This window comes from Xanthobacter autotrophicus (genome assembly GCF_030015065.1).
Taxonomy (GTDB): domain Bacteria; phylum Pseudomonadota; class Alphaproteobacteria; order Rhizobiales; family Xanthobacteraceae; genus Xanthobacter; species Xanthobacter autotrophicus_D.
In genome coordinates this window covers 56,243-108,209 of the sequence record NZ_JAIVFN010000004.1, presented here as the reverse complement: position 1 = coordinate 108,209, position 51,967 = coordinate 56,243, and the positions used below count along the sequence as shown (strand labels likewise).

The 51,967-nt window shown below is 63.0% G+C and carries 36 protein-coding genes and 1 tRNA gene (1 of these 37 only partly in view); 17 read left to right on the top strand and 20 right to left on the bottom strand.

Annotation, left to right across the window (positions count from 1 at the left end; genetic code table 11):
• Nucleotides 1-14 precede the first annotated feature (14 nt).
• The 4 genes from K9U40_RS02340 to K9U40_RS02325 all read left to right on the top strand — a co-directional run bounded on the left by K9U40_RS02340 (nucleotide 15) and on the right by K9U40_RS02325 (nucleotide 4,009).
• Nucleotides 15-2,423 carry a transketolase gene (locus tag K9U40_RS02340; RefSeq protein WP_282888636.1) on the top strand — a complete coding sequence of 803 codons (2,409 nt, stop codon included), beginning with the start codon at nucleotides 15-17 and terminating at the stop codon, nucleotides 2,421-2,423.
• A gap of 233 nt (nucleotides 2,424-2,656) precedes the next feature.
• Nucleotides 2,657-2,746: transfer RNA gene (locus K9U40_RS02335), tRNA-Ser, on the top strand.
• Nucleotides 2,747-2,995: 249 nt separating this feature from the next.
• Nucleotides 2,996-3,472, top strand: coding sequence for a hypothetical protein (locus K9U40_RS02330; protein WP_282888631.1), 477 nt, complete (start codon nucleotides 2,996-2,998; stop codon nucleotides 3,470-3,472).
• Nucleotides 3,473-3,703: 231 nt separating this feature from the next.
• Entirely contained in the window at nucleotides 3,704-4,009 is a 306-nt protein-coding gene (locus K9U40_RS02325) for a hypothetical protein (RefSeq protein ID WP_282888630.1), read from the top strand.
• A gap of 245 nt (nucleotides 4,010-4,254) precedes the next feature.
• Here the strand turns inward: K9U40_RS02325 and K9U40_RS02320 are convergent, their stop codons facing one another.
• Nucleotides 4,255-5,010 (bottom strand): MBL fold metallo-hydrolase, encoded by a 756-nt coding sequence (locus K9U40_RS02320; RefSeq protein WP_282888629.1) that lies wholly within the window; start codon nucleotides 5,008-5,010, stop codon nucleotides 4,255-4,257.
• Nucleotides 5,011-5,108: 98 nt separating this feature from the next.
• Between K9U40_RS02320 and K9U40_RS02315 the strand changes: the two genes are divergently transcribed.
• From K9U40_RS02315 to K9U40_RS02295, 5 genes are all read left to right on the top strand, one after another.
• Entirely contained in the window at nucleotides 5,109-5,525 is a 417-nt protein-coding gene (locus tag K9U40_RS02315) for an ester cyclase (protein ID WP_282888628.1), read from the top strand.
• An 8-nt stretch (nucleotides 5,526-5,533) separates the two neighbouring features.
• The gene (locus K9U40_RS02310) at nucleotides 5,534-6,223 is read left to right on the top strand and encodes a TetR/AcrR family transcriptional regulator (protein WP_282888627.1); all 690 of its coding nucleotides are present in this window, start codon (nucleotides 5,534-5,536) and stop codon (nucleotides 6,221-6,223) included.
• 36 nt (nucleotides 6,224-6,259) lie between these two features.
• Nucleotides 6,260-6,739, top strand: coding sequence for a c-type cytochrome (locus K9U40_RS02305; protein WP_282888626.1), 480 nt, complete (start codon nucleotides 6,260-6,262; stop codon nucleotides 6,737-6,739).
• 872 nt (nucleotides 6,740-7,611) lie between these two features.
• Nucleotides 7,612-9,444 carry a DEAD/DEAH box helicase gene (locus K9U40_RS02300; RefSeq protein WP_282888635.1) on the top strand — a complete coding sequence of 611 codons (1,833 nt, stop codon included), beginning with the start codon at nucleotides 7,612-7,614 and terminating at the stop codon, nucleotides 9,442-9,444.
• 112 nt (nucleotides 9,445-9,556) lie between these two features.
• Complete coding sequence (locus K9U40_RS02295; protein ID WP_282888625.1) at nucleotides 9,557-9,859, top strand: hypothetical protein; 303 nt, start codon at nucleotides 9,557-9,559, stop codon at nucleotides 9,857-9,859.
• Nucleotides 9,860-10,097: 238 nt separating this feature from the next.
• Here K9U40_RS02295 and K9U40_RS02290 read toward each other — a convergent pair whose 3' ends face one another.
• The 9 genes from K9U40_RS02290 to K9U40_RS02250 all read right to left on the bottom strand — a co-directional run bounded on the left by K9U40_RS02290 (nucleotide 10,098) and on the right by K9U40_RS02250 (nucleotide 20,772).
• Complete coding sequence (locus K9U40_RS02290) at nucleotides 10,098-10,598, bottom strand: TIR domain-containing protein (protein WP_133863612.1); 501 nt, start codon at nucleotides 10,596-10,598, stop codon at nucleotides 10,098-10,100.
• Between the two features lies 1 nt (nucleotide 10,599).
• Entirely contained in the window at nucleotides 10,600-11,193 is a 594-nt protein-coding gene (locus K9U40_RS02285; RefSeq protein ID WP_133863613.1) for a 7-cyano-7-deazaguanine synthase, read from the bottom strand.
• The gene (locus K9U40_RS02280; protein WP_133863614.1) at nucleotides 11,190-11,906 is read right to left on the bottom strand and encodes a hypothetical protein; all 717 of its coding nucleotides are present in this window, start codon (nucleotides 11,904-11,906) and stop codon (nucleotides 11,190-11,192) included. The genes K9U40_RS02285 and K9U40_RS02280 overlap by 4 nt, the downstream gene beginning before the upstream one ends.
• Complete coding sequence (locus tag K9U40_RS02275; protein WP_133863615.1) at nucleotides 11,903-12,886, bottom strand: hypothetical protein; 984 nt, start codon at nucleotides 12,884-12,886, stop codon at nucleotides 11,903-11,905. The genes K9U40_RS02280 and K9U40_RS02275 overlap by 4 nt, the downstream gene beginning before the upstream one ends.
• Nucleotides 12,886-13,380 carry a DUF4231 domain-containing protein gene (locus tag K9U40_RS02270; RefSeq protein WP_133863616.1) on the bottom strand — a complete coding sequence of 165 codons (495 nt, stop codon included), beginning with the start codon at nucleotides 13,378-13,380 and terminating at the stop codon, nucleotides 12,886-12,888. Before K9U40_RS02270 ends, K9U40_RS02275 begins: the two co-directional genes overlap by 1 nt.
• 70 nt (nucleotides 13,381-13,450) lie before the next feature.
• Entirely contained in the window at nucleotides 13,451-16,069 is a 2,619-nt protein-coding gene (locus K9U40_RS02265; protein ID WP_282888624.1) for an AAA family ATPase, read from the bottom strand.
• Nucleotides 16,066-18,219 carry an N-6 DNA methylase gene (locus K9U40_RS02260; protein WP_282888623.1) on the bottom strand — a complete coding sequence of 718 codons (2,154 nt, stop codon included), beginning with the start codon at nucleotides 18,217-18,219 and terminating at the stop codon, nucleotides 16,066-16,068. Before K9U40_RS02260 ends, K9U40_RS02265 begins: the two co-directional genes overlap by 4 nt.
• Nucleotides 18,206-20,578 carry an EcoAI/FtnUII family type I restriction enzme subunit R gene (hsdR, locus tag K9U40_RS02255; protein WP_133863619.1) on the bottom strand — a complete coding sequence of 791 codons (2,373 nt, stop codon included), beginning with the start codon at nucleotides 20,576-20,578 and terminating at the stop codon, nucleotides 18,206-18,208. The genes K9U40_RS02260 and hsdR overlap by 14 nt, the downstream gene beginning before the upstream one ends.
• Nucleotides 20,575-20,772, bottom strand: a complete 198-nt coding sequence (locus K9U40_RS02250; protein WP_282888622.1) for a helix-turn-helix domain-containing protein — start codon at nucleotides 20,770-20,772, stop codon at nucleotides 20,575-20,577. Before K9U40_RS02250 ends, hsdR begins: the two co-directional genes overlap by 4 nt.
• Nucleotides 20,773-21,065: 293 nt before the next feature.
• Here K9U40_RS02250 and K9U40_RS02245 point away from each other — a divergent pair, with 293 nt between their 5' ends.
• From K9U40_RS02245 to K9U40_RS02235, 3 genes are read left to right on the top strand one after another with little or no spacing between them, the layout of a single operon-like run.
• A complete protein-coding gene (locus K9U40_RS02245) occupies nucleotides 21,066-21,854 on the top strand; it encodes a type IV toxin-antitoxin system AbiEi family antitoxin (protein WP_282888621.1) in 789 nt (262 codons plus the stop codon).
• A 5-nt stretch (nucleotides 21,855-21,859) separates the two neighbouring features.
• A complete protein-coding gene (locus K9U40_RS02240; protein WP_282888634.1) occupies nucleotides 21,860-22,777 on the top strand; it encodes a nucleotidyl transferase AbiEii/AbiGii toxin family protein in 918 nt (305 codons plus the stop codon).
• Nucleotides 22,774-23,514: a hypothetical protein gene (locus K9U40_RS02235; protein WP_282888620.1), complete on the top strand. Its 741-nt coding sequence runs from the start codon at nucleotides 22,774-22,776 to the stop codon at nucleotides 23,512-23,514. The genes K9U40_RS02240 and K9U40_RS02235 overlap by 4 nt, the downstream gene beginning before the upstream one ends.
• Nucleotides 23,515-23,530: 16 nt before the next feature.
• Here K9U40_RS02235 and K9U40_RS02230 read toward each other — a convergent pair whose 3' ends face one another.
• On the bottom strand, nucleotides 23,531-23,749 hold the full coding sequence (locus tag K9U40_RS02230; RefSeq protein ID WP_282888619.1) for a conjugal transfer protein TraD: 219 nt from the start codon (nucleotides 23,747-23,749) through the stop codon (nucleotides 23,531-23,533).
• A 1-nt stretch (nucleotide 23,750) separates the two neighbouring features.
• Nucleotides 23,751-24,077: a conjugal transfer protein TraD gene (locus K9U40_RS02225; protein ID WP_282888633.1), complete on the bottom strand. Its 327-nt coding sequence runs from the start codon at nucleotides 24,075-24,077 to the stop codon at nucleotides 23,751-23,753.
• 171 nt (nucleotides 24,078-24,248) lie between these two features.
• Between K9U40_RS02225 and traA the strand changes: the two genes are divergently transcribed.
• Together traA and K9U40_RS02215 are read left to right on the top strand one after the other, a co-directional pair.
• Nucleotides 24,249-27,206 carry a Ti-type conjugative transfer relaxase TraA gene (gene traA / locus K9U40_RS02220; protein ID WP_282888618.1) on the top strand — a complete coding sequence of 986 codons (2,958 nt, stop codon included), beginning with the start codon at nucleotides 24,249-24,251 and terminating at the stop codon, nucleotides 27,204-27,206.
• 129 nt (nucleotides 27,207-27,335) lie between these two features.
• Entirely contained in the window at nucleotides 27,336-27,536 is a 201-nt protein-coding gene (locus K9U40_RS02215) for a helix-turn-helix transcriptional regulator (RefSeq protein ID WP_133863626.1), read from the top strand.
• Between the two features lie 23 nt (nucleotides 27,537-27,559).
• Here K9U40_RS02215 and K9U40_RS02210 read toward each other — a convergent pair whose 3' ends face one another.
• The 8 genes from K9U40_RS02210 to K9U40_RS02175 form a co-directional block, all read right to left on the bottom strand.
• Nucleotides 27,560-28,909, bottom strand: coding sequence for a tyrosine-type recombinase/integrase (locus tag K9U40_RS02210; protein WP_208299731.1), 1,350 nt, complete (start codon nucleotides 28,907-28,909; stop codon nucleotides 27,560-27,562).
• A gap of 536 nt (nucleotides 28,910-29,445) precedes the next feature.
• The gene (locus tag K9U40_RS02205) at nucleotides 29,446-31,002 is read right to left on the bottom strand and encodes an argonaute/piwi family protein (protein ID WP_282888617.1); all 1,557 of its coding nucleotides are present in this window, start codon (nucleotides 31,000-31,002) and stop codon (nucleotides 29,446-29,448) included.
• Nucleotides 30,999-32,378, bottom strand: a complete 1,380-nt coding sequence (locus K9U40_RS02200; protein ID WP_282888616.1) for a toll/interleukin-1 receptor domain-containing protein — start codon at nucleotides 32,376-32,378, stop codon at nucleotides 30,999-31,001. The genes K9U40_RS02205 and K9U40_RS02200 overlap by 4 nt, the downstream gene beginning before the upstream one ends.
• Complete coding sequence (locus tag K9U40_RS02195) at nucleotides 32,379-35,675, bottom strand: DUF499 domain-containing protein (RefSeq protein WP_282888615.1); 3,297 nt, start codon at nucleotides 35,673-35,675, stop codon at nucleotides 32,379-32,381.
• A gap of 14 nt (nucleotides 35,676-35,689) precedes the next feature.
• A complete protein-coding gene (locus K9U40_RS02190; protein ID WP_282888614.1) occupies nucleotides 35,690-38,617 on the bottom strand; it encodes a DUF1156 domain-containing protein in 2,928 nt (975 codons plus the stop codon).
• A complete protein-coding gene (locus K9U40_RS02185) occupies nucleotides 38,601-42,842 on the bottom strand; it encodes a sacsin N-terminal ATP-binding-like domain-containing protein (RefSeq protein WP_282888613.1) in 4,242 nt (1,413 codons plus the stop codon). Before K9U40_RS02185 ends, K9U40_RS02190 begins: the two co-directional genes overlap by 17 nt.
• Nucleotides 42,839-46,342: a helicase-related protein gene (locus K9U40_RS02180; RefSeq protein ID WP_282888612.1), complete on the bottom strand. Its 3,504-nt coding sequence runs from the start codon at nucleotides 46,340-46,342 to the stop codon at nucleotides 42,839-42,841. Before K9U40_RS02180 ends, K9U40_RS02185 begins: the two co-directional genes overlap by 4 nt.
• A 25-nt stretch (nucleotides 46,343-46,367) precedes the next feature.
• Nucleotides 46,368-47,252: a WYL domain-containing protein gene (locus K9U40_RS02175; protein ID WP_282888611.1), complete on the bottom strand. Its 885-nt coding sequence runs from the start codon at nucleotides 47,250-47,252 to the stop codon at nucleotides 46,368-46,370.
• Nucleotides 47,253-47,380: 128 nt separating this feature from the next.
• On the opposite strand from K9U40_RS02175, the gene K9U40_RS02170 reads away from it, so the two are divergent.
• The 3 genes in view from K9U40_RS02170 to K9U40_RS02160 are tightly spaced (at most 20 nt apart) and all read left to right on the top strand, a layout consistent with a single transcriptional unit that may run on beyond the window.
• The gene (locus tag K9U40_RS02170) at nucleotides 47,381-47,524 is read left to right on the top strand and encodes a hypothetical protein (RefSeq protein ID WP_282888610.1); all 144 of its coding nucleotides are present in this window, start codon (nucleotides 47,381-47,383) and stop codon (nucleotides 47,522-47,524) included.
• Nucleotides 47,525-47,544: 20 nt separating this feature from the next.
• A complete protein-coding gene (locus K9U40_RS02165) occupies nucleotides 47,545-50,199 on the top strand; it encodes a PD-(D/E)XK nuclease family protein (protein WP_282888609.1) in 2,655 nt (884 codons plus the stop codon).
• On the top strand, nucleotides 50,199-51,967 hold the 5' portion of the coding sequence (locus K9U40_RS02160; RefSeq protein ID WP_282888608.1) for a UvrD-helicase domain-containing protein. Its footprint extends 1,630 nt past the window's final position; the window shows 1,769 of its 3,399 coding nt (coding positions 1-1,769); its start codon is at nucleotides 50,199-50,201; its stop codon lies beyond the right edge, outside the window. Before K9U40_RS02165 ends, K9U40_RS02160 begins: the two co-directional genes overlap by 1 nt.

The window sequence follows — 51,967 nt, the reverse complement described above, 5'->3', positions numbered from 1 at the left end:
CCCTCGCCGCCCCCCTGCGCCCGCGCCCCGCGCCGCCGAGCGCGGCGGACCTCGCCCTCCTCGCCGAGCTGGAGCGCAAGGTGCTGTGGCTGGCGAGCTGGATGATCCACAACGCCAACCACCTGCGCCCGGGCACGGACGGGCTGAAGGTGGGCGGTCATCAGGCCTCCTCGGCTTCGCTGGCCGCCATCATGAGCGCGCTCTATTTCCACGTGCTGCGCCCGGAGGACCGGGTGGCGGTGAAGCCTCATGCCAGCCCCGTTTTCCATGCCATCCAATATCTGCTTGGCCGCCAGACCCGCGAGCGGCTGGAGCATTTCCGCGGCTTCAAAGGCGCCCAGTCCTACCCCTCCCGCACCAAGGACGCGGACGACGTGGATTTCTCCACCGGCTCTGTGGGCCTCGGCGTGGCGCAGACCCTGTTTGCCAGCCTCGCGCAGGATTATGTGCACGCCCACGGCCTCGCCGGCGGCCGGCCGAAGGGACGCATGATCGCCCTGGTGGGCGATGCGGAGCTGGACGAAGGCAACGTCTTCGAGTCCCTGCTGGAGGGCTGGAAGCACGAGGTGCGCAACACCTGGTGGATCATCGACTACAACCGCCAGAGCCTCGACGGCGTGGTGCGAGAGGGCCTCTACGAGCGCTTCACCGGCATCTTCGAGGCCATGGGCTGGCAGGTGGTCGTGCTCAAATACGGCACCCTGCAGCAGGCCGCCTTCGCCGAGCCGGGCGGCGCGGCGCTGAAAAGCTGGATCGACACCTGCCCCAATGCCGACTATGCCGCGCTCACCTTCCAGGGCGGTTCTGCCTGGCGCAAGCGGCTGATGGACGACCTTGGCGACCAGGGCGCGGTTTCCGCTCTCATCGCCCGGCGCTCGGATGCCGAGCTGTCCGCCCTCATGACCAATCTGGGCGGTCATGACATCGCCGCGCTCATCGCCGCCTTCGATGCCATCGACCATGACCGGCCGGTGGCCTTCCTGTGCTACACGGTGAAGGGCTTCGGCCTGCCGCTCGCCGGCCACAAGGACAACCATGCCGGCCTCATGACCCCCGCCCAGATGGAGGCCCTGCGCGCCGCCATGGGGGTGGGCGCCGGCCGCGAGTGGGAGCCGTTCGAGGGGCTGAGGCGTCCGGCGGCGGAGCTTGCCGCCTTCCTCGGCCGCGTGCCGTTCGCGCAGGGCGGCCCGCGCCGCTTCACAGCGCCGGCCCTGGCCGTGCCGGCGCTGGCGCCGCCGCCCAATCCGGTGATCTCCAACCAGGCGGGTTTCGGCCTCATCCTGCAGGACCTGGCCAAGGGCGAGAGCGCCTTGTCCGACCGGGTGGTGACCACCTCGCCGGATGTGACCGTCTCCACCAATCTGGGGCCGTGGGTGAACCGGCGCGGCCTGTTCGCCCACGCGGCGCTGGCGGACGTGTTCAAGCGCGAGCGCATCCCCTCCACCTTCGCCTGGGAGTTCTCGCCCAAGGGGCAGCATGTGGAGCTGGGCATCGCCGAGATGAACCTGTTCCTCACCCTCTCGGCCTTCGGCCTCGCCCATTCCCTGTTCGGGGCGCGCCTCGTGCCGGTGGGCACGCTCTATGATCCCTTCATCTGCCGCGGCCTCGATGCGCTGAACTATGCCTGCTACCAGGACGCCCGCTTCATCCTGGTGGCGACGCCCTCCGGCATCACGCTGGCGCCTGAGGGCGGGGCGCACCAGTCCATCTCCACCCCGCTCATCGGCATGGCACAGGACGGCCTCGCCGCCTTCGAGCCGGCCTTCGTGGATGAGCTGGCGGTACTGATGGAGTTTGCCTTCGACTATGTGCAGCGCGATGGCGAGGGGGCCGGCGACGAGCGCAACTGGCTGCGTGACGAGACCGGCGGCTCGGTCTATTTCCGCCTTTCCACCCGTCCGCTGGAGCAGCCCAAGCGGGTGTTGAGCGAGGCCCAGAAGCGCGGCATCGTCGACGGCGCCTACTGGCTGCGCGCGCCCGGCCCCAATTGCGAGGTGGTGGTGGCGGTGCAGGGCGCGGTGATGCCGGAGGCCGTCGCCGCGGTGGCTCTCATCGCCGAGGACCGGCGCGACGTGGGCCTTCTCGCCGTCACCTCGGCCGACCGGCTGAACGCCGGTTGGACCGCCGCCGCCCGCGCCCGCGAGCGCGGCTTTGCCGGGGCCACCAGCCATGTGGAGCGGCTGCTTGAGCCCTTGCCCCGCCATTGCGGCATCGTGAGCGTCATTGACGGCCATCCGGCAACGCTGGGCTGGCTGGGCGCGGTGGCGGGGCATCGGGTCCGGGCGCTGGGCGTGGAGCATTTCGGCCAGACCGGGACGCTTGCCGACCTCTATGCCCATTACGGCCTCGACACCGCCGCCATCGTCGCGGCCGCGCAGGCCATCTCGCCCGGCCGTCCGCTGCGCCACCTCAAGGCGGTGTGACGCCACGGCCGAGGAGCCCTGCTCACCGGCCGTGGCATGACCCGCACCGCGCCCGGGCGACCCCGGTCGCTGCCGGTCGAGGAGCGGGCGCCGCCTCACAAGGCGGAGCGTGGAGTGGGAGGACCGAGCGGGAGAAAAACGGAGCGGATGGTTTAGACGGCTTGTCGGCGGCTTTGTCGTCCGCTAGAAGCGCGGAACCACACTCACCAGCGCCTGCTGGTGCCGGGCCTCGCGGAGAGGTGGCAGAGTGGTCGAATGCACCGCACTCGAAATGCGGCATACGGGCAACCGTATCGGGGGTTCAAATCCCTCCCTCTCCGCCAGTTTTCAATGACGTGGTGCCGATGGTGCGGGCAAGTGCGAGAGCGCGCCTCCCCAGCAGTGCGCACCGTGGTCTCAGCTCTCACAAGCCCGGCGCGGCACAACGCCCTCCCCTCGATACCCCTTGCCGGGAGCGTCCGGCCCGCCATGCCGATTTGGCGCGCAATATGCCTGCGGCGGCTCAGACCCGGCGTCTTGGTCGGGTTTCCGACGTCGAACCATACAATGTCGAACCGTACAAGGAGCTCGTCTTGACCTCATTGCAGGAAACCCGCACCGTCGTGGCATTGGCGCCCGCGAAGGCTGGCGGACTGGCCGATCTGGGTGTGCCGGCGGTCGACGCCGCCGTGGTCAAGAAGGGGCGCGTGCACGAGTTCCTGCAACTTCTTGCGGACGGCACGATCGGTCGCCGCTTCCAGGATCTGCGCGTCATCGGGATCAAGACGGTCGAGGCCGGGGTGCCTTCCGCCAAGTTGTTCGTCCAGTTCGAGGTGTTCGGCGACAACACGGCGGCGCCGACAGGCGGGGTCGGCTTCGACGCGACCCTCCTTGCAGGCTCGCAGCAGCTGGTCAGCCTGTCCTCGAGCAGCCTGTTCCTGCCCTATGCCAACTTCTGGTACCCGAACCGTTTCGCGTTCGAGGTGCCCATGGCGGACTTCGATCAGGCCGACCGCCTGGAATTCGTCGCGAAGCCGGAGGAGGTTCGCGCTGTTGCATCGGGAGCGTGATCGAGGGAGGACCAGGGTCGCGCGCTGGCGGCATGACCGTTGACGCGAAGGGCGCGGACGACGCCGGACCCCGGTTGCCGCTCTCACCCCGGATGCACGGACGATACCGGCAATGCGCTTCCGCGCTTCCCTGAATTCCTCGCGGTGGTGGCTATCGCACCCACCATGGTCCCGGAGAGGTGGCGCTTGCAGGCTGGCAGGGTGTCCACGGTCGATATTGAGCGAAGGCATATGAGCTATCCCCTCGTCAAACGCGTGCCGCATCGGATGCTCGGCGACATGCTGCGGATGATGTTGAGCGACCTGTTGTATTTTGACCTGACCCTGGAAGAGGGCCGGACATTGTCGCGCGCCTTCACCGCAGTCGCCTATGACTGGCGGCGGACCGATTCCATCTATCTGAGCCCGGTCGGAAGCGATGCGGAATTCTCGGCCGCGGTCACGCAGGACGGCCTTCGTGTGGAAACGGCCGATGGAGGCCACCATTTGAATTGGGACGATGTGACGGAATTGGCCGAGCGGCTGGCCGTGGAGTGAGGCGGTGGCCTGACAGGTCTGCGGCCACACGAAAACCGAAGGGGTGGGGCAAGGGGGTGCTTGGGGATCAAGCCGGACCCCTGCGCAGGCATCCGCACGCGCGGCCCGCATCGCGGCGAGGGGGAAGCGCGCGGTCAGGCGCGCGCCGATCAGCCTGCATCGCAAGCTGATCGGATAACGCGCTCTCTGGCATCAAGCTGGAGGGCGAGGACGCCCGGGGGCGGGTCCGCCCACGACGGATCTGCTCAGCGTGACATGGAAGCCGGGCGTGACGACACGGTCGCCGCAGCCTTGCGGTCGTATTCGTCGGCCAGGGCGCGCAGGGCGGCCGGGCCGTCGCCCGAGAATGAGGGGCCGTGCATCAGGGCGAGGGTGCGCGGCGCGTGGCCTGCGAGACCGCGGATCGTCAGGCCCATGTCCGGGTTCAGGCTCGAATACCTGAAGATGTCCTCGGCGAGGATGGCGGGCCCCACGATGTCGCCGTCGGTCAAAGCGGGCCCGTCGCCGAGCTGGGTGAAGAGGTCGCCGCACAGCAGCGTCCCGGTCGACTCCTCGATCATCAGGCCGGCATCCCAGCCGTGGGGCGTATGGGGGGTGTCGATGTAGCGGACGCGCTTGCCGCGCCCGAGATCGACGACCTCGCCGTCCCCCAGGATGCGCGGCGGGCGATCCGCCATATCGGTCACCGACACGAGGCACCCGGTCTGGCCGTGGGCGAGCTCGGCGTTCGGTGCCGCCGCGAGCCACTCGTTCATGGCGCCGCATTCGTCGGCCTCGAAGTGCCCGAAGGAGATCCAGCGCAGGCGATCGAGGGGCACCAGACGACGCACGGCCTCGCAATAGAGCGGGAACATCTTCCTCAGGCCGGTGTGGAACAGCAGGGGGTCGTCGCCGAGAATGAGGAATTGGTTGAAGGTGAAGCCTGCGGGCGGGGCGATGTCCGGCACGAATACGCTGATGCGAAAGATGCCGTCGGCGATCTCGTCGGTGCGCGTTTCCATCATGGTCTCCTCGGTTGGGCGGCAACGCTTGACACGCCTGTTTCCTAGTGAGACAAATATCTCATAAAGAGCAAGTCGTATCAAGAGTGAGGATCGCCATGGCCCTGACCCCCGAAGTCATGGATCGCAAGATCGAGGAGCATTTCGGCTTCGAGGCGCGCGACGATATTGATGGTGTCCTGTCCACCCTCGCGCCCGATTGCGAGCATGATGTGGTGGGGTGGCCCGATGGCCCCTCCGTCGGCCACGCGCAGGCGCGCAAGTTCTATGAGGCGCTGTTCGCGGATCTGGCGGACAGCCGGACCGAATGCGTGCGCCGCCTCTACGGCGAGCATTTCCTGATCGACGAGACCCGCTGGAGCGGGCGGGCCGTGGGCAAGCCGTTCGGTCTTGAGGGCGGCGGGCGCGCGCTCTCGTTCCGGATGCTCCATGTGCTCGAGTTCACCGAAGCCGGCGACATCCGCCGCGAGCAGGTCTGGCTCGATTTCGGCGCCATCCTCAAGCAGCTCGGCTGAGGGGCGGCATGTCGACAGGCAAGTCCCCGGTCCGCAAGTCTCCCGCCAGGAAGTCTCCGGCCAGCAAGTCCCCGGCCCGGGCGAACCAGCACTACAGGACCCGCAAGGACCTGCTGGCGGCGGCGGCGGGCCTGATGAAGGACGGGCACAAGCCGTCTCTGGAGGAGGTGGCCGAGGCCGCGCGCGTGTCGCGTGCCACGGCCTACCGCTATTTCCCGAACCTGGAGGTTCTATTGGCGGAGGCCTCCGTCCACATCGCCGCCCCGGATGGGCCCGCTTTGTTCTCGGGCGATGCGTCACGCGACGTGGAAGCCCGGCTCCGCAAGGCCGAGGCAGCCCTCCACCGCGTGACCTACGACAACGAGCCGGCCATCCGGGTCATGCTTGCGTCCTTGCTCCTGGTGGAAACGCAGGGGGTGCCCATCCGCCAGAACCGCCGCCAGCAGCTGATCGAAGCGGCGCTCGCCCCGGCGCGTGGCCAGCTCGACACCCAGGCCTACGGGCGGCTGTGCGGGGCGCTTAGCCTGATCTTCGGGCCCGAGGCCATGATCGTCTTCGAGGACGTGCTGCGCGTCGACGAGGCGGTGGCGCAGGACGTGAAGGCCTGGGCCATCCATGCGCTGGTCCAGGCTGCGTTCGGCGCGCCTCCCGGGCCGAAGATGGCCGCGCGGAAGCCGGCGAGCCCATCAGCGCGATGAGAACCAAAGCAAGCCTACGGTAACGGAGGATACACCATGCGCACAAGCGTCATTGCCCTTGCCCTCATGCTGGTGGGGGTCCCCACCAGCAGCCATGCGGACGTGAAGCGGGGAGGATACCTGGCGACCATCATGGATTGCGGCGGCTGCCACACGCCGGGCTCCATGCTGGGCAAGCCCGACATGTCCCGGGTCGTGGCCGGTGGTGACGTGGGCTTCCAGATCCCCGATGCCGGCATCTTCTTCCCGCCCAACCTCACGCCCGATGACGAGACCGGCCTCGGGCGATGGTCCACGGCCGAGATCGTCCGGGCCATCACGAAGGGGGTGCGGCCGGACGGCCGGATGCTGGCGCCCATCATGCCGTGGCATTCCTACAGCAGGCTCACGCCCCAGGATGCCATGTCGCTCGCGCTCTACCTGAAGTCGCTGAAACCGATCTCGAACAAGGTGCCAGCCATAACCGGCCCGGGCGAAAAGCCTGCGGGGCTCTACATGACGGTCATCAGCCCCTGAAGCCTTTCCCGTTTCATGGCGTCGGGGAAGCGCTCTTCGGTATTGTGGTGACGCGTTTTCCTCACGCGGGCCGGGCCCACCACCTCGAACCACAACTCATTGATGTGGCGGATCCCGGCGCGCGAGATGGGTCGCCTTGTGCGGTCCATCAAAATTCCGCCCGAGCGCCCATGCTGATGTTCTCCTCAGTCCCGCCGGAAGCCGGTGGAGGTCAAGGTGAGGAGATCGCCATGTCCAAGAGCCTTCCGTCCCGTCGCGGTATCGTCACTGCTGCGGCGCTGGCAGTCGGCGCGCTGGTCCTGAACGCTCATCCACGCCGGGCCGAGTTTCCGGCTGTTCCAGGGTCTTTCCCAGACCCAGGGCGTGGATGCCCGGGACAAGCCCGGGCATGACGACGGCTCTTTTCCAGCGACATGCATAAGCCCGCCGGATTTTCCATACAGTCTCTCTAGAGCACGCGCCGATCTGCTTGCATCGCAAGCTGATCGGAGAACGCGTTCTCTTTCTTGCATTTAGAGGGCGATTCACCGAGCAAATTGATCCAATTTGCTCGGATCGCGCTCTAAGGAGCACGGGCCGATCAGCTTGCATCGTAGCTGATCGGGCAACGGCAGAACGGCCGCCGGGGCACCTCTCGCCGGCGTCCGTCATTCAGAACGCCGATGCTCGGGGCGCCCCGCGAGACCATGGAGCGCCCGCCCTCCGCGACGGCCGGTTGATCGGGATCCCGACAGTCGCCGTTGGATCAGGTCACGGCAGTCGTGCTATCAGGCCGGTCTGCTCGATTTGAGACGACGCCCCCAACCCCTTCCGATGGCTCCCGTTCGACGCCTGACGACACCACGAGATAGGCGGAACCAGCCGTGCCCTTCATGACGACGAACCCGGCGCTTGCCCGCGCCCTCGCCGAGCGGGACTACAACGACCCGACACCGGTGCAGATCGCCGTGCTGGCGCCCGAGGCTTCGGGACGCGACCTCCTCGTCTCGGCACAGACCGGCTCGGGCAAGACCGTGGCCTATGGCCTTGCGATGGCCGACACGCTGCTGGGCACGGATGAGCGCTTCGGGCCGGCGACCGCGCCGCAGGCGCTGGTGGTGGCGCCCACCCGGGAGCTTGCCCTCCAGGTCCAGCGCGAGTTCGAGTGGCTTTATGCGGCGACCGGCGCGCGCATCGTCTCCTGCGTCGGCGGCATGGACCCGCGCCAGGAGCAGCGCGCGCTCGGCCGGGGCGCCCACATGGTCGTCGGCACCCCCGGACGTCTGCGCGACCATCTGGAGCGGGGCCGGCTCGACATCTCCGGGCTGCGGGTGGTCGTGCTCGATGAAGCCGATGAGATGCTCGATCTCGGCTTTCGCGAGGACCTCCAGTTCATTCTCGACGCGACGCCGCCGGATCGGCGCAGCCTGCTGTTCTCCGCGACCCTGCCGCGGGGCATCACGGCCTTGGCCAAGCGCTACCAGCACGAGGCGCTGCGCATCGAGGTCGCGAGCGCCGAAGGCGGCCATGCCGACATCGAGTACCGGGCCATCCGCGTGGTGCCGAAGGAAATCGAGCACGCCGTCGTCAACCTGCTGCGCTTCTATGATGCGCCCTGCGCCATCGTGTTCTGCAACACGCGCGAAACCGTGCGGCACCTGCACGCGACGCTTCAGGAACGTCAGTTCTCCACGGTGGCGCTGTCCGGCGAGCTGAGCCAGAACGAGCGGAACGCCGCGCTCCAGGCGCTGCGGGACGGGCGGGCGCGGGTGTGCGTCGCCACCGACGTGGCGGCCCGCGGCATCGACCTGCCGAGCCTCGGCCTCGTGATCCATGCCGACCTGCCCAACGACGCCGAGAGCCTCCAGCACCGCAGCGGCCGCACCGGAAGGGCCGGCCGCAAGGGCGTCAGCGTGCTGCTGGTGCCGCCGTTCCGCCGCCGGCGAACCGAGGATCTGCTGCGCGGGCTGGGTGTCACCCCCGCCTGGTCGGGGCCGCCGACAGCTGACGAGATCCGCAGACTCGATCACGAGCGGATGCTGCGTGATCCTCTCCTGACCGACGAGCCGAGCGAGGAGGATGCCGCTGTCGCCCGCGCGCTGCTGGCGGAACAGTCGGCCGAGCATCTGGTCGCCGCGCTGGTGCGGCTCTATCGCGCCGGCCTGCCGGCTCCTGAGGAGGTCGCCGATCCCGGCGAGCCCCGCGGTGCCCGCGACCGCGCCGCGCAGCGCGGGCTCGACGGGCCGCCTGGCGCTGCCGGCGGGGCCTGGTTCAGCCTCAATATCGGTCGTCGCAACAAGGCGGACCCGCGCTGGCTGCTGCCGCTGATCTGCCGTCGCGGGAACGTGACGCGCGAGGATATCGGTGCCATCCGCATCTTCGACAATGAGACCGCATTCGAGGTCGCCACCGCCGCGCTCGACCGTTTCAGCACGGCCGCGCTGAAGCCGGACGGCTCCGAGGTGGTCATAGAGCGGCTTCCCGGCGGCCCCCCGGCGAGCCGTCCCGAGCGCTCCGGCCGGACCAAGGCGCCGCGCTGGACGCCGCAGCAGGACAAGCCGGCAAGGGGCAAGTCGTTCCGCGACAAACCTGCGCAGGACAAGTCGGCGCAGGACAGGTCGGGGTCCGAGACCCGGCGCGAGCCGAAGCCTCCCGGCCGTGGCGCCGGACCGCGCCCGCATCCGTCCGAGGGCCGGCCGGCCGGCAGGAAGCCCAGACGCCCCTGAGCGCTCCGCCCTTAAATCCGGGACCGGATGTGCTCCGGCCGAACGCAAGATGCGCGCGCCGGCGAGCCTTTCCGGGCCTCAGGAGTACCGGAGCGATCTGGAGGGGCCGCATGTGGCCGTGGTCGCCACATATGTCAACGGTTTCCACCACATTCGTATGTGGCATCAGAATGATAAGTTCTACGGAAAAGCGTGGATGGCCCAGTCGGCCGTCACCCCGGGCGACGCAACCGCGTTGCCTTCAGGCAACGCCCTCCCCGATCTTCTCGCTCGCTCGCTCCCTCCCGCATGCCGGGGCGGGAAGAGAAGGATCGTCGCGATCTTCCGCGTCACGCTCTGGCGTAAAATCGGCTGCGTTCGGATGGGGCTGAATCATTCCCACTCGATGGTCAATGGGTTTGAGTTGGTGTTGTAGTTATTGAGCTTTCCGCCCATGACCAATGTCGATACCAACTGCGATACCACCAGGGTAAGGCCGCTGGATTCGCGGATTCTCTACAGCAGTCATCCCGCCATAAGCGCATTCTACATCATAAACGAGCGTCGCGAGAATGCAGACTAAAAGAGCTTGAGCTTCGGAGGATGGCGGAGGCGCTCACCCAGCCCGCTGCGGCAGCGCCACCGGATACCACTCCAGAAAGAACGCCCACCGGCTATCGCTTCGTGCTCGCATCCTCGATGGCCTTCATCAGCGCAGCGTGCTCCCACTTCACAGACTTGCAGCCGTTCTGCTGGAACGCTGGCGGGACATTGGTCGGGGACTTGTCTCCCTTGTAGACGCCAATGACGCCCTTGCCGCGCTTGATGCTCTCCTCGATTTCCCAGTTCACCCATTTGCTGGAGGCCGCTTTATCGGAGAGATACACCACCGTTACCGAGCAGCGGTCGATCTTGTCGCGGATTTGGCGCTTGATGTAGTCGGCGTTGGCGCTATCGAACGGCTCCTTGACGGAATGGTCGTCGAACTGCAAATCGACCTTGTCATTCTTCGCCTGACCACGAAGCAGGTTCACTTCGTCTAAATCTTCATGGTTGAAGCTAATGAAAACGTGCCTGCTGGCGTCACCTTTCGCCTCAGATAGCTTCCGCTTTGCCTGTTCTTCAAGGCGCTTGATGTCATAGCTAGAAAGACCGCCGCCCGAGCCTCCACCCATGTCATTTCCCCTTGTCGAATTGAAACTCCAAGCAGGCGATGCACCGCCCGCAAGGTTCTGAATTGCCGGTATGGCACGAGTAGGTGCCCGTGATGCCCTTGGCCTGCGCCAGCCTGACCACATCAGCTTTGCTGAACTCGATCAATGGCGTGAGCACCTTGATCTGCTGCCCCATTGCTGCGGAGATGGTGGCTTCGGCCTGAGCCACAAATTGCCGTTTCTGGTCGGGGAACAGACTGAATTCCTCCGCCAGCAGGCCAATCGTCACCGATGATGCGCCTTGCTGATAGGCATACGCGCTGCCCATCAGCAAGAACATCAGGTTGCGGCCGGGCGTGAACGCATCGGCTTTAACATCGAGGTCTTGACGGGTCAGGCCAGATGCGATGACGCGCCCGAAACCCGATAAATCCATCCTCGTCGGCGCCGGAAGGCCCAAGGCATCGTGGACAAGCTTACAAGTTTCCCATTCCCTGCTGGCTGCCCGTTGACCGTAGTCAACGAACAGCGGGAATTGCTCTATACCTTCTTCCTTCGCCATCACGCTGACCAGCGTCGAATCAAGGCCACCGGAAACCAGGTTCACGAAGCTCATAGGAAAGCTTCCTTCTTGGCTACGCGCATCGTGAGCCAGGTTGCCAAATCGACGCAACCCATCGAATGGCCGAATTCAGCAGAAATCTCCCGAAATGTGTCCTCGATTTCCTCATAGAGCGAGAGGCGCCCCAACTTGCTGGGCGAGAGCGACAGGCCGCGCGCCAGTTCCAGATAGTCCAACACATGGACATCCAGAACGGCTAGGTCGGCGCAGTAGCCAACACGGCGTAGAAAGAGGCTGGCCTGTTTAGGGCCAAAGCCCCAAACGTGGTGCATCAGGGTCTCGCGGGCCTCCCTCGCATTCCGCGCATCGAATAAAAATCCACGGATCGTTTGGGATTGCCCATAAATTTCAACGATGGTCTTGGCCAGCAAGGACGCAAGTCGGTTCTTGAAGCGTGGCCGAACCCATCGTTGCGTCCCGTTGCGCGCAGGAACAGGCAGTGGATCGGATAGAGCCGCAACAACCTTTCGTTCAATAACCTGGACGCTTCGTCCGCGCGGTGCAGGCTGGAGCAACTTCTTTTCACGTAGCCGATCCGCCGTTGCTACCGCCATCTCGAAAACCATCTGGCTGCCGAAAATGCAGATCGCCGCTTCGTACAGAAATTCTTCTTCCGCCATCTGCTGCCAGTTCTGCGCCGCAGATGCATGTGTCTCGACCTCAAGACACATCGCGCGTATGGTCTGGTTGATGATGTCCACGGTCATGGCTGACTCCAGCCGGCAACATCGGCAACGTGGCGATGGGCGCGAGAAGGCAGATTGGATCGGCAGAATTCCGGCAAGCGATCCTGGCTCACCGCGTCGCGCAGTCTTCTCATCCAATCGGAGAAGAATTCCAGATTATGGGCCAACGCGCGCGCTTGAAACGACAGCTTGTCGTCATCACCCCACGCGGTCTGTCCGGCAAAGAAATCGGCCTGCGAAAGATGATAAAGCAGGCCAGATTCATGATCGACTACCGTCTGGCACCACTCCAACCCGTCGAAACTGTCGGCACCCATCGCCGAGTAAAGGGCGATGGAAATGGGGTTGCCAGTGCCCAGCAGGTGCAAAATGACGTAGCGCCCGAGTTCATTCAAGGCCGTCCGAATGGACTTTACGACACGGGCACGCTCCAGAACGCCGTCGCCCAACCTGCGTTCTGGAATCGCCAGCATCGTGACGCCAGTCTTGGCGGCGACAGCCGCGCACAGCGCCGGCAATTCACCGGCCGGGGCGTGGACGATGGGAATGATTTGGCAGCAACCCGCAGCGGCTTGATCCGCTTGCCAGCGTTCGGCGACCAAGGCAACGTGATCGTCCGCGTTGGCTGGTGGCTGTTGCTCATCGAAGCCGAAGGCCAGATCGCAAGGGAAATCGGCCAGAACCTTGTGAAAGTCTGCTTGCTTCCAATCTGCCTGCGCGTCCTTCCAGAAACTTTCATAGTTGCCGGAATCCATCAACGTGATGATGCCCGCCTGACGAGCAGCACTTAGTGCCTGTTGGGCCGACTGCGGCTGATCGACGCCTGCGAGATCGAAGGCCGATACCAGAAACTGGCCGTTCAGCCCGCCCAGAGACGATAGCAACTGTAAATAATCCAGCGGGCGTAGCGCCGTCTTCACCGAAGAAATGGATGGGAAGTACACGGGCAACGGCAACGACCGTGCTCCGATGGCCAGCTCAGTGGGGCGCGCGACAGGCATCACGCGCCCTCCGACTTCTGCACCGTGGCGGCGCGGCGGGTTTCATTGAACCAGTTGGCGTGTTCGGTCGAGACGTGCTCTTCGACCCTTTCAGCCAACGCAACTAGCCGCTCGGGTTCGGCTAAGCCCTTGTAGGGGCCTGCGGCAGAAAGGAAGAGGTATTTTTCGTGCTTGAGACGCTCTGCCGTTGCCCTGTAGCTGAACCAAAGAGTCGAATACTGATTCATCTGCTGAACAGCTTCCAGAACGGCAATCAAGACGCCGAAAGCTGATGCGGCCCATTTGGCGTACTCCGCAGGCAACAGACTCGTTGCTGGAATCAGTGCCGCAGACGCGAACTGTGCGATTTTCAAGCGTTTATACCACCCTTGGGCGTGCTGGCTCTTGCGATCATACCAGTTTAACTGATCGACGAGCCGGAACCATGCCGGGTGCGCCGCAACTGACTCAGGCGCCGGCGGCTCGGGATTAGCATTCTTCTTGTCGTCTGCCATGTCGTCACAAATCTCCTTTGAACGCCTTGCCAAGAATGCTCGAAAGCACGGCATCTAATTAGGCGGCGTCCTAGCTCAGCACAGGCTTCACCGCATTCTTTTGGCGGTCACGTATGGACTGAATCCAGTCTTCTAGCGCCTTGACCTCATTAAGCAGTTCATCAAGCGAAACGGCTTCGGGATTCAACGCCTGTGCTGACGAATGAAGGTCTTCGGACAGCCTCGATTGGGCCGCCATCACGTGCTTCACATCGTCCTCTGTGAGAATGCCGAGCTTGAACATCGAGGTCGGCTTGACCTTGTTGTCGAACCGTTCAAGGACGGGCCGGATATAGTCGGAGATTGCCTGTTCCCAGGCATCGCGCAACTGACCAATAGTGCCTTTGCGGAAGATGGTGCGTTGCGTATCCGTCAGCTTGTCAAAGCCGGGTTTTGCTGCTTTGAGAGATGACCGCAGGGCGTTGCACATCTCAAGTCCGGATTTCGCCTTGTCCGGCAACTCGTTTTCAATGTAGCCGGGCTTGTCCTGCTGCCGACGGACATTGCGAAACGCTATTGGCCGGTTTGCCTTTTCCGCTTCGCGGCGAAGTTCGTACAGGAACACGAGGTCATGCGTGAATACGACGACCTGGCGGTGTTCCGCTTCCTCCACCAGCCGCGACGCAACCGCGCCCCTGTGGATGTGGTCGAGCGATGACATTGGATCGTCGAAAACGATGCCGGAATAACGCTGTGCCGTGACCAGCTCGGCGAGGAACGCGGCGAGCGCGACGCAGCGGTGCTCGCCTTCGCTGAAGATCTCGCCGACCTTGGCGCTAGGATTCTCCACCAACGCAACACGAAAATACGACACCGCCTGCCGGTCTTTCTCCTTGCGAAGCTCGACCGGCATTCTGGCCAGTTTCAGTTTTCCGATCTCGCGCGCAAACCGACCGCGTAGCGCGTCCGTCACCATGCGATCCGAGAGTTCTTTGTTCTTATCGGTGATCGGCTTTTTGGCGGTGGCCTTGAGCGCGGTGTTGATTGACTCGATGTCCTTGAGGCGCGCGATATGTGCCTTGATGTCCGGGAGCAGCGGCGCAAGGGCGGCACGGTCCTTGAGTTCAAGGTATTCGGATTTCAGTTTCTTGTAGTCGTCGCTCTGCGTATCGGCGGAAAGCTGCGCGGCACGGGTTTTGAGATCGGCTGCGAGCGCCGTAAGTGCCTGGAGCGGATCAGCGCCAAGCGGCCTGGGCTCGCCGTATGCCCTGACCATTGCCCGAAGCCGCCAAAGCACCACGACAAAGGCCCGGCGGACTTGCTGGGCAAGCGCCGCATCGCCGATCTCGGTGGCGAGGAATTTGCCGGATTTCAGCACATCGCCATGGCGCAGCATCTGCCCTTTCAACTGCGTGAGCGCAGCATCCAGCTTCGCGCGCGCCGTCGCTTCATCAGCCTTCGTCGAGCTTTTTACAAACGACTCGAATGTCTGCTGGCGCACCATTGCGTCAGCTCCGAGGGGCTGCTGACAAAGCACGCAAAGCGTATCCGGTTCGCGCGAAGGGAATGTCTTGCCGGGATAGGCCACGGTGTCCGCATAGGTGCGGGCGGCCTCCCACAGTTTTTGCCAGGCGGCTTGGCCTACCTCGGGCAACGGCGATGCGCTGAATAGCTGTTGCGATGCTAACGACGCGGCTTCCACGGCATCGCCGTGGGTCTTTCGTAGTGTATTGATTTCCACGAACGCCGCCGCGCTCGTCGCGCCAATTAGGGTTTGAAGGGTCGTCCGGATGCGCTCCACTTCGCCGCGCTGGTTATCAAGCCGCGCCACAGCGCGCTTGGGGTCTTGAGTGAAGTCGGTTTCCAGCGTGGAGAGGCGGCCGGTTTCCTGATTGCTGAAGGCGGCGAGTTTATCAAGCTGCGGGATGTTGGATTTCGCGCTCAACCCGAAGACGTAGCTGCCGGCAGCCGTTTCCCTGCTCAGCGAGGGGTTTGAAATCGCAAGCGGAACCTGGCTCTTGAGCGTTGCGATCTTGCCGTCGAGCGCCGTTTTAATGCGGTCGGAAGCATCCGCCAGCGCCTCCAGCAACCGCATTGGCCGGGGGATATAGGCTACCTCGTTGGTGCTTTCGACATGGATGCTTGCGCTTCGGGAGTCGAAGATGCTGACCGATGGCAGGTCGCCGTGCGGCTCGCCGTCGGGCGTCCAATTGAATTGGTCGGTGTTCGCACCCCGCGTGAAACATATCTCTGCAGATTGCGGCGTGTCGGTCTTGTCTTCCAAATCCCTGTGGATCGCGAACTTCTCGTCCCGCGACCGACATGCGTGCTTCAGGACGCGGACATAGCCGGACTTTCCCGAACCGTTGTCGCCGTAAATCACCGTCAGCCCGGCAGGCTCAAAGGACAGCTCCTGCTGGCTGGCAAGCGCGTTGATGGCGGTTGGATTTTTGATCGAAACGAGGGAAATCGGCTCTGCGGCGCTGGTTTCAGCCACAATATGCGATTGTGCAATCGGCGTATGGGTGCGCGCCGGATCAAGGCAAAGCTCCGTAAGTTCCACAATCACCTGATCGTCGAGCGTTTCACCTGTGACCAAGCGCCGAAGGGCGTCTCTCTGCCACGCGGGGCGCTTCTCTGCCCACGTCACGAGGTCCGCGAGGGCGGCCTTTTCGGTCAGGGGCGCGGATGGCGTGGTCGCGACGCTCATGCCGCCCTGCTCCCCGTTGAGGTGTTTGAAGGCTTGCCGCCTTCAAGGAGAAAGCTGGAGCGTGTGGCCGCGTTAAGACAATCTGTCGCCGACGAAGCGGCGGCATTAAGCATCTTCTTCAGGTCTTCAAGCCTGTTACAGGCATTTACAAACCGCTGCTGAGTCTCAATGTTTTTTGGCACGGGTATTTTAATCTTGGATAGCTGTTCAAAATACAATCTGAACCGCACTGATCCCTTTGTTTTCAGATTTATTTCGTGACGACCCGCCTCACTTCTCAAATAGTGATATACATATTCAGGCAATAGGTCTGGCCCACAGTAAAAGACGACGTAATCAGGGCTTGTGATGCCTTGCTGCGTATCGTCTCGGACAACGCCGATAGACCCAATATTGATACGCATGGGGTTGTAGGCAAGGTAATGCGTCCGCAGCACCTTGTATCGTTCAGGCGACTTGCCGATAGCAGTCTTCGGATTGGTAATCCCTTCCTCGGCAGAGACGCCCAAGAGCGGCATTTCGGGTGAATAGTCCTCACCGATCCGCTCGTCCGATTCATAAGTGTGGCTGTCGAGCAATTCCCACGGCGATTGTCCTATCAATTCCGTGACCTGCGCCAGTTCGGCTTTGATGGCATCGGCCTCGTCGGCATACGAGCGCATTTGCGCAGCGAGGGTTTCAAGGTTTCCCCGGTCCGCCAAAGAATTGAGTTTTCGGCGGGGGTTTTTGATGTCGAGATTGAGATTTTCGTCGAGGTCGTCCCGCCGAACAAGCCAAGATGTATCTGTTTCCTGCCTCGACGCTATGAGCGTCTTGAGCGGCTCTATCCATTCGTAAAGCAAGGGCTTGGTCTTGCTGAGCGAGTAGCCGAGCGGAAGGGACGGTTCGCAGTAGAGGATTGATTGCGTTGGTTCGCCGCGCTCAAAAAATATGACGTTCGATTGTATGTCAGTGTATGGGGCAAAAACATTATGAGGCAGGCGCACTATCGCAGTGATATTGAAATCGCCAAGCAGCGTTTCGCGAATGCGCTTGGCAACACCTGGGGATGAAAGGCTGCCATGCGGCACGACCACGGCAGCCCGCGCCGGGCGACCGGCGGAAGTCGGCTGTCGCTTGAGCTTGCGCATGATGAGCTGGAGGAACAGCAGTGCCGTTTCCGCCGTCTGGCGGTCTTCTGGGAAATTGCCCTGGATGCCCTTCTCTTCCTCACCCCCGAAGGGCGGGTTGGTGAGGATCACATCAACACGCTCTTTCTCGCCGATCTCGGAGAGCTTGAAGCGCAGGGCGTTGCCGGGGTCGATCTGCGGCGCGTCCAGCCCGTGCAGCAGCAGGTTCATCTGGCAGAGCAGATAAGGCAGGGATTTGGGTTCGCAGCCGGCGATGGTGTCGTTTTGCAGGCGCTTGCGGTCGGCGACGGTCTTCACCTGCTTCTCAAGATGGTTGTACGCCTCCACCAGAAACCCGCCCGTGCCGCTGGCCGGATCGAGGACAGTCTCGCCGAGGCGAGGATCGGTGACTTCCACCATGAAGCGGACGACGGCGCGCGGCGTGTAGAACTCGCCGGAATCGCCCGCCGCATCGCGCATTTCGCGGAGCATGGATTCGTAGAGCGCGCCGAGGGTGTGCAACTCGTCCGACGACGTGAAATGAATCCCGCCTACCTTGTTGATAATGTCGCGCAGCAGATAACCGCTCTTCATGCGGTTATCGACACCCTTGAACACGGTGGCGATCACGTCGCGGCGGTTGTCGCCGTTGGAGCTTGAGAGAGAGCGCAGATAAGCGAACAGGCCGGGGCCTTTCGCTCCATCTGCGCGCACGGCCTCTTCGCTGTTGATGAAGGCCAGAAGCTCGTCGCCCGTGATGCCCTGCGGATTGGCGGCCCAGTCGCGCCAGCGATACGGGGCCTCAATGGCGGCCTTGAACTTCTTGCCGGATAGCGCGGTTTCCTCCTCACGCTGCTGCTCAAGGTCGTCGAGGAATTTAAGGAACATGATCCATGTCAGCAGAGGCAGACGGTCGAGGTCGCCGTTCAAGCCCTTGTCCTTGCGCATGATTTTGCGCGCGGAGTTCAGCAAACTCCCGAGCATCTGGGAGGTTGTCATCGGTGCGGCGTCAGCGCCGTTCTTTTTCTTAGTTCGTGCCATAGAGCAGTCCTTGCAGGTCGGTCACGGCCCGGCGAAGCTCATCGGGGCCACCGAACAGCTTGATGATTTCGGCGGGCTGGCCGTGAGTTGAGATGGGCGGAACCTTGAGCACGTCCGGCAAGACAAACTGCGCGTCGCCGTGCTCCGCGTATTTTTCCAGAAGCTCGTCGAGCACCTGACGCGCCTCGGGGGAGAACTTCTCGAAATAATCCTTGCGCTCGGCCTTGAGGCGCTGCGCCCGCTCGCGCCTTGTGCGAAGCGGCGCGTTGAAGGCCAGATGGCAAAGCAGGTCGAAGGGGTCGGCATCGGTCTGGCCGGTCTGTTCGGCCAGCACGTCGAAGTCGATCCCGCGCTCGGCCAGGGCGGCGATGATCTCGCTACGCTGGTCCGCGTCCGCCCACCGCCTGCGAAGCTCGGCGGAGGTCGGAGCCAATGACCGCACGCTTTCGGCGGCGTAGTCGGTGTACTTGACGACGCGAAGCTGCTTGCCGTTCGGATCAAGCTCGTGGACCAGATGGGCCACGACTTCGACCTGGCCGCCGTCGAAATAGAATTTGCGCGGCTCGCCGGTCGGCGGTTCGATCACGCCGGGTTCGCCTTCATCGGGCGGGGCGGGTTCCGGCTCCTGCCCTTCGGGGACGATTTCCGTCGTCGCGGTGGTTTCCCCGTCGTCGTTCACTTCTTCTTCCGTGATCCGGGCCGGATCGCCGTCGAAGTCCGGGTCGGCGAACATGCGGGTGGCCGAGCCGGTGTAGTCGAGGATGTTGAACCACAGCTTGCCGTAATCGTCGCGCAGGCGCGTCCCGCGCCCGATGATCTGCTTGAACTCGCTCATGGAGCCAACGACGCGCGCCAGAACGACATTCTTGCAGGTCGGCGCATCGACGCCGGTCGTCAGAAGCTGCGACGACGTGAGGATAACCGGCGTTTTGGTTTCGAGGTCCTGGAATTTGGACAGGTGGCCGCGCCCGATGGCGCCCTCGTCGGCGGTGACGCGCGCCACATAGTCGGGATACTGCGCCACAAGGTCGGCATTGAGGTTGACCAGCGCCTGCCGCATTTCCGAGGCGTGTTCCTGATCGACGCAGAACACGATGGTCTTGGCGAAACGGTCGGTCTTCTTGAGAAAGTCGGTCAGGTGGCGTGCGATGGCCTCCGTCCGGGCACGCAAGGCTATGGTCCGCTCGAAGTCCTTGGTCTGGTACTCGTCATCGGGGATCGTCCGGCCGAAGCGGTCAACCTCATCTCTGCTCGGCCGCCATCCGGCCGCGTCCCATTGTGTGACGACGCGATGAACACGATAAGGCGCGAGAAAGCCATCGTCGATGCCCTGCCGCAGGCTATATTCGTAGATCGGATTGCCGAAATAGAGGTAGGTGTCGCGGTTGTCCTCGCGCAGAGGCGTGGCCGTCATGCCAAGCTGGTAAGCGGGATTGAAATGATCAAGGATGACGCGCCATGAGCTGTCATCCCGCGCGCTTCCCCGGTGACATTCATCGACAATGATGAGGTCGAAGAAGTCCGGCGGATAGTCGCGAAAAAGCCCTACGCGGCGCTCGTCCTCTGCAAGCGCCTGATAGATGGCGAAATACATTTCCCGGCTTTTGACGATCTCGCCAGATTCGATCTTGTGGCGAGCATCCCCGAAAGGGGTGAAGGTCTTGTCCTTCGGATCGTCGATGAGGATGTTGCGATCCGCGAGAAACAGGATGCGCGGCTTGCGATACTCCCCAGTCCGGTTCCAGCGGCTCGACCAAAGCTTCCAGCAAATCTGGAAGGCAACTATGGTCTTGCCCGTTCCCGTCGCCATCGTGAGAAGCAGGCGCTTCCTCCCGGCGAGGATCGCTTCGACCGTCCGGTTGATGGCGATTTGCTGGTAGTACCGGGGCGGCTTGCCGCCGACCGTGTTGTAGGGAGCGATTAGGTGCTCCACCTGCTCGGGAGTGTCGATTCCGCTACCCGCCTGATAGCGCCGCCAAAGGCCGTCAGGCGTAGGGAAGTCGGCGACGCGCGTTTCCGTCCCCTTGAAATAGTCGATCTCGATGATCTCGGCGCCGTTGGTGGCGTAGGCGTATTTGAGCCCGAGGATTTCCGCATAGTCGCGGGCCTGCTGCACGGCATCAGTCGCGGATTTGTAACTGGCCTTTGCCTCGACTACGGCAAGCGGGAAGTCCCGCGTGTAGCGCAGCAGGTAGTCGACCCGCTTGGGCGGCTTGCGGACGAAACCCTTGCCTACGGGAATGACGCGGCCATCCGTGATGGTGCGCTGCTCGGCGATAGAATGAGGTTCGTTATCCCACCCCGCCGATTGCAGCTTGGGCACAACGATTTTTCGGCAGGTGTCGGCTTCGTTTGTCATGCGCCCCCGCTGCCACCCTGCTGTTCCTCAACCTTACGCTTTATCCAGTTTGCGATTTCCTGCCGCTGGAATCGCCACGATCCGCCGACCTTGAAGCCAGGAATCTTGCCTGCCGAGGCAAGCTTGTAGGCGGTCTTCTCATTGATCTTGAGAAGTTCCGCCATTTCCCGGATCGTCAGGATTTCGTCGTCCATGCGCCCATCGTGACACGTGGTTGAGGAAGTTTATAGAAGATCGGAGAAAATCAGGGAAGGTAGCGGTAGCTTCCCATCTTGGGGCAAGCCGCGCAGGTTGGGCTGGGGCTGCCGCAGCATCACGTTGAAGATTCCCCTCTGAAAGCGGCGTTTTAAGGATGGTCCGATGTAGGCGGCCACCTCATCGATCTTGAGGGATGGTTTGTCGGATTCGTGAAACGCTAAGAGAGGCTTGGCGAATCGCGAAAAGTACGAACTCGACATCGGTTTGCAAATCGACAAAAATGCCAAGCATGAATATGCGTTCTGGCGGTAAGCTAAACCGACTCCAGCAGGAGCTCCCGGAAGGGCTCCTGGCCGATGCCGCCTGGATGGAGGCCCACGGCTATTCATCGGCGCTGCGCAGCCAGTATGTTCGCGCGGGCTGGCTCGATAGCCCGGCCCGGCGGGTCTATCGCCGGTCGCGCACGCCACTCACCTGGCAGCAGGTGGCCGTCTCGCTCCAGACGGTTCTGGACCTTCCGCTGACCGTCGGCGGGCGTACCGCGCTCGAACAGCAGGGTTACGCCCACTACCTTTTGACAGTAGTGCGCGAGGTTCACCTCTACGGGCCGAAGCGGCCGCCGACCTGGCTGGCGGACCTGCCGCTCGACGTGACCTTTCATTGGCACAACAGCGTGCGGCTGTTTCCCGGCGGCTCCGACGCACCGCCCGAGTCAAACCCGGTCATGGTCAGCGCCGGCGGCCTGACCTTACCTGTCCGCTATTCCGGCAAGGAGCGGGCCATTCTCGAATTGCTCGACGAACTGCCCGAGCATGAAAGTTTTCATCAGGCCGACGCCTTGATGGAGGGGCTGAGCGATCTGAGCCCACGCCGTTTGCAAGCCCTACTTGAGGCTTGCGCCAGCGTGAAGGTGAAGCGGCTTTTTCTCTACTTCGCCGACCGCCACCGCCATGCGTGGCGATCCCGGCTCGATGTATCCCGCGTCGATCTGGGTTCGGGCAAGCGCGTCCTCGCTAAAGGCGGGAAGCTCGATCCGCGCTACAACATCACCGTGCCGTCCGATCTTGGAGATCCGTGAAGTTCATGGCCTTCCTGGACACATATCGGCAGCAGGTCGCCCTGCTCATTCGCGTCCTTCCTTTCGTAGCGGAGGAGCGGACTTTCGCGCTCAAGGGCGGCACCGCGATCAACCTGTTCGTGCGCGACATGCCGCGCCTCTCGGTGGACATCGACCTGACCTATCTGCCGGTCGAAGATCGGGCCGCATCGCTCGCGGCAATCAACGCCGCCATGATGAGGATCAAGGAACGGATCGAGCGGGCGATCCCTGTTGCGCGCGTCAATGCTTCACGTTCCGCCGACGAGAATATCGTCACCAAGCTGATCGTCCGGGCGAGCGGCGTGCAGATCAAGATCGAGGTGACGCCAGTGCTCCGTGGTGCGGTCTATGATCCCGTTGTAATGAGCGTGGTGCCCGTTGTCGAAGACGCCTTCGGCTTCGCCGAAATGCAGGTCGTGTCATTCGCCGACCTCTACGCGGGCAAGATCGTGGCGGCCTTCGACCGCCAGCACCCGCGCGATCTCTTCGACGTGCGCAGCCTCTTGGCAAACGAGGGCGTCGGCGACGAGTTGCGGCGCGCCTTTCTGGTCTACGTCATCAGTCACAACCGTCCGATGGCCGAAGTTCTCGCCCCGACCCGCAAACCGCTGGATGAGGAGTTTGCGCGCGGCTTCGCCGGCATGACTCAGGAGCCTGTCGCGCTTGCGGACCTTGATGCAGCGCGGGAAGCGATCATCGCCGCGATCGTGGCCGAAATGCCGGAAGACCATCGGCACTTCCTTGCCGGCTTCAAACGCGGCGAACCGGATTGGGCACTTCTCGGGATACCGGAAGCCCAGCATCTGCCCGCCGTCATGTGGAAGCAGCGCAACCTCGCCCAGTTGCCCGATGCCAAACGGCGCGAGCTGGCCGATGCGCTGGAAAAGGTGCTGTTCACATGAGCTACGTTTTTGAACTGCCGCTATTGCAGGCTATCAGTGATTGGCAGCGTGGCGGCGACGCCAGCCAGAACCGCAAGCGTGGCATTGCACTGAAAGCTGCCTGTGCAAGCCTTCCTCCAGAATATCGCTCCAGCGCGCTGTGCTGTTTCCGGCAGATCGCTTTGCCGAAGGGCGGTGTCTGGGACCTCATTGGGGAGGACAGATTGTCCGAAAAGATTTCCTCGTGGACCACATCCATCGAGGTAGCCAAAGCCTTCAAGGGCGGCGTTCCGCCGGAAGGTCAAGGTTATCAGGGAACGATCCTTTGCCTTCACCCGCCACCTTGCAGCGTCATCGTCAACCTGTCCAAGCTATACCGGAATCCTGCCTTCACTGAGGCGATAGAGCGGAACAGGAACGCGATCAACGGCTATAGCGATGGGGCTGGTCGCTGGAAAAATAGCCAATCTGAAGTAGTTCTGGAAATCGACGCTGTAACGCCCGAAGATATTTATTCGCTCGGCGGACACTCTTCCTCTCTGGACGAGCTTGTCGCGCAAGCTGCCGACCTCGTATATCGGCGCTCGTCAACTTTCGAGGAACAGCAGGCGCTACTTTTGCAAGCGGAACAGGTGGGCATTACCGCAGGTCCAAGATGGCTGAACGTGGACGCAACTCGGCGCGTCCTTGCAAAGACGAAACCGCAGGCCGAGCGGTTGAATGAGATCAAGCGACAGCAGGAAAAGACTGCTGAGTGACACAGGAACAATCACGTCAGCCACCGTCGAACCCCTGCTTTCCCTTCGCAGCCCACAGCGCCAGCGCCTTGTCGCGCTCTTCGCTTCGGAGCTTGTCGGCCATCCAGAGCAGTGCGCCGTAGATCATGGCGCGATCATCGCCGGTCAGGTCCACGATCCCGGCCTTAACCACGAGGCCGCCAAGCTCGATCAGATGCCGCGTCCGCCTGCGACGCTCGACCTGCCAGGTGCGCATATCATTCCGCGCCCGCGCTCCCTGATGCCGGTTGCGCGCCGCCCGGTTGCGGTTGAGCGCCACCAACGTCGAGCTCAGACGCTGATGCAGTTCGGCGTGCCCGCCCCTGAAAGAACGCGGCGCCACGCTTCGCCCATGCCTCCCTCTTTCCGGCGTCCTTGATTTCGGCCAGCACGATCAGCGCGCCCGCCAGTTCCTCGGCGCTAAGAGCGTCGGCTCCGGTCGAGATGACCAGTTCGCCAAGCTGCTGCACCTTGCGTGCTTTCAGGTCTCGCGCCTTGTCTTCCAGCGATTTCAGTTCTGCATCGAAGTCCCGTGGTTTGCGCATCGTCGTCTCCATAAGCTGTCGATGGAGCGATGATAGTTGAGCGCCTGCCGAAATGCTGTAAGGGTGACGGGACGGGCTGGAACGGCGCGATCAGTCCCGAGAAAATAGTTTCGAGGGCGCGCTTATACGTCGTTCCGACGCGCACTTCGCCGTGGTGATGTTCGGATCGCGATGGCGATTTATCATCTTCATGTCAAGGTCATCGGCCGCAGGGCCGGCTCCAGCGCGGTGGCGTCCGCCGCTTATCGCTCGGCCTCGCGGCTGCGCGACACGCGGATTGATCGCGTTCAGGACTTCTCGTCCAAGCGCGGTGTCGTGCACTCAGAGGTGTTGCTGCCCGACGGGGCGCCCGAGATGTGGCGCGACCGTGAGCGGCTGTGGAACGATGTCGAAGCCTTCGAGGTCAGGAAAGACGCGCAGCTCGCCCGCGAGGTCGAGTTCGCCCTGCCGCGCGAGATGAGCCAGGCACAGGGCATCGCGCTCGCGCGTGACTTCGTTGAGACGGAGTTCGTCGATCTCGGAATGGTCGCCGATCTCAATGTGCATTGGGATATTGGCGCGGACGGCATGGCGAAACCCCATGCCCATGTCATGCTCACCATGCGCTCGGTGGACGAGGATAGCTTCGGTCCGAAGGTGCGGGAGTGGAATGCGACCCAGATGGTCGAGCGCTGGCGCGAACGCTGGGCCGAACTCGCCAATGAGCGGCTGGCCGAGCTCGATATCGACGCGCGCATCGATCATCGCAGCCTGGAAGCGCAGGGCATCGCGCTGGAGCCGCAGAGCCAGATCGGCGCGCCCGCCCAGCGGATCGAAGCGGAAGGGATCGAGACAGCCGATCGGTCGGAGCTTCACCGGGAGATCGCGCGCGGCAATGGCGCGCGCATCATCGCCGATCCGGCACTGGCACTGGATGCGATCACCCATCAGCAATCGACTTTCACCCGGCGCGACATGGCGCGCTTCGCGCACCGCCACAGCGACGGGATCGAGCAGTTCAACGCGGTGATAGGCGCAATGGGCCGCGCGCCCGATCTCATCGAGCTCGGCAAGGACGGACGCGGCGAGGACCGCTTCACCACGCGTCAGATGATCGAGGCCGAGCAGCGTCTGCACAGGGCTGCCGGGCTCATGGCGGAGCGCGAGCGCCATGCCGTAAAGGATATAGAGAGGGAGGCGGCACTTCAGCGTGCTGAGCAGCGCGGCCTTGTTCTCTCCGGTGAGCAGTCTGACGCTCTGGCGCACATCACCGGCACGCGCGATCTCGGCATAGTCGTCGGTTATGCCGGGACGGGGAAGAGCGCCATGCTGGGTGTCGCGCGTGAGGCCTGGCAGGCGGCCGGCCTGGAGGTTCGCGGCGTCGCGCTGTCCGGCATCGCGGCGGAGAATCTGGAGAGCGGATCGGGCATCACGTCCCGCACCATTGCCAGCCTGGAACATGGCTGGAGCCAAGGCCGGGATCTGCTCACCTCACGCGATGTTCTGGTGATTGACGAGGCCGGCATGGTCGGCACGCGCCAGCTGGAGCGCGTGCTCTCCCATGCCGCTGACGTTGGCGCCAAGGTCGTGCTGGTTGGCGATCCGCAGCAACTGCAATCGATCGAGGCGGGCGCCGCCTTCCGCTCGCTTGTTGAGCGTCACGGCGGCGCCGAGATCGGCGAGGTGCGCCGCCAGCGCGCGGACTGGCAGCGCGACGCCACGCGCAATCTGGCGACCGGCCGGATCGGCGATGCGATTCATACCTATGAGAGGAACGGCATGGTCCATGCCGCTCAGACGCGGGAGCAGGCGCGGGGCGAGCTGATCGAACGTTGGGACCGTGGCCGGCAGGTCGCGCCTGATAGCAGTCGCATCATCCTCACCCACACCAATGAAGAGGTGCGCGCCCTCAACCAGGCCGCCCGCGAGCGGATGCGGGAGGCGGGCGATCTCGGCGAGGAGGTGCGCGTCACCGTCGAGCGCGGCGCGCGTTCCTTCGCCCGTGGCGACCGCGTGATGTTCCTACAGAACGAGCGCGGGCTCGGGGTGAAGAACGGCACGCTCGGCACCATCGAAGAGGTCAGCGCGCAGTCCATGTCCGTGCGTATTGATGATGGACGATCCGTCGCCTTTGACTTGAAGGACTACGACCGCATCGACCATGGCTATGCCGCCACCATCCACAAGGCGCAGGGCATGACCGTGGACCGCACCCATGTGCTCGCCACGCCCGGCATGGATGCCCATTCCAGCTATGTCGCGCTGTCGCGCCATCGTGACGGCATGGAGCTGCACTATGGCCGCGACGACTTCGCGGATGGCGACCGGCTGGTGCGCACCCTGTCGCGTGAACGGGCCAAGGACATGGCGTCGGACTATCCGCGCTCCGATCCGGCGCAGGACTATGCCGAGCGCCGCAGCATCACCTTCCGCCAGCGTGTCGTCGAGATGGTGCGCAAGGTCCCGGAAAAGCTGCGAGACCTCGTCGACACGCTCAGGCCGTCCGTAGACATTGCACAGGACGCACCAGCCCTGCGCGAGGAGCCAGGAAACAGAGTCAGGCCGATCGCCCAGGAGCCTCCCGAAGATCCGGAGGCGGTGCTGCGGCAGGCGCGAACCCGCGCGCTCGTCCGGCATGCCCGCGCGTGGGACGCGATCCTCTCTACGGCCGACGGGACCGGCCAGGGGACGCCCGAGCAGATTCGCGAACTCTCTGACGCCCGCAAGGCCTTCGAGGAGCTACGCCCTCATGGCTGGCGGGACGCGGAAGCGGCCTACGAGAAGAACCCGGAGCTGGTACACGAGGCGGCCGGCGGCAAGCTCAATCGCACCATTCGCGCCCTCCAGCTTGAAACGGAAATCCGCACCGATCCGGAGCGCCGCGCCGGTCAATTTGTCGAGCGCTGGAAGAAGCTCGACCAGCAGCGTCACCGCCAGTACAGCGACGGCGATTACTCCGGCTACAAGGCCACCCGCGTCCAGATGAGCGACATGGCGCGGAGCCTGGAGCGCGACCCGCAACTCGAATCCTTGCTCGCAGCTCGCAGGAAGGAACTCGGCATCAGCCTCGACACAGGCCGCAGTCTTGGTCGTGAACTGGCCCAGAGCCACGGCATCGATTTCGACCGCAGCCGTGGTCTTGGACTCTAGACCCATCCGATGTACCGCCGCCGATCCGCCAGAAAACACCGGCGTCGTTCCTCCTCTTGCCCGTCGGCGGCTCCATGCCTTGTCTTGGTCAGGCGCCATCAGGCGCGCCCAGCAGGAGGCAGCACCGCCATGCAGACACCAGAGCGCATCATCCGCCTCAAGACCGTCCTTACCCGCACCGGCCTGTCCCGTTCCACCATCTACCGCAAGATCGCCGAGGGCACTTTCCCCGCCCAACTGAAGATCAGCACAAATGGTGCCGGCTGGCGGGAATCCGACATCAACCGATGGGTTGCTGATCCGCCCCGATGGCGGGCCACCAATGACTGACAGAATGGACGGGGAAGCATCGCTCAGAGATCATCATCCAATTCGTCATCGTGAACCTCGGCGGCGCGCTGTTTTGCGTCGGCGATCAGATCCTTCGCGGATCGCCCGTCTACCCAAGCGTCGAGCATGTCAGCCCAGCACTGAAGCATGATCCTCCGCTCGGCGAGATAGCGGTTCACATTGTAGACGGCGGCGATCCGGTTCCGGGGCGCGTGGGCCAAGCTCATCTCGATCCAGCGATCATCGAACTTGGCGCGGTTCAGGCCGGTCGAGAATGTGCGACGGAGATCGTGAACGCCGAAGCTCTGAAAATCAGGATCAGTCTCCCGGATGCGCTCCACAACGGTGTCGATCACGCGGTTGAGGGTGGCATTGCTGATCGGCGTATCGCTGTCGTATCGGCCGGGGTGCAGGTATCGGCTGGTACCGAACATCGTGCGAAACACTGTCAGAATGTCGAGAGCCTGATCGCTCAGCGGGACCACATGCGCCTTGCCTGCCTTCATGCGCTCGGCCGGGATCGTCCAGCGTGCGGCGGCGAAGTCGATTTCCTTCCAAGTGGCGTCGATGAACTCCGACTTGCGGACGCCGGTCAGCAGGACAAACTTCACCGCCAAGCGTAGCGTGGGCGCGGCCGACACATGATCCAAGGCCGCCAGGACCGCGCGGACCTCGGAGGGCGAAAGGGCGCGCTCGCGCGGCTCAAAGGTGGCGATAGCGCTGGTGCGGATCGACTCGGCCGGATTGCTCACGTCCAGCCCGCTTCCCTGAGCATGACGGAACACCAGCAACACGACCTCGCGGACATGCACGGCGACGGCCGGCCCGCGCTTCTCCTTGACCTCGTCGCACAGATGTTTGAGGCGCTGCGGCGTCACTTCCCCGAGCTTGAGCTTCGACAACTCTCCCGCGATGGCGCGATCATAGACCGAGCGGCGCATGGCCAATGTGCTGTCAGCCAGTTTCTCGGCCCCTGACTTCGGATCGGCCTTATGCTTGAAATAGGCTTCCGCCCACCCACCGAACGTCAAAGCCTCGGCTGACGCGGTGCGCTTCTCTACCTTGGCTTTTGACGGCGACTCGCCCCTCTCGACCTGACGACGGGCGCGCGCCAGCAGCGACCTTGCCTCCGCAAGCGACACCTCCATGCCGTATTCCAGCGCGTCGGGCGCCCGTGTCAGCTTGCGCGCCGCCTCGGCGCTATATCGGCCGATGGTCAAGACCTCCTGCCGTCCGTTCACCCGATACTGATACCGGAACGAAATGACCCCGGTCGGGGTGACGGCCGCGTACATCCCGTCGCGGTCCGTCACCTTGTAGAGCTTGGCCCTCGGTTTGAGATTTTTCAGTTCTTTATCAGTGAGTTCGCTCATAAATCCGCATCCGGTCGGGGGGCGAACGGATACCATCAACAGGCGCTGTTGGTACCGGAAGCCCGTTTCTCGACCATCCTGCGCCATACCAACATCGGTACCAACAAAGTGGTCCGGCTGGGGTGAAACGCAGTGATACGGGGTAGGAAGAAAAATCGTTGTTAGCCAGAGGATTGGTTCGATCTTCGGCACGGCGCGGGATGGTCTGAAACCACCCTAGTTCACTCCCACTCGATTGTCTGAATCTCGCATAAGTGTTTGAAAACTCGATGGTAAGTACCCGGTCTGACGGCCATTCTCCGACTGTGAGGCCGTCAAAATGCTACGCTTTTGATTTCATTGAAAAAACTGCCAGAAAAAATATTTTCGCGGTTCCGGGATCTATCGAGGTCAATCGCCCCTCAGACCCGTTTTCTGCCTGCCCAGCGCAACTCCGGCGGCCGCCTGAAAGTACCGTCAGTCCTCCATAACAGGACTCAGTCTTCGGATCGAGTAGCCCGGGAACAGCAAAGGTGGCCAGCGCACGTCCGACGCCCCTAAACATAGAACTTGAACGGCTGTCGCTCTGCTCCCGTAGCGCTGCCCATAGTTAGCACTTCGCCGACCTTGTCCGCGAAACGAATGGTGACCGGCAACCCGTCGCTGAAATTGCAGGCGTTGTAATTGATTTTCGTGAGACCCAGTATGTCTGCCAGCACCGTCTCGATGGAGGGATAGTCACCGCTCGCGCGGAGCACGGTCACGAACAACGGGTTCGGCGTCTCGGGACCGATATAGGTATCGATGCGTGGCGCATACCCCGTGGTCCACAGATAAGCATCTTTGTCTCCGAGCTGGATCGCCGTGCCGCGCAGGCACGGATAATCGCCATCGCGGAAGAGCTTGATCTCGCCGTGCGTCGATTGGATACGCACGGCTACGATATTGGTGCCGTCGGGCGCGGCTTTGCTAAAGGCCTCCCATTCCGCGTCGTTGAACTTGGTTCGGCCGTGAATGAACAGCTCTTTTGGATAAATTCCGAAGCGTTGCTTGTAGGTATCCAGAACCGTCTTGATCAGGTTTTCGGCCGCCAGATCGCTGAGGTGAAACTCTCTGTTTTCAGTCCGCCACGGCCCGTTCGCCCCGCGAAAGACGACACCGTCTCCTTCGCTCAGGAACATCTGCGCCGCACAGCAGGCGTGATTGTCAGCGTGATTTGGAAGCAGCTTAAACACCAAGCCGACGTAGCAGACGCCTGGCCGCATACGGGCGATCTTCCACGGGGGTTCCGCCTGCGTTTTGTAGAACAGGCCTGTGGCCAAATTCCAAGCGACGGTGGCGGAATCCTGAGTGCCACGTTTCGGATATCCTGCCTTGTTCACGAACTCTTCAGGAGCAAGGGTTGTCTCGCGAACAAGCTGAGATGTCATGCCCAGCTTCAAAAGCTTCGCTTTGACCTGCCGGTGGAAGTCGGGAATGTCATCGAACACTGCTTCAAGCGTGTCATCAATAACACCGGCCAGTAGCGGAAGGTCGACGCGCCCCTTCTGGCGCCGGGACAATTCCCCCTTGAGAAGCTCGACCTTGCGGCGCTGACCCGCAACTGGGCGGCAGGTTTCGAAGACGATTTCCGGCACAACAAAGATCCAAACGTCTACCGCCCGCTCCTCATTTTTCGCGTGGCGTTCAATCGGGTTGATGAACAGCTTTGTTGTGGTGGCCACCGCCTCGTGATGGTTCTCGATCGCAATCGCAGCACGGATATCCGCAGGATCAATCTCGCATTTAATCATACCGCCGGGATCGGCGCGGATGCCGAAGGCCTCCTCGAGACCGGGAAAATCAGACAGATGAAGCCGGAACTCTTTGTCGCGCTGACCCCGAGGCGGAATTGCGACGGGATTGCTGATTGCATCGAGCCAGCGGCACAGGAGGTCTAGGCCATGTTTTGTACCAACCGCACCTATCGTAATCTGCGGACGATCAGGCTTTGACGCAGGCCCGTAAAGCGTAAGGCCGTCCTTCGGATGATCCGAAGCCTGCCCGTGCCCAAAACCCAGTGGTGGTTCCGGAATGTAGAGAACCGGAACGGATTTCTCGGAAAATTCGATCAAGCGTCCGCCTCCTCGAAGTGGCCGCCTAGCGTTGTGGGATCGGCTTCTTCCGCGTCCTCGCCCAGTCTGTTGGTCTGGCGCGCGGTTACAGGCGCTGTGAACTGGATCGGCATCGCATCGAGAGTAATGCTGCCGCCCGAGCCGACGGCAAGGTCGACATACGGACTGTCGCCAGCCAACAGCTCCATGAACGCCATCACACGCCCATGCCAAGCCTTGTTCCGCCAAGCTGAACAGATCGAACGCCGAAGGCGAAACTGAGTTTTGGGGTCTGGAATAGCGATCGGCTTGTTGTGCTCGCCGATGTCAGAAAACAGCACACGGCCCTTGAGCCGCATATGAGGGTAAGGGAAGAGGCTGGGAATTACGCTTACACCGTATTCCCAGATCTTCTTGCGGGCGACACCGCGTAGCATTGAATTGCGGCTCTGACCCTGGCGCCCCCATGAGACGCGCTTCTTGAGGCCCAGTCTTTTGTCGCCAACGTGGAAGGACAGTCCGCTTGAGAACGAATGCGCAAGAAGCCCTTGGCGGGCGCAATGCTTCTCCCATGCCTGGCGCAAGAGATTCATCATGATCGACCGGGCATCGCGGCTGTCGATCCCCGCGTCCGATGACCCGTTCTCGAGTAGATCGAGAACGTCGAAGTCACGCTCGGCGTGAAACGGCCCCACCCGCTCGAAATGTTCCGCCAGGTCCATTGGGCTGGCGAAGGTCAGGAAACCGTCGCCGAATTCCGCCATCGGGTATTCGAAGGACGCGCCGAGCTTACGCTGCAACGTCTCATTGGCACGATTGTTCGGCACCAGGTGATTGAGCTTGTCCGGCATCCTTAATATCCGGAGCCAATTGGACGTCAGGACCTCGGGAACCGCCTCGATCTCGACTGCGCGCCGACGCAGATGAGCGTACCATTCGGGCTGAATGATGCCGCCGCCAGCCTTGGGCACATGCTGCCTTTCGAGCGATTTGAGCAAGCTTTCCAGCCCCTTCGCCCATCCGCTCTCGAAGTCGACATACTGCAGGCCGCCGATGCCGAAGAGCTTTTGGAAGGCGCGCAGCTTCAACGGAATGATGAAGTTGGGATCCTGGAGTTGTTTCGTCAGGTCTTCCGCGATGGCGATCTCCTCGCGGACACCCCTTCTGGCGAGCGTCTCGTCGCTACAGCACAACAGCATCTTGAATGCACGAGTCTGAAGCGCCGCAGTAAGCTTGCCGCGCCATTCGTCCCCGGCATCAAGATCGAAAATGTCTGCGAAGACCTTGTAGCCGGCGGCTTCGAGCCGCGGCGCGAGCCACAACACAAACTGGTCATCACCAGGCGTCGCCTTGGAGATGAAAATCAGGTCGCGTTCAACAGGCCCGCCCCCGCTCATTTACTCGACCGCCTTGTCGATGAACCCGAGCGTATTGGCGTTTTCTACCAACGTCCGCACCTTCGCCCGGTCGAGCCCCGATGGAACTTCGGCGTCGATCTCTAGCTTCAGCTTCACCGAACTCCCCGGGATCGTCGTGAGCTGCTCGACGATCGCTTCGACAATCTGATGGATTTCGCGGGCTGGTCGTTCCGAAGAGATCATCACGCTGCCGGTGAAGCGAGTTGGCTTCCTCTCAGCAGGAGGAGGCTGGGGCGTAGCGCCGTCTGGCTGTGCCCCTGTTTCCGGCGACTTCTCGCCTGGGCCTTGCGTACCCCCGCCACTACCAGGCTGCACCGGAGCCGGTCGATGGGCCTCGGCCACAGCAGGCTTAACAATGACACTGTCGCTGTCGATCACGACTGCCGCGTTCGCGGCGCGCTCGATGGCAAGGCCCAGATAGATGTCCGACTTCTCGTCCCATCGCTCGGCATAAGCGAAGGGCCCCGGGATCATCCCGCTTACGGAGGCCTGCACGGCCTTGATCAGAACCTCTTGGTTCTTCAGACGCGGCAGGTAGATGTAGCGATTGAGATACTCCCGCAGATCCTTGAGCGAGAGATGCGGCTTGCCGTTCCAAATGTACTTCTGGAGGTCGCGATCGAGGCGCGTAGGCCCGAGCTCCGTGAGCAACCCTTCCTCCGCGACGAGCTTCTTGCTGGCCCGCGCCAGCAGCCCGTCCTGAGCCGGGATCTTGCCCGAGACCCATTCGACATCGGCTTGTGCGCTCTCCTGCGCCGGATAGTGAAGATAGCACCACGCCTCTTTCAGGCGTGTCTTCATCGTCTCGTTTGATTCAGCCAGCTTTGCCTTGGCCAGCGCGCTGTCGCTCTGCGTCAGGTTGAGCCGCTCGGTGTCGCGGACGATCTCGCCCCAAGCGAGTGACGCTCGCACCGCGTCTTTCAGATTATCGAGCTGGCGAGAATCCGCGGCGATGAAGACCAGCATGTTGCGATACACACGCGGCGTGCTGCCACGCTGCATCAGTATGTCCTTGGCTTCGACCAGCGCCTCGGAACCCTCGCGGCCATTATGCGGATGCGCGACGCCCAGCACGACTGCCCGCACGCCTCCAGCTTCGTCCGGCACTTCCGCTGACGAGGCCGGCGCCACCTGCACGGCGTCGAAGTGCCCACGATCTGCGAGGCTGTTCACATATTTGCTCAGCTCGGTGTCGATCGTCATCAGGACGAGCGCGGTCTCGATCTGTGCTGCCTTGTCGGCCGCGATGCGGTTGAGGCTCGCCGACATCGAGTACCAGTAGCGCCCGAGATCGGCGTGCATGAACTTGGCCTGGTTGGTCAGCCGTCGCAGCGCGTCGCCGAAGATCGCGGGCCGCTCACCTGGCTGCACGACGCCCAAGTTGATCTGCTTGTCGTCGAGACCGGTGTTCTGTTGCTGGTGCGTCGGTGCCGTGCCCATGAAGATCGCGCGCGCGACGCGCCGCGTCGCGGAATAGCGGTTCAGGTTTGGGGCCGACTGATCGATCTTGTAGGGCGTCGACGCGGTGCCATCCACATCACCGGCGATGATCGACTGCCAGGTCACGTCGAGATAGTGGAGCAACTCCGGTTCAACGCGCGGCGAACTAACCGCAACGCTGCCCGGCATGATCATCACTGACGGGTCGCCATTCATCCAGAGCTCGTGGATCGCCTGCGCCATCAGGCGCAGCACGCCGCGCGTTCGCTGGAACTTCTCCAGCGATCCCCAGCTCGTGTAGAGCTGGTCGAACAGCTCGGGGTGGATCGGATAGGCCTTCTCCAGCTTGCGCCGGTAATCCTCGTCGGCGCAGCCCTGCGGGAAGTCGTTGGCGTTCTCGCGATAGAGCTTGGCGAACTGCTTCAGCGTGTTGTCCCGGTGATGGAACTTGTCGCCGGAGATCTCCTTGAACAGCCGCCGCCGGACAATCTCATAGCTCTCCTCCTGGCTGGCGGGCCGCCATGAGGATTCCACGCGGCTGAAGGTCTGCTTGAGACGCGCGAGCGCCTCCTGACCGCCTTCGCCGCCGACCTCTATCTGCGACGCAGGCAAGGAGGCGACCAGCAATGTGCCGGGACTGGCCTTTACCGCTTCGGTGAGCGACTGGACGAACGACAGGTTCGCGTCGAACGAACCCGATGGCAGCCCTTCGACCCGATAGATCTGCCGCAGGTAGGCGACCCACTCGTCGATCAGGATCAGGCATGGGGCGTACTTCTTGAAGATCGTCTCGAGCAGGTGCGAGCCTGGCGCAATGCCGTTGGCATCATTCTCCGCAACCATGTCGAAAGCTTCGGCGCCGCCGAGCTGCCACGCCAGTTCACCCCAGGTCGTCCGGATCTTGCGGCCGCCCTCGGCATTGAGGACGTCCTGCGGCCCGCGTGAGGTGCCAACCAGCACCGCGCGCTTGATGTTCTTGGGCACGGTCAGCTCGTGCTTTTCGAGCAGCTGATCAAGGCCCGACAAGTCTTGAACCGGCGTCGGCCCCGCCATGTGGTAGAGGGCCAGCATCGAGTGCGTCTTGCCGCCGCCGAAGTTGGTTTGCAGTTCGACGACCGGATCGCCGCCGCTCCCCGACAGCCGCTTGGCCGCGCCGACCAGAAGCGCGCTCAGACCTTCGGTCAGATAGGTGCGGCTGAAGAACTGGCGCGGGTCACGATACTCGGCGGGCGCGCTGCCCGAATGCACCTTGGCGAGGTCGGCCGCGAACTCGGCCTGCTGGAATTCGCCGGTGGCGACATCCTGGTGCGGCTCGACCACCTCGCGCCACGGCAGCAAGCCCGCCACTGTCTCGACGGAGATTTCAAGACGCTGGGTCTTGCGCCGCTCCTCGTTGCGCTGAAGCTCGGTGAACTTCGTCCGCAGGATGGTGTCGCGCATCTTCGAGAGCTGCTCGGCAGTCTCGCCGGCGCTGATCGCCTCCATCAGACGGCGCATGGAATCGAGCGCGCGCTCCGCGTCGTCGTAGGTGAAGGTCTCGTTGTGCGAGAGCTTGTTGCGAACATCGCTCAGCTCATTCACCCAGGACCGCTCAGCGCGGCCGAGAACGGCGCGGAAGGCGTCGTTCCAGAAGCGGTCCATCGCGTTGAACAGCGCGGCCTGGTCCCAGCCGACCTCACCGTTGCTGTTGGGGCGCAGGCTGGGCAGCTTCTCCAGAACCTGGACCTGCCAATGCCCCTTCAGCGAGCTCTCCAGCCGCTTCTCAACGAACGGAATGAGGGCTGCGGGCAGCAGCTCCATGCCCTCGAAAACATACTGGCGCGTGCTCTTGGCCACTGTCCCGTTCCCCCTCAGATATCCAGGCGGATCTGACGATCCCCGCTCGTGTCGTGGATGGCCGCGGCCTGCCGCGTCAGCTCGGTCCAGTCGGCGATAAGGGCGTTGTAGGCCGTGGCCTCCTTCGCATCCTTCCGCTTATTGGCGCTGATGTCGTAGAGGCAGTAGGCAAGGTCTTTTACGGCCTCTGCCTTGGCGTCGATCTTCTTCAACAGCGCCGCGGTGTCATGCGAGATGCCGTCCTTCTCGTACTTGCGGACGAGGTGCTGAAGGCATTCCCAGACGGTCAGGTGACCGTCGCCCTCGGGCTCCCAATCACCATCCAGTTCGTCGCGCGGAAGGATGCGCACCTTGCCGGCAGCGCTCTCAATGATTCCGGCGTGCTTTACGCTCTCAACGGAGATACCCCGCGCGCGGGCGAGATTGTCAGCGGCACCATAATCACCCTTCGCCATGCCGTGCTGTTCAAACCAGGTGATCGCAAAACGGGTATCACCATCAAATTCGCCCTGTATGCCGCCGAGATATTCGTCGAGCTCACGATTGATGAGCTGCAGCGCTGCTTTCACGCTCATTGGGCTATCATCGGATTCCAGCACCGCCTTGTAGCGCGAAAACACACCCATGCCGGGACCGATGGCCGATTGAGGCATATCGGCAGGTGCGATGTTGGCCGCCTGAAGTTCGGCAATGGCCGGGGGCAGCTCGCGCTTTAGCGCGCGGATAAACTCGGCGCGCGTGATGACCTCAGCAGCGGCCTCCTTCTTTCGACAAACCAATACCACCGAATTGGCAAGGGCATTTGTGCCGGCGGCAACTGTCCTCGCTGCGCGCTCAGTCCGAACCGGCCATGTTCCAACAATGCAGTAGCCTGCCGAAATAACCGCTTGAAGAAATGTAGCCCATCCAGTCGATGAAAGACCCTCCTCTTCGATTTCGCTCTGCTTAAATGCATAGTAAATTGTTGTAGGGAATTCTGTGTCCGTTTGCCTAGCAAGACTAGAAATGGCAGCCGTCATTCCACGCAAGAAAAACTCTTCCGCTTCGTCGCGCCCCCCATGCCGATAAGGTGTAGCGACTAATTCCTCTGCTTTCGGTACTGTCAGTGTGCTCGAAATCTCTGGAAATACAGATTTGATATTTTTCCTCAACCAAACGTAAAAAAAATCAGACAAATCCGCATAGCCAATGTTGTCGTAATATGGAGGGTCCGTCGAAACTGCACAGTTAGGCACCGGAAAGCTCGATACTGCCGCATCCGCTTGAAAAACACTTCCGAACGCGGCTGGTAGTACGCCAGATAGCCCTCCCAAAACACTTTCACAAAACCCAGAAAAACTTGCCATCTTCCCGAATGGGTTTGTTTCAGCAAAATCCCAGCTCATGGGAACCGCTTGCCGAGCGAAAAGCTGCCGTATGTTCTGATTTGTTGAATTCCAGCCGCAAATACTGTTTCCATAGTCAGCGGACTTGTCCACGACGAAGGCCAAATACACGCTTACTGCCTCTGCATATGCAAATGCACCTGTACCTCCATTCCGAAGCGGGGTGGGGTCAGGAGAAAGCCCCGCGCTTAGCGCATCCACCTCAATTTGTGCGCGCGCCTCGTGCACCAAATCGCTGAAGGTGTTGAGCGCCACTAATTGGCGGTCAGTGAACAGGTCCCCGAATGTTTCCATCCCGTAGGCCGGCGGTGAAAACCATCGTGGATTATCCGGCTGACGCTGCTCAGGCCTCCAGTTTGGCTTGGCCGACAAAGCAATTGCTTCATGCTCCTCTGAGGGCTCTATGTATGCTCGCCCACGTTTGCCCTCGGCCACAATAGCAATAAGCCTCTGACCCATCTGTCCAGATTTGCCTGCGGAAGTAATATGCTTCGAGGTAATCGCAGTATCGGACAACTTGCATAGGAAATTTGCTCCGCGCCCAGCCTTTGTACCCTCCTTGGCAACCGCAATCTCCGAAGCGGTGCCCTTATGTCGGATGCGGTAAGTGATCATCTTTGTTTGCTTATCGACCACTGGCTCGACCCACACCTCTTTTCCAGATTTTGAACTCAGCAAGAAGCTTGAGGCGATTGGCACCTGCGAACCAGAAAAGGCAGGATCAGGACTCGGAACGGTTCGAGCCCAAATCCAGGCGACGACGGTGCCCTTGCCGCCACCATATTCCTTCGGCAAATCGACCTGCGGGTAGAGATGTCCGATCCGCTTCCACGCCTTCTCGCGCATCCATTCGCCGTAGTTCTTCACATCTTCGGCCAGCCCTTCTGCGTTCCGGTAAAACGACCGCTCCTTGATGCCGGGATGAATGGGGGGAAGATCCTTGAACTTCGGCGGAATTTCGATCATCGCCTTGCCGATCATCACCGCCACTGGATTTAGGTCAGACCCATAGGCGGGCAGGCCTAAGCGCTGCGCCTCAAGAGGGATCGACCCTCCACCCGAAAACGGATCGTAGACCGGCGGTAGCGAGCCGCCGCAACAGCGCCGGATTTCAGCGCGCGCGCGCTCTAGCACTTCCTCGTTGGTCGAATTCTCCCACAGAACGAGCTCTTCGATGATCTCGAAAAGGCGCTTGCGCTCAATGTCGGCTGCGCAATCCTCCAACGTCGGCTCGGGCGTGTCGGGCACATTTCCATGCGCGTCTGCCTTGCGCTCGCGCCAAGCCTTGAGGCGCACAGCGAGGTCCGCCTCCGCCCTCTCGCGGATCTTTGGATCGTCCAGCAGCTTCGCCGTATATCCCGACGGGTCGTCTACCAACTGGGAGAACAAGATTGCTCGACATGCAACCACCGGCCTCCTAGCCCACCATTGGTGGAGTGCCCGCGCGTGGCCTTTGAGAAACGGACTGCCCTTTTCCTTCGCCGACGCCGCGTTGATCGCCTCCAGCGGGATAGCGACCTCGATGAGCTTCTTCTTGTACTTATTGGTCGAGGTCATAGACGAGCCTGTATGTTGCGGGGTGAATGGTGATCTCGCCGCCATCGCGCAATGCGCGCAGGCGAGCGCCCGTCATTTCGACGGGTTCACCCTCAGGGTTGACGAGAATGAATGAGTAAGCGTCGGGCTTCTGGTCGAGCAGGCCCCAGACGTCGGCCTCGATCTGAAGCGGTTCACGCTCCAGGCAATGCTCTTTCGGATAGTAATGCCGCTGCACCTCACCGCCTGCCGAGCGACGCTCCCACGGGAAGCGTGCGCCGTTGGCGCGGCCGATCCAGCTGCCATCCGCATGGTAGAAGCGATCCTCGCCATCGGGCTTGTAGCCGAGCGCCAACGCGAAGCGGGCGATGACGCTGGGCCGCGCTGGCTTCTGCGGCGGGCGCGGACGGCTGACGGTCTCCGGCTCCAACAACCCGCCTTCGGCCTCCTGGGGCGGTGCCTCTGGTTCCGGCGGGTTCGTGGGATCCTCGTCCTCGGACAAGTCCTCGTCGATCACCGACCCGGCCTCGCCATCGTCCGACGCCGCTTGCTGAGAGTGCTCGGCCGGCTCATCGACCGCTTCGCCTCCGCCAGCGGCAGCCGCAGGCGGAACCTCCACCACAGGCGCGACCGTCGTCTGCTCTGGGCCAAGCGTGAAGTTCTCTTCGAGATAGTCCTTGATGTCAGCAGGCGACCGCTCGAACGCATAGGCCAGCGCGGCACGAATATCGGCGCTCAGGCCCTTGCCGATCTCTTCCGGCACGCGCTTGGCAAGCTTCGCCTTCGACAGCGGGCTGACGAACAGCTTGCCGTCCAGCCACAGAATATCCGTGAGCCGCGCCGTGCCAGCCGGCACGCCGTCCAGATAAGGGATCACTTCCAGCTTCGGGGCGGCGACCCAGCTGGTCGCCGCGATCGCCGCTGCGACCGTGCGCACGCGCTCGGTCTCGCCAGGGTCGGCCAGTTCGATCCGCGCAAGCTGCGTGCCGAAGGCCGTGAGCCAAGCGCGCCTGTCTTCCAGACCCGGAAACAGGGGAGGCTGGTTGAAGCGCTCCTCGACGAGATCGGACAATGCCTGAAGCGACGAAAATGGCGGATTGCGCACCGTTTCGGCCGAGAGCTGCCGGAAATCGGCTGTCTTGCGCTTCACCCAGTCGTGGAGATGCCCGTAGGTGAACAGGCTCTGCATGCTGAGCCCATAGGCGAGCGCGTCGGTTTCGACCCATTCGCCGGACAGGTTCACCCAATGCCGGCACTCTTCCCAGATGCGGGTCGGGTATCGGGACATGAGTGTCCGCACACGGCGCGCGTCATCAGGCGAGAGCGCCTTACCGGAGGGAAGCGCACCCAGCCATTGCAACGCCAGATCCGCTGACGGCCGCTCAGCAACGCCGATGCGGCGCCATAGGGTCAGATCAAGTACCGAGGCGCGGATGACCGCGGCGCCCGGGACATCCTCTTCGTCCCCGGCCAGGAAAACCCCGCCCGACGTCACCCAGGTGCCGTCCTGCGCGAGGATCAGCTTCTCTGCCTTGAACGCGTCCTTGATGCTCTGGGCGTCAGGCGTGGAAGCGGCATCGAGCATCTGGTCGAGGCGGCGATACCATTTCTCGACCTCATGGGCCGGCGCCTTGTCCGACTTCGCCAGCGCGCGCAGCCGGTCGAGCAATCGGCCTGGCCCGCTTGGCGAGCTGCGAACGCCGAGCAGATCGAGCAGCGGCCGCGTCGTCTCCCGATCAAGGAGACCGTGCACGAATGGCTCGACATCCATGAGTGATTCCGTCTCCGGCGTCCTCCGGAGCAGATCGGCAGGGACATGGATCATGTCGCGCGTATCGGGAAGGCAGGGCTTCGACCTGAGCTTCAGCAACCAGTCCGCCAGCAGCGGCTCTGACGTCAGCGATCGGGTCGATCCCGTGGTCGCGACCTGGGACAAGCGCGCACTTGATGCACGAGACCAGTAGCTGTCCCGCTGCTCCAAAATCCGCCCGGCGACCTTGGCCCAAATTTGTGGGTCGGACTTCGCCAGCGCCTCCCAGTGCCGCCAGTACTCGGCCGGGACATCCCAGTCCTCGACGACGAACTGGCTCGTCACATAGGGGTAATAGAGCGCTCCGCGCAGACCACGTTTTTTGGCCTCGGCGTCCACCTGCTGGCGCCCATAGACGTTTGTCCGCTTTGCGGTCAGCGGTGCGAAGGTCTGTAGTCCCGAACGGCCGGACGACACCCACCGCAGCCAATCCTCGCGCGAACAAGAGGTGAAGCTGGCCACATAATCGGGGTGCAGGAGCTGCGTCTGCCGTGCAGTCTCCGGCAACAGGTCTTCCAGGGTGCCGTCTTGGTCATACAGGATCGCTGTGGCGACCTGTCGAAGCTTCCGATCAGCGCAGGCATAGCGAAATGCTTCGCCCGCGGTCGCACCAAGCTTTGCCGCGATCTGGGCCAGTTGCACGCACTCGGCCAGCTTGATGCCGCTTGTTCCAAAGAAGTCGGCAGCGACCCGTTCGATCACCGCGTTGACGTCACTCGTGTCGTCGAGGCCGATTTTCTTGAGCACCGCAAAGGCGGCTTGGGTCGGGTCAGATCGGCCATCGCCGTCGCCCTTGTCCCGGCGTTGCTCCGCCAGAAAGCGGGTCCAGTTCTGATTGAGGACAATCAGATGCCCCGCGAGAAACTCCCAGTCATCATCGGACTGGAGCAGCTTCTTCTCCCCGAGCCGCACCACCTCAGACGCCGAATAGAGCACTTCCTTGCCCTGGACGGGAACGATGCGGAGTCGCTCCGGTTGATGGCTCTGCCATCCCGTCACCTCGGGCGCGATGTAAGTCCAAAGGTTCAGCAGATGCCGCCATGTGGACGGCCGAGGCAGGTGGCTTGTGCGGAGGCGAGCGAGAAGATCGCTCTTCGAAAACTCCTCGACCAGGTTCCAGTGAACCAGCTTGGTCCGGTCGGCGGCCGAGACATGCCGACACAAGGCTGGCCGCGACTTCTCATCCAACAGAGCCATCGCCTGCTCCGCCGGCCAGATATCGAAGATCGGCAGCGGGATCACGATCGCCGCGTCGGCGGCAACCAGCTTGCCCTCATCGGTCAGCAGGATCGGCCGGTCCTCGACCGCATCGGCGAACGCCAGCTCGACGATGGCCGCGCAAGAGCCCTCAAGTGTGCTTGCCTCTCGGTCAACGTCAGGCAGCAGGCCATAGGCCGCAGCTCGATCCAGAACACCGGTCTTGGTCTGTTCGAGCCATTCCACCATCGCCTTGGCCGCGAGTTCGCCGGCACGTTTCAGCAGCCAGCGGTTTGTCGGCGAGGTCTCGGGGTCCTTGATTTTAAGGCGGGCGGGATCCTGGATGAACGGAGCGTTGCAGGCGAACGGGAGCGGCGTCTCAACACCCGTTGGCAGCACGACATAAAGCCGGCCCTTTGCGCCCAAGACGATCTCGACCCGGCAGGGCGGGAAGTCGCCGCCGTCCTCGGCACCGAGCATCCGTTCCTTGCGGATCTCGTCGAGCGCATCAGCGGGGAACGCTTCTTCGGCCGACCGGACCAGGAGAAAGGCGTCATCGCCCTTGTCGTCCAGCGACATCCACTCGCTCTCGGCGACAGGGCCTGGTCCGAGGCTTTGCCAGTGGACCACCCGATCGCCAATCTGAAGACGCCGAATTTTCTTGAAGAACAGCAGCGAAACCGGGCTCTTCAGCCAGTCATCGAGGTTCTTCTCGACCTCGCGGCAGAGAAGTGGGTTGGCAATAGCCACTTCGACGCGCGTGACGCTCTGAGTCGTGCGGCGGCCGTCAATCCAATGCGGCTCGGTGAAGCGGTTCCGCTCGAAGGCAACAGACAATGTGGGGGTGAACAGCTCGACGCGATCGCCCAGGCTGAACGTGCTCTTAAAGCCGATCCCTCGGAACCCGATGGTGTGAAGCGCACGTTTGTTCGAGTAGCCGAAGCGGCAGATAGAGGCGAAGTGCGCTTCGACAAAGTCTTCGCCGTTGTGCTCGAACACGAAACGCTGGTCTTCGATCGAGACGCGCGCCTCGGTCGCGCCGGCATCGTCGGCATTCTGAAGCAGCTCGGACAGGATATGGCGCGGGCTCTGCACCTGCTTGAACAGTTGGTGCCACGGCCCGGCAAGCTCGGGGTCGGCCTCAAGCTGATTCCAGCGCTTCGACGCACCATCCCTGATCGGATGGAAGAAAGCCGGTGGCTCAGCCACGACAGGCGCGGATCGGCGGTCCGCACTCATGATGGCGGCACCGCACGTTCAAGCAGACGCCGCAGGTCAAACTGGATCGCTGTCTCCAGGAAGGACGGCTCGCGTTCAATAAGCGCGCCCCGCACATATCGCGGCTCGTGCGCAAACCCGCCATTGACGGCCACGACCGCGAGGATGAACTTTTCCGGCTCATGAAGGGAGGTGATGATCTCCTGCCGCGTGATCATCACGGAGTCCGCACCGTCGATCCGGCCCTTGACCTCGATAAAGCGAAGGTGTCCGGACTTCGGATTGTGGGAGGCGATGTCGTAGCCAATCTTTTGGGCGGACACGTCGAGCGGTTCGTGCCCAAGCGCTCGCTCCGCCGCCATCACAGCCTGCATGGCCGCGAGCTCGATCTCTTTCCGCGCCGCCGGATCTTCGGCAAAATGATTGGGTACCGTAGGGTTCTGCCGGGCTTTGAGCAGCCCGCGCGGAATGACGACCATGCCGCCGCGCACCCGCGGCGGCTGCGATGAAATAAACCGCTCCCGCTCGAGCTGATCCATCCGGCGCTTCTGCCGCTCCGCCAGATCCTCGGCGCGCCGCTGGGCGTTCTGCCAGCTGAGCCGCGTCTTCTTGCCGGCCTTCTCTTCTTCTTTCAGCTCGAAGGCCCGCGAGTCCCAGTAGTTGATTTCCTTCTTGAGGCGGGCACGTACCTCCTGCTCGACCTTCTCGATTTCAGGTATGCGCCGCGCCTTGACTTCGGCGACGTGTCCTTGCGCCAGCTCCACTGTGGCAAAGCGGATCGCGGTTTTCTCTAGCTCGGTGGTCAGCCAATCCTCATCAAGCAGGTCTCGAATCAGGTCGACTTCTTCTGGTGCGGCGGGCCGGAGATTGAGATGAGGCGCGATACCAGCGTTGCTGGCACTCCCGGCCTTGTCGATCGCGGCAAACTGCAAGCGCTGAGAAATGACATGCGGCTTGCCGCCGCTCGTCGTGCGGGCGTCCTGGACCGTGTGCTCCAGCAGGAAGACAGCGGACAGCGCGTCGCCAGTATCGGTTTCGTCCACCAGTATCGCGCCCTGGCGCATGATCTGCTCGTACTGCTCCCGGATGAGGCTGATCACAGCCTCCAGCAGCGGATGTCCCGGGCAGATGAACGCAGCGACCGGCTGTTGATTGATCTTGCTCTTCTCGAAGCAGACCCGCTCGTACTGCTTCTGGATAGGCGCGCCCGTGCCGATTTGGCGATCGCGCTCCCTGATCCGCACTGGAACGTGCGTGATTTCCCAGCGGCCCTCTTCACGGCGCTTCAAACGGCCGCCCAGATGCTGGAATGCCTCGACAAAGAAGCTCTGAATGTGGTGCGGCTGCAGGCGCAACGCTTCGGCGCGCTCCATCTCGAGCCGCAGCTCTTCGACCTTGGCCTGGGGCATGGTGTCGTTTGTGAGCGCGCGTCGACGCAGAAGTTCCAGCAGGTGCGTCTGGTCGACTGCGCCATCGACTTGGCGGAACAAGCGGGCCCTCACCTCCTCCTGTTCGCCATACTGGATGGCCTGGAAAAGAAGGTCTTTCAGCGCAGTCCCTTCGAAGAGCTCACCGAGCACATCATAGACGCGCCCACCCAGAGCCTCCCGCGCCGCCTCAAGCTTTTCGAGCAGACGCCCGTAGACCTCGCCCTCACGCGTGTCGGCCGCCACAAGATTCCAGAGGTGGCAAACTTCGGTCTGCCCGATTCGATGGATGCGGCCGAAGCGCTGCTCGATCTTGTTGGGGTTCCATGGAAGGTCGTAGTTGACCATCAAGTGGCCGCGCTGGAGGTTCACGCCTTCGCCCGCCGCATCGTTGGCGATGAGCACAAGCAAGTCCTTGTCCTGCATGAAGCGCTCGATCACTTTCCTCCGCTCCTCGCGCGACACACCACCATGGATGACGTCCACGGCTTCAGGGCTCCCAAGGCGCGCGCGCACTTTGTCGAGCAGGTAATGAAGCGTGTCCTTGGGCTCGGTGAAGATGATCAGCTTCCGGCGATTTCCGGCGGCGTCGATCATGAGATCGTCGTCGAGAATGCGGTTCAGCTGGGTCCACTTCGTATCGACACCGGAGCGAAGGACGCCGAGCGCCATCGACTCCAGCCCCTTGAGCGTGTCGACTTCGAGAGCCAGCTGCTCGACGGTCTCCGCCGTCGTCGCGCCAGTCGAAATCAGCTCTTCGAGCTCATCGATTTCGTCCTGTCCGTACTCGTCGATGTTGCCGAGAACATCGGAGCTCACCGACGGCTCGCCGATACCGGCACGCCGTCCCTTGGCCGCGAGCCTCGCTTCGCCCAGCTCGGTCTCGAGCCGTTCGCGGCGACGCTTCAGCGACTGATAGATGGCAGCCGGTGAGGAAGCGAGGCGACGCTGCAGGATCTGCAGGGCGAATCCGACATTATTGCGCTTCTTGCCATCTCCCTCAGCAAACCGCTGAACCCGGTTCATCTCGGTTCGCACATATTCGGTCACGGCGGCGTAGAGCGCAGCCTCGCCTTCCGAGAGTTGGTACTTGACCGTGCGGGCTCGGCGCTCGGGAAAGAGCGGCCGACCGTCGAACCTCAGCAGCTCTTCCTTCGTCAGGCGCCGCATCATGTCTTCCGTATCGGCATAATGGACGCCATCACGGAAACGCCCCTCGAACCGGTCGCCGTCGAGCAGCGCCATGAAGAGCTGAAAGTCCTCTTCCTTGCCGTTATGCGGCGTCGCCGACATGAGCAGCAGATGCCGGCAGACCTGGCCGAGCTTCTGACCAACCTGATATCGCCGCGTGTATTTGACCTCGCCACCGAAATAGGTTGCCGACATCCGGTGGGCTTCGTCGCAGATGACGAGGTCCCACTCGCGGGCGCTCATGAGCTTTTCTTGCAGGTCTTCGTTGCGGGCCAGAACGTCGAGGCGAACGATAAGTCGATCCCGGTCGTTGAACGGGTTCCCCGAGCGAGACGTCTCGATCATGTCCCGCGTCAGAATGTCGAACTCGAGATTGAACTTCTGACCCAGTTCATCTTGCCACTGTTCGACCAGGCTGCCGGGGGCGACCACGAGGCAACGCTCGAGGTCGCTCCGCGCGATGAGTTCCTTGATCAGCAAGCCCGCCATGATCGTCTTGCCGGCGCCGGGATCATCTGCGAGCAGAAATCGCAACGGCTGCCGCGGAAGCATCTCGCCATAGACTGCCGAAATCTGATGAGGCAGCGGATCGACGAGGCTGGTGTGGATGGCCAGATAAGGATCGAAAAAATGGGCAAGCTTGATGCGGTTGGCTTCGGTCACCAATCGAAGCAACGCACCATCCGCGTCGAACGACCAGGGCCGCCCGTCCTGCTCGACCTCGAGACGATGCTCGTCGTCCCTGTAGAGAACAGACTCCGCGACCGAGCCGTTGTGGTCGCGGTAGACGACATTGATCGCCTGATCTCCGATCCAGTCCACGGACACGATCTGCACGGGCTGCGCAGACGCGATGCCGCGGACGGAGGCGCCGTTCTTGATGCTTTCGAGCTTGGCGGTCATCAGCCGGCGCTCCCCCACAATATCGTCATATCAGAAGCTCCGCCTTGTTCAGCGCAGCCTCGGTTTCCTTGCGGTTTAGCGCGACAATATGCTGTGTGCGAGCACTCTGCTTGGCCGCATCGCCGAGCAGGCCAAGTCGCTTCAGAACATAGAAAAGCATCGCATACCGAACGGACAGCACACCATTGCCCTGGTCCAGCCCATAATCCTTGGCGACCACCTTCTTCTGACTTTCCGTTAAATCCGGATGGGGTCCAATGACTACATCGAAGAAGTTGTTCCAGAGCCAATCTTGCTCGCCGGTCGCCCCGGGCTTGCCCTTACCCCGCACCTCGAGGATCCGTGGGAGCAGGAAGTCCTTGAACCTGTTCTCGAGGTGGCAATAGGCGCGCACGTGCCATCGGAAGCCGTCAAAACCGAAGGCATGCGGTGTAATTCGACGCCAGATGGGATCTGGCCGAACCTTGTTCATCGACTGATAGAAGATTTCCACCGATCCGCTCTCGCGCACTGCGTCGAGCACAAGGCGCAAGACCTGGATGTCGATGTCCCGTTTTGGGGTCAGCGCCACATCCGCATTCGGCAGCGTGGAGATCCAAGAATCGTGGGTCGGCACCGCGCCTTCGGCGACTGACCGAAGCTGCGCAAGATAGACATACGGATCGGGTTCAAGAAAACGCAGGACGAACTTGTCTGCCGCTACATAACGCTTCTCCCGCGTATCGTAGTCCATGTTTCCCGGCGCGCGCTCTTGATAGAGGGCCAGGTCCTTCGACGCCTGGGGCACTGACACGCCAAAAAATTCCACGAGGTCGGCACGATTGATCGACCCTTCCCAGAACAACCGGAACTCGACGAACTCGAGACGGCGCTCCACCCCCCACTTCAACGCCGCTGCGGTCACTTTCATCGCATTCCATCTCCGCCCGAACATGGGCATCAAAACTATATGGACACTGGCGCCTGATGCGTGTAATTATTAGTCCCATCAGGGCGGCTGGTCAATGGTCAATGAGGCCCAAATTTCGGGAGCAAGCGATGCCAAAACGCAGATCCAATGGCGAGGTCACCGGCAAGCGGGCGGCCAGCGCAGCAGCGAAAGTTCTGCGCGACCCGAAGAGCAGCAAGGCCGCCAAGACTGCCGCAGCCTCGGCGCTGACGCAGCGCTCGAACCGTAAGTGATCTCTGGGAGGAGAGCGGTCATGGCAGTCGCAAATCGTTCTACCCTGGTCGTTCACGGCCGTCTCGCCATGCGGGAGCACCGGCTGGCGGCTGGCCGGGATCGTCGTCACGGCCTCCAGATCATGTCGTTTGAACAGGCCGCTGTCCGGCTAGCTGGAGGCTTCGCTCGTCCTATCGACGACGAGAGCCTGCGTGCGGCCATCCAGGCGGCCTTGCCTGCCACGCCGATAGGTGAGCTGGAGAGCATCAAGGCTCTGCCCGGCATGATCGACGCGGCGGCCGACACGCTCCACAAAGCCTGGCGCGCGGGCATCGATCTTGCCGCATGCGCGGCCGATCATCCGCGTCTCGCCGCCATCGCGCGCCTGGAAGCGGCCGTCCTCGACCAGCTTCCGCCCGGCATGATGCGGCCTCTCGACATCGCTACCGCCGCAACCGCCCGTATCGGTCATGCCCCGGCAGTCCTAGGCCCGTTGGAGATCGTCGGCCTTACCGAACTCTCGCCCTGTTGGCGGCCGCTGCTCCAGGCACTCACCGCCCATATCCCCGTGCGATGGACGGCCGGCCCGAGGAGCGTTCCCGCATGGCTGGAGGGCACCGGAGTCACAGTCGCGCGCGCACCGGCGCATGCGCCGGGAATCAGTGCCGCCAGCGCAGCGACGGCCTATCACGAGGCCATTGAGGCGATGCGCTGGGCGCGCAGCCTGCTCGCGTCGGGCGTCCCGGCTTCGGAGATCGCCATCGCAACCGCCTCGCCCGCCGACTATGATGATTATTTCCTGGCCCTGCGCGCCGACGCCAACATCGACTTTCACTTCGTCCATGGCATCCGCACCGTCGCCACCCGCGAGGGTCAGGCGGCTGCGGCGTTGGCTGACATCGTGGTTCGCGGTCTGTCGCAGTCGCGGCTGCGCCGCCTCGCGGCGCTCTGCCGGGACAGCGGGCCGTTCGAGACCCTGCCCGAAGGCTGGCTGCGGGTGCTGCCGACAGATGCGCCGCTCTCGACGCCGAGCGCCTGGAACCAGCTGCTGGCCCGGCTGACGCCGGAAGACTGGCCCGACGGCGCCGACCATGTTCCGGCGCTGCGCACGGCGGTCGAGACCCTTGTGAAAGGATCGGAGGCCGCCAGCGAGATCGGAGAAGCCTTCCTTACGGGCCGCGCGCTCGCGATCTGGCGCAAGGCTCTGCTCGGTGGCCCCGCCGCTTCGATCGACGCCACGCTGGAAACCCTGAAGCAGGACGACGGACTGGAAGCATGTGTCTGCGTTGCCTGGATGCCCGCCAGCGCGCTCGCGGCGTCGCCCCGCCGCTTCGTGCGGCTCCTCGGGCTTAATTCCTCGCGCTGGCCGCGGGGGATCGCCGAAGACCGGCTGATCCCGGACCACATCATCCCGACTCCGGTGCTCGACCCGCTGCCGGTCAACCTCGCCGACCGCCGCGACTTCGAGACGATCCTCGCCACAACGGCCGACACCGTCGTTCTGTCGCGCGCCCGGCGCGACAGCGACGGGCGTCTCCTGGGTCGCAGCCCTCTGCTCGCCGGGCGTGGCGACGAAACCTATCTGCGCCGCAACGCGACGCCGGCGCACGCCTTTAGCGAAACAGACCGCCTCATGGCCCGGCCCCAGGAGTTCGCAGCCGATCCGCAAGCGGTCGGTGCGCAGGGCTGCTGGCGCGACTGGCTGCGAGCCGAGATTACTCCCCATGACGGGCTGGTGCGGGCAGATCATCCGCTCGTTCTCGCCATCCTCGGCCGCACCCAGTCGGCCAGCTCGCTGCGCCGCCTGCTACGCAATCCGCTGAGTTTCGTGTGGGTCTATGCATTCGGATGGCGCGAACCGCAGAGCAGCGCCGAACCGCTCGTGCTCGACGCGCTCGGGATCGGCGATCTCGTTCATTTGGTTCTCGACCGCGCCTTGCGCGACCTCGAAACCGGAGACGGTCTCGCCTCCGCCGACGCCGAGACCATCGAGGTCGCGGTGGCGCGGGCCGCGCAAGCCGTCGCCGCCGATTGGGAAAGCGAGCGACCGGTTCCGCCGGCCGTCATCTGGAGCCGCACGCTCGACGACGCTCGCGTTATGGCGGGCCGCGCCTTGTCATATGGTGATGAAGTCCTGCCGGGCGCACGCTCCTACGGAGAGGTTCCCTTCGGCGGCTCGGAGCCAAAATCCGACGCAAAAACGCCTTGGGATACAAGCGCGCCGGTCACGATCCCGGACACGGGCTTCAAGATCGCTGGCTACATCGACCGGCTCGACATCTCAGGCGACGGCAAGCGCGCGCTTGTGCGGGACTACAAGACCGGGCGGCCGCCACGCGGCGACATCCGCCTCAATGGCGGACGCGAGCTTCAGCGCTGTCTGTATGCCTTCGCGGTAAAGGCGCTGCTCGGCGAGGATGTCGCCATCAGCGCCTCGCTGCTCTACCCCCGCGAGCCGGTGGATCTTCAGCTCGACGATCCCGAAGCCGTTCTGGCGGAGATCAAAGGCTATCTGCGCGCGGCACGGTCGAGTCTCGCCAGAGGCGCGGCCCTGCCTGGCCCGGACACCGGCGGCGACTATGACGACCTCGCCTTCGCCCTGCCGGCCAACGCCAGCGCCACCTATTGCAAACGCAAAATGACGGCAGCCACGGAGCGGCTTGGCGAAGTCGCTCGGGTCTGGGAGGCGGAATGATGAGCAGCGTGTCCAAAGTGCTGAAGGACGACGGCGCGCGCCGCGATGCGATCAGCCTGCATGATCGCTCGATACTGGTCGAGGCCGGCGCGGGTTCGGGCAAGACCGCCGTCATGGCCGGCCGCATCGCCGCGATGCTGGCCGAAGGCGTCGCGCCGCGTTCCATCGCCGCCGTCACCTTCACCGAACTCGCTGCGAGCGAGCTGCTGTCGCGCGTCCGCGAGTTCGTCGCCGACCTCTCGGCCGGCGCGATCGCGACCGATCTGCGCGTGGCGTTCCCCAATGGGCTGACCCAGGCCCATCGAAGCAATCTAGCCGCCGCCAGCGCGGCGATCGACGAAATCACCTGCTCGACAATCCATGGCTTCTGCCAGCGCCTCATCAAGCCCTATCCGGCGGAGGCCAACATTGATCCCGGCGCAGGGGTCATGGATCGCAACCAGGCCGATCTTACCTTCCTAGAGATTGTCGATGGCTGGCTGCGCGAACGCCTGTCCGGCGGCCAGGAAGGCATCCTGGCCGAGATGGTGCTGCACAGCCCCGGCGAAACCGTGGCGCTCATCCATAAGATCGCCGAAAATCTGCGCCGCCGCCCAACGCTCTCGGCTCCGACTGTTTCCCCGATTGAGGGCCACCTGACGGCGTTCCGGCAGGCCGCTGCGGATTTCGAAGGCTTCATGGATGGTTTGGCGACGGCCGAGCCGGAAACGGTGACGATCGTCGAGCGGCTGGCCGAGATGGCGACCGCCTTGGCCAACGGTCCCGATCCCGCAACGCCTGCGCGCCTCGTCCACCTCCTGACCTTGCGGCCACATCCGGACCTTTGCACCAAGGCCGGGGCCTTTGCCTCCTATCGCAAGAAGGGCAAATGGGCCGCTGCCGCCAAGCAGGCCGGTCTCTCCAAGGCCGATGGCGACCGGCTGAACGACGGTGCCGAGACCCACTACACCGCCTGCTGCGATGCTTGGGTCGCGTTGGTGCAGTCCGCCGCCGGCCACGCTCTGGCGGCGCTGATCGATGAAGCGCGCCCGATCCTGCAACGCTATCGCGACCACAAGCGCGCCAGCGCCCAGCTCGATTTTGACGACCTGATTTTTGCCGCGCGCGACTTGCTGCGCGACCATGATGCCGTGCGCCGGGCACTGGGACAGCGTTTTGCCCATGTCCTCGTCGACGAATTCCAGGACACCGATCCCCTGCAAACCGAAATCTTCTGGCGGCTGTGCGGCGAACCGGCAGATGGCGATGACGACTGGACCCGCTTCACCATCCGGCCGGGCGCGCTCTTCCTGGTGGGCGACCCCAAGCAGGCGATCTATCGCTTCCGGGGCGCCGATGTCGGCGCCTATGTGCAGGCGCGCGACGCATTCCGCGCCCAGGACCCCGGCAGCCTCCTGTCGATCTCTACCAACTTCCGTTCCTGCGCCTCTATCCTTACCTTCGTCAACGAGCGCTTCGAAGCCGTGCTCTCCGACGATGGACAGCCGGGTTTCACCGCTCTCGACCCGTTCCATGACGATCGCGACGGCCTGTGCGTGGCGGCCCTCGACATCGCCGTGGCTGACGAAAACGGCAAGGCCAGCGCCGAACAGCAGCGCGATGCCGAGGCCGATGCCATCGCCGAGCTGTGCGCCCGGCTGATCGAAAGCCACCCCATCATTGACCGTCGCAGCGGCATGGAGCGTCCCTGCCAACCGGGCGACATTGCCTTGCTGGCGCCGACCGGTGCAGAGCTGTGGCGCTACGAGGAGGCATTGGAGCGTCGCGG

Coding starts and splice junctions, on each gene's coding strand:
- K9U40_RS02325 (WP_282888630.1), top strand. CDS start 3,704: ATGAGCTATCCCCTCGTCAAACGCGTGCCGCATCGGATGCTCGGCGAC.
- K9U40_RS02320 (WP_282888629.1), bottom strand. CDS start 5,010: ATGGAAACGCGCACCGACGAGATCGCCGACGGCATCTTTCGCATCAGC.
- K9U40_RS02315 (WP_282888628.1), top strand. CDS start 5,109: ATGGCCCTGACCCCCGAAGTCATGGATCGCAAGATCGAGGAGCATTTC.
- K9U40_RS02310 (WP_282888627.1), top strand. CDS start 5,534: ATGTCGACAGGCAAGTCCCCGGTCCGCAAGTCTCCCGCCAGGAAGTCT.
- K9U40_RS02305 (WP_282888626.1), top strand. CDS start 6,260: ATGCGCACAAGCGTCATTGCCCTTGCCCTCATGCTGGTGGGGGTCCCC.
- K9U40_RS02300 (WP_282888635.1), top strand. CDS start 7,612: ATGACGACGAACCCGGCGCTTGCCCGCGCCCTCGCCGAGCGGGACTAC.
- K9U40_RS02290 (WP_133863612.1), bottom strand. CDS start 10,598: ATGGGTGGAGGCTCGGGCGGCGGTCTTTCTAGCTATGACATCAAGCGC.
- K9U40_RS02285 (WP_133863613.1), bottom strand. CDS start 11,193: ATGAGCTTCGTGAACCTGGTTTCCGGTGGCCTTGATTCGACGCTGGTC.
- K9U40_RS02280 (WP_133863614.1), bottom strand. CDS start 11,906: ATGACCGTGGACATCATCAACCAGACCATACGCGCGATGTGTCTTGAG.
- K9U40_RS02275 (WP_133863615.1), bottom strand. CDS start 12,886: ATGCCTGTCGCGCGCCCCACTGAGCTGGCCATCGGAGCACGGTCGTTG.
- K9U40_RS02270 (WP_133863616.1), bottom strand. CDS start 13,380: ATGGCAGACGACAAGAAGAATGCTAATCCCGAGCCGCCGGCGCCTGAG.
- K9U40_RS02265 (WP_282888624.1), bottom strand. CDS start 16,069: ATGAGCGTCGCGACCACGCCATCCGCGCCCCTGACCGAAAAGGCCGCC.
- K9U40_RS02260 (WP_282888623.1), bottom strand. CDS start 18,219: ATGGCACGAACTAAGAAAAAGAACGGCGCTGACGCCGCACCGATGACA.
- hsdR (WP_133863619.1), bottom strand. CDS start 20,578: ATGACAAACGAAGCCGACACCTGCCGAAAAATCGTTGTGCCCAAGCTG.
- K9U40_RS02250 (WP_282888622.1), bottom strand. CDS start 20,772: ATGGACGACGAAATCCTGACGATCCGGGAAATGGCGGAACTTCTCAAG.
- K9U40_RS02245 (WP_282888621.1), top strand. CDS start 21,066: ATGAATATGCGTTCTGGCGGTAAGCTAAACCGACTCCAGCAGGAGCTC.
- K9U40_RS02240 (WP_282888634.1), top strand. CDS start 21,860: ATGGCCTTCCTGGACACATATCGGCAGCAGGTCGCCCTGCTCATTCGC.
- K9U40_RS02235 (WP_282888620.1), top strand. CDS start 22,774: ATGAGCTACGTTTTTGAACTGCCGCTATTGCAGGCTATCAGTGATTGG.
- K9U40_RS02230 (WP_282888619.1), bottom strand. CDS start 23,749: ATGCGCACCTGGCAGGTCGAGCGTCGCAGGCGGACGCGGCATCTGATC.
- K9U40_RS02225 (WP_282888633.1), bottom strand. CDS start 24,077: ATGCGCAAACCACGGGACTTCGATGCAGAACTGAAATCGCTGGAAGAC.
- traA (WP_282888618.1), top strand. CDS start 24,249: ATGGCGATTTATCATCTTCATGTCAAGGTCATCGGCCGCAGGGCCGGC.
- K9U40_RS02215 (WP_133863626.1), top strand. CDS start 27,336: ATGCAGACACCAGAGCGCATCATCCGCCTCAAGACCGTCCTTACCCGC.
- K9U40_RS02210 (WP_208299731.1), bottom strand. CDS start 28,909: ATGAGCGAACTCACTGATAAAGAACTGAAAAATCTCAAACCGAGGGCC.
- K9U40_RS02200 (WP_282888616.1), bottom strand. CDS start 32,378: ATGAGCGGGGGCGGGCCTGTTGAACGCGACCTGATTTTCATCTCCAAG.
- K9U40_RS02190 (WP_282888614.1), bottom strand. CDS start 38,617: ATGACCTCGACCAATAAGTACAAGAAGAAGCTCATCGAGGTCGCTATC.
- K9U40_RS02185 (WP_282888613.1), bottom strand. CDS start 42,842: ATGAGTGCGGACCGCCGATCCGCGCCTGTCGTGGCTGAGCCACCGGCT.
- K9U40_RS02180 (WP_282888612.1), bottom strand. CDS start 46,342: ATGACCGCCAAGCTCGAAAGCATCAAGAACGGCGCCTCCGTCCGCGGC.
- K9U40_RS02175 (WP_282888611.1), bottom strand. CDS start 47,252: ATGAAAGTGACCGCAGCGGCGTTGAAGTGGGGGGTGGAGCGCCGTCTC.
- K9U40_RS02170 (WP_282888610.1), top strand. CDS start 47,381: ATGCCAAAACGCAGATCCAATGGCGAGGTCACCGGCAAGCGGGCGGCC.
- K9U40_RS02165 (WP_282888609.1), top strand. CDS start 47,545: ATGGCAGTCGCAAATCGTTCTACCCTGGTCGTTCACGGCCGTCTCGCC.